Source organism: Maricaulis sp. ABE4_448 (genome assembly GCF_056160825.1).
Map to the genome: position 1 here is coordinate 1,276,267 of NZ_JBSWXX010000001.1, position 41,817 is coordinate 1,318,083.

Here is a 41,817-nt window from a genome sequence, read left to right on the forward strand (position 1 = left end):
TCAGCCATTGGGCACCGAACCCCATTGCGGAGGCTGCGATCAGCATGTTCTGGCACGCCGCGCCCGCCGACAGGACCTGCTCCCATTCGGGGATTTTGTGATTTTCCACGACGTGGGAGATCACGGCGATCACCAGCGGAGCGCGGATGAAGCGATTGGCCTCGGCATCGATCTGGTCGGGCGTAGCATTGGGATTGGCCGCGGCGAAGACTTTCGCCAGAACCTGTCCGAAATTGGCGCGTGCGCCGCCTTCGAAGATGATGAACCGCCAGGGGGCGAGCTTTCCGTGATCGGGTACGCGCGACGCGATGCCGATCAGCTGGTCGACCTGCTCCGCCGACGGGCCCGGTTCGGCGAGGGCAATCGCCGTGGTGGACCGCCGGCGGGTCAGCAGGGTCAGCGTTTCGGCATTGGCGTGACTGGAGGCAAGGCGCTCGCCGGGAGCGGGAAAGTCGGGCAAAGCGGGCTTCGTCATGGCGGCATCCTTGCAAGTGACAGTGTGTGTGTCTTTTGACCGAAGCGGTCTGTCGTCGCTATACGTGTAGCGGGGACAGGGATTTGTCTACAGGGACGGGGGAGTGGTAAAGGCATGTCAGCAGATTTCGCCGGGAACGACGATCACAGCGAGGATACGCCCGCCGACCGCCGGCGCCGCAAGGTGCGTGACGCGATCATTGACGCGGCGGAAACCATCTTCACGTCTGAAGGCGAAGAAGGCATTTCCATGCGCCGCCTTGCCGAAGCGATCGATTACAGCCCGGCAGCGATCTATAAGTATTTCGCATCCAAGGACGAGCTGTTCGTCGCCATCCGCGAGATGTTTTTCGAACGTCTCATGACCCGGATCCGGGCCGCGATGGATGAGGGCGGCAAGGTTGCCCCCCTGTGCGCCCGCTGTATGCGTGCCTATATCGAGACCGGCATGGAAGAGCCCAATCACTATATGATGGCTTTTTCCATGTCGACCACGACAAAGCCTCATATCCACGAGGAAAAGGAAGTGGCTTTCGAGGCCGAGTCGGCGCTGGTGCGCATGATCCAGCAAGGTCAGACAGAGGGTGTTTTCCGGCAGGTCGATCCGCGGGTCGCCTCCAAGAGTGTCTGGGCCAGCCTGCACGGACTTACCATGCTGATAGTGTGCATACAGGATTTCCCGAAAGGCATGCCGGGTTCGGAACATGTCACCCTTGAGTCCGTGATCGACCTGCATACGGACCTCATCATCAGCGGCCTCAAAAGCTGACGCATGCTGGTTATACGCAAAAGAATTTAACGTCGTTCACTTTTCAAACGATGTTTTATAACCTACATCTCGCTGCGACTTTGCCAGCGAGGGTAGTCCCGTGTCTCTTTACAAACGCCCCTTAAGTGCCGGAACGGCCGTGATCCTGTCGGCCGTTGCTATCGCGGTTCTTGTCTTTGGCGTGTCGACCCTGCGGGCCGATGCCAATGCCGCTGTATCGCTGCCGGCCCCATTGCCCGTGTCCGCGATCGAGGCGCGCTATGATGGCGAGGCGCACATCGAGGAATTCTATCCCGGTCTTGTATCGGCGCGCCGGCAGAGCGCGCTCGGCTTTGAGCGCGGCGGCCGGATCGATGCGATCGGTGTCGATGTCGGCGATCGCGTGGTGGCGGGCCAGGTCTTGGCGCAGCTCGATACGCGGGCGCTCGATGCCCAGATCGCTGCGGCGGATGCCCAAACCGCCGAAACGGCGGCCCAGACCGCGCTGGCCGCCGAGACCGAGGACCGCCAGGCTCAACTGCTTGAACGCGGCCACATTTCCCAGCAGCGTTTTGACGAGGTCCGCACTTCGACCCGGGCAGCGCTTGCCCGCCAGAACGCAGCCGCAGCACAGGCCGATGCCCTGCGTGTGCAGCGTGATCTTTCGGTTGTGACCGCGCCCTTCGGGGGCGTGGTCACAGCTCGTCATGCCGATGAGGGCGCCATCGCTCAGCCCGGACAACCGCTCCTGGAGATTGTCGAGGCAGACGCCCTGGAAATCCGGGTCGGCCTGCCTCAGCGCATCGCCGCGAGCCTCCAGCCAGGCGCCACGCACCGCTTCGTTATCGAAGGCGCTCCGGTCGATGCCGTCTTCCGCTCCTCCACCGGCGTGGTCGATCGCCAGACCCGCACTGTCAGCGCATTGTTTGATTTGCCTGCGAACGCATCTGCTGCGGCGGGCCAGGTCGTCCGCCTCGCGGTTGCGACGCCGATCGGCACGGACGGTTTCTGGGTGCCGACCTCTGCGCTGGCGGAAGGCCGCCGCGGCCTGTGGTCGGTCTACGTCCTGACGCCGGAGAGCGGCGATGCCTACACGCTGCAGTCCCGCTCCGTGGAAACCGTCCGCGTCGAAGCGGGGCGCGTCTTCGTGCGCGGTGCCGTCGAGGACGGCGAACTCCTGCTCGCCGCTGGCATCCAGCGCATCACGCCGGGCCAGCGCGTCACGCCGGCCCTTGCCGAGGCCCGCGTACAATGAGCACGCTTTTCTTCCGCTATTCCCGGCTGACCGTACTGGCCGTGATCCTGCTGGTCGCGGCCGGCCTGGGCGCCCTGATGTCGCTGGGCCGCCAGGAGGACCCGTCGCTGACCGAACGTTTCGGTACCGTGGTGACAATCTTCCCCGGCGCGTCGGCCGAACGTGTCGAGGCGCTGGTCACCGAGCCGCTGGAAGACGCTATCCACGAATTGGCCGAGATCGGTGAGACCAGTTCCGACTCGCGCTCGGGCATTTCCGTCATCACGCTGGAAGTGCGCGAAGATCTAGGTCCGGCCGATGTCGATCAGGCTTGGACGCTGATCCGCGAGCAGGTGGAAAGCGTGCGGCCGCAGCTTCCGGTCGGAGTCGGCGCGCCGGATGTCGAGCGCCGCTATACCGGCGCGGCGACGCTCGTCGTCGCGCTGAGCTGGGACGGGCAGGGCGAGGAAAATCTCGCCATCCTGTCCCGCCTCGCGGACGATCTGGAAGCCCGGCTGCGCAATCTTCCGGGCACTGAGGAGACCGATGTCCACGGTGCTGTCGAAGAGGAAATCCGGGTCCTCGCCGATCCGGAAACCCTGGCTGCGCTGGGCCTGACCGTCGCCGATCTGGCTCGCCTGACCGCCAGTGCCGATGCCAAGGCGCCGGCCGGCGAGTTGCGCTCCGACATGGTCGATCTCAATGTCGAGATCGCCGGCGAGTTCGACAGTCTCGACCGCATCCGCTCCATCGCGCTTGCCGAAGGTCCGAATGGCGAGTTCATCCGCGTTGGCGATGTTGCCGAGGTCGAAAAAGGTGCGCGCACACCCGCCGCGTCGATGGGCTTCACCAATGGCCGGCGCGCAGTTTTCGTCACGGCTTTCCTGCAACCGGAATTGCGGGTCGACCAGTGGTCCGAGGCCGCCGATGCCGTCGTCGCCGACTTCGCCGCTTCAGTGCCGGGCATCCGGGTCGAAACGATTTTCCGCCAGGGCGACTATGTAGACGACCGGCTGCACGGGCTCGCGGGCGATCTGATGATGTCGGCGCTGATCGTGTTCGCCGTCCTGTTCGTGATGATGGGTTGGCGTGCGGCGTTGATCGTCGGCTCGGCCTTGCCGCTCACCGTGCTGGCCGTTCTCCTGCTCACGCGTATCTATGACGAGCCCCTGCACCAGATGTCGGTGACGGGCCTGGTCGTCGCGCTCGGCCTCCTGATCGACAATGCGATTGTCGTCGTCGATGAATACCGGCTGTTCCGCGCGCGCGGCGAGGCGCCGTTGGGTGCGCTGGACCATGCCGTTCGCCACCTTTTCGCGCCGCTCGCCGCGTCCACCCTGACCACGATTTTTGCCTTCGCGCCGATTGCGCTGATGCCCGGCGCGGCCGGCGAGTTTATCTCGATGATCGGCATTTCGGTGATCTTCGCCGTCGGCTCGTCCTTCATCCTGGCGATGACCGTGGTCGGTGCTTTCGCGGCCTGGTTCGACGATCCGGGCCTGGCCGGCGCACCGCGCCGCTTCTGGCGGCACGGGGTGGGTGCGGGGCCTTTCGGCGGGCTCTACCGGAACATGCTCGACGCGATCACGGCGCGTCCCTGGACCGGCCTCGTCGCTGGACTGATCCTGCCCGTCGCCGGCTTCGTGGCGGTCTCCACCCTGCCGATGCAATTCTTCCCGCCGACGGATCGCGACATGTTCCAGCTGGAACTGGAATTGCCGTCCTCGACCTCGATTGCCGAGACCCGGCGCCAGACCGAGCGGGCCCGCGAGATCATCATGTCCTATGACGGCGTCGAGCGCGTCACATGGACGATCGGCGAGAGCGGGCCGCGTACCTATTACAATGTGATGGGCAATCGCGATGGCTCGCCCGGCTACGCCGCCGGCTTCGTCCATACCGGATCTGCCGAGGCAACGGCGCGCATTCTGCCCGACCTGCAGCGCCGCGTGATGGCGGAGTTTCCGCAGGCCCGCTTCCTGACCCTGCCGTTCGAGCAGGGGCCCCCGATCCCGGCACCGATCGAGCTCGTTCTCGTCGGCCCGGAACTGACCGAGCTCGATCGTCTGGGACACGAGATCCGCGGCGTTCTGAGCCAGACCCCGACGGTGACCCACACCCTGTCACGACTCGAAATGGGCGAACCTGTCGCCCGCATCATGGCGGATGAGGCTTCGGCCGAACTCGCCGGCGTCCGCCTTGCAGACCTTGCCAACCGTCTGCGCGGTGAACTGGATGGCGAGATTGGCGGTAGTGTTCTGGAAGGCATGGAGGAATTGCCCGTTCGCGTGATCGCCCAGGATGCGCGCCGGGCCAGCCTGTCTTCCGTTGCGGGTTCACCGCTGGCATCGCCGGGCGCCGACATTCTGGCGTCCCCCGTCGCGGCGCTCGGCGATGTCACTCTTGCCCCCCAGGTGGCGACCATCCACCACGAGAACGGGCACCGGGTGAATACCGTGCTGGGCTTCCTGGAGCCCTTCACCCTGCCGGCCCCCGCACTGGAGTATTTCTTTGCGGCGCTGGACGAGGCCGACATCGTGCTGCCGCCGGGCTATGAGCTGCAGGTCGGCGGTGAAGCCGCCGAGCGTGGCGGCGCCATGGCCGATCTCTTCTCCACGGCGATCCCGTTGCTGGTGCTGATGATCGGATCGGTCGTGCTGGCCTTCAATTCTTTCCGCTTTGCCGGCGTGATCTTCGTAGTCGCCTTCCTGTCGGTCGGCCTGGCGATGTTCGGGGTCTGGCTGTTCGGCACGCCCCTGGGCTTCAACGCCATTGTCGGATCGATGGGGCTGATGGGGCTGTCGATCAACGGCGCCATCGTCGTCCTGTCGGCCTTGCGCGCCGACCCGGCCTCGGTCGCGCTGGAACCCGGCGCGGTCCAGGCGACTGTGATGGACGCCACGCGTCACATCCTGTCAACCACGCTGACAACCATCGGCGGTTTCGTGCCGCTCCTCCTGTCGGGCGACAGTTTCTGGCTGCCCTTTGCCTCTGCCATGGTCGGCGGGGTGGCGGGTTCGGCCATCCTGGCACTCATCTTCGCACCGGCCGCTTTCGTGAAACTCTCCCGCCTGTCGGATAAGAAGCGGCGGCTGCTGGACAGTCTGCGGCGCGAGCGGAGCCGGGCGCGCGGCTTGCCAGAGCTCGCCGAACAAGCCTAGACGCCTTGCCTGGCAAGGGAGGTTCGCATGAGTGGTAGTCGTGGCCCCTGGCAGGTCGGTGCCTCACGGACGGTGTACGAAAATCCTTGGCTGCGCCTGACGGAGCACGACGTCACGCAGCCGGATGGTCAGCCTGGTCTCTATGGCGTGGTCGAATTTGCCAATCTGGCCATTGCCATCCTGCCGCTGTTCGCTGACGGGAGCACCGTGCTCGTGGGGCAGCACCGCTTCCCCCAGGACAAGTACAGCTGGGAAATACCGGAAGGTGGCGGGCCGCGCGGTGAACTGCCGCTGGAAAGCGCCCGGCGCGAGCTTAAGGAAGAGACCGGGCTTGAGGCTGCGCAGTGGTGCGAGGTCCTGCGCATGGATCTCTCCAACTCCACCACGACCGAGGAGGCGATCGGCTATATCGCGACGGGCCTCACCCAGGGCGAGGCTGAGCCGGAAGGGACCGAAGTGCTGGAAACCCGGCGGGTCCCGTTCCGCACAGCGCTTCACGAAGCCGTGTCGGGACGCATCACGGATGCCTTGACGGTAGCGATGCTGCTGCGCGCATACTACATGGCTCTTGAGGGTGAGCTGGACGAGACGCTGGCTGCCGCCATGTTGCAGAGATAGGCGCGAGGAGAGAGCGATGCCGCTCACCAATGTCGAAACCGCAGTCGACGCCCGCACAGGGGTGGACAAGCTCTGGGCGCGCCTGCGCGTCGAAGCCGCTTCTGCGGCCGCCGAGGAGCCGATCCTCGCCAGCTTCCTGAATGCGGCCATTCTGCGCCACGACAAGTTTGCCCATGCGCTGGCCTACCGTATTGCCTCGAAGATGGCCGACGCCCAGCTCGACTCCATGCTGGCCCGTGACGTGGCCGAAGAGGCGATCGAAGGGGATCCGCAGATCGTCGCCCAGGCAGCGGCCGACATGATTGCGGTCGACGAGCGCGATCCGGCCTGTCTCTCGCTTCTACAGCCATTTCTCTACTTCAAGGGCTATCACGCCCTGCAGGCACACCGCATCGCCCACTGGCTGTGGAAACAAGGCCGGCAGACGCTGGCTTTCCACCTGCAGAGCCGGGTCGGCGAACGCTTCGGCCTCGATATCCACCCCGCAGCCCGGGTCGGCAGCGGCGTGATGTTCGACCATGCCACCTCGGTGGTGATCGGCGAGACCGCCGTGGTCGGCGATGACTGCTCCATCCTGCACGAGGTGACACTCGGCGGTACGGGGGCAGCCCATGAAGACCGCCACCCGAAAATCGGCAAGGGCGTGCTGATCGGCGCGGGTGCGCGCGTGCTGGGCAATATCCGGGTGGGTGACGGTGCCCGGATCGCAGCAGGCTCGGTGGTGCTGGAACCGGTTCCGGCCGGCTGCACCGTGGCCGGTGTGCCGGCCAAGATTGTCGGCAAATGCGCCTGCAAGGAGCCGGCGAAGAGCATGGATCAGAGCCTGCCCCAAGGCTCCGGCTGAGCGTCTTTCCGTGGAGTTGATGAGACGCGTGCCGTAGCCGGTTGGCGCTATCGTCACAGCGTCGAACGGTTTCGTGCCGGGCTGCCCTGCCATTGTGCGGTCTTGCGAATAACCGGGCTGACGAAATCCGCCAGTCTCAGTGCAGCGCTTGCCGCGCGGCGGGACGGCACGCTAAACCGGTGCGGCTATTCCGGGCGTCCGCCCGCCATGCTTTGGGGCCGTTCATGTTCAACAAGATACTGATTGCGAACCGTGGCGAGATCGCCGTCCGGGTGATCAAGACCTGCCGCCGTCTCGGGATCGCGACGGTCGCTGTCTATTCCGAGGCGGATGCGGACAGCTTGGCCGTCGAGATGGCGGATGAGGCGGTGTTCATCGGACCGCCGGCGCCGGGCGAAAGCTATCTGGTGCTGGACAAGATCCTGGAGGCCATCAAGCAGACCGGTGCAGATGCGGTGCATCCCGGTTTCGGCTTCCTGTCGGAGAATGCGGCCTTCCCCAAGGCGCTGGCCGAGATCGGCGTGGCCTGGATCGGGCCGAATGTGACCGCGATCGACGCGATGGGCGACAAGATCCGCTCCAAGCAGCTGGCGGCGAAGTCGGGCGTGTCGACCATTCCGGGCGCCGATGGCGAGATCAATGATGCCGAGACCGCGCTGATCGCGGCTCAGAAGATCGGCTATCCGGTGATGCTGAAAGCCTCGGCCGGTGGTGGCGGCAAGGGGATGCGGATCGCCCGCTCGGATGCCGAGGTGAAGGACGGATTCAAGGCGGCGCGCAATGAGGCCAAGTCCTCCTTTGGCGATGATCGCATCCTGATCGAGAAATTCATCGAGGAGCCGCGCCATATCGAGATCCAGGTGCTCGGCGACAAGCACGGTAATGTGGTCCATCTCAACGAGCGTGAATGCTCGGTGCAGCGGCGTAACCAGAAAGTCCTGGAAGAGGCGCCGTCGCCCTTCCTCGATGCCAAGACGCGCAAGGCGATGGGCGAGCAGGCCGTGGCCCTGTCCCAGGCCGTGGATTATGACAGTGCCGGCACGGTCGAGTTCATCGTCGACAAGGACCGCAATTTCTATTTCCTGGAAATGAACACCCGCCTGCAGGTGGAACACCCCGTCACCGAGCTGACCACGGGGCTGGACCTGGTGGAGCAGATGATCCGCTCGGCCGCCGGGGAAAAGCTTGAGATTGCCCAGAAGGATGTGAAGATCGATGGCTGGGCCGTCGAGGCGCGGCTCTATGCGGAAGACCCCTATCGCGGCTTCCTGCCCTCGATCGGCCGCCTCAAGCGCTATGCCATGCCGGAAGAAGGCAAGCTGGGCCAGGGGATGCTGCGGATCGACAGTGGCGTGCGCGAAGGCGACGAGATCTCGCTGTTCTACGATCCGATGATCGCCAAGGTGATCGGCTATGGCAAAACCCGCGAGGCGGCGATCGACACGCTGGCGGCCTCGCTGGACCGGCTGCATGTGGAGGGGCTGCAGTCCAATGCGCCCTTCCTCTCCGCCGTGCTGGACGAGGCGGACTTCCGGGCCGGGCGTATCCATACCGGCTATATCGGCGAGCATTTCCCGGAAGGCTTCCATGGTGCCGCGCCGCGCGAGGACCAGCTGGTCGCGATGACCTGCTGTGCGGCCTATGTGCACGAGACGCTGACGCGGCGTGCGGGTCGGATCGAGGGGCGTCTGCGCCCGGAAGAGACGGTGAGCACGCGCGAATGGGTGGTCTTCCTCGACAAGCGCCGCATCCCGGTCGAGATCGAGATGAGCGGTGAGGGTGAGGCGACCGTGTGGGCGCCGTCGCTGGTCTCCGACAAGCTGACGGTCAGGACGGCCTGGCATCCCGGCCAGCACTTGTTCGAGGCGCAGATCGGCGGGCGTCCCGTCGCACTGGAATTCTCTGACCGGACCGAGGGCTACCTGCTGCGCCATCGCGGCTTCAAGGCGGTGGGCATTGTTTGCACGCCGCGCTCGGCGGAACTGCATGTGCGCCTGCCGGAGAAGGAAAAGCCCGACACCGCCAAACTGGTCGTCTCGCCCATGCCGGGTCTCGTCGTCGCCATCGAAGTGGCCGAGGGCCAGGAGGTGAAGACCGGCGAGCCGCTCATCATCGTCGAGGCGATGAAGATGGAAAACGTCCTGCGCGCGGAAACCGACGGCACCATCAAGTCCATCAAGGTCGAGCCCGGCGCATCCGTTGCCGCAGACGAACTCATGATCGAGTTCGAATAGGACTTCACCCCCGGGGCGGAGTCGTGCGTTACTTGGGTGTCGGGCCTGTCTTAAGCGGGCTTTTCGGGGGAGAGACACAATGGATCTGCAGTATGTCCTGCTCAATCCGAATGGCCGGATCGCTCAGCGCGAATTCTGGATCGGTGTCGGCCTGCTCATCTGCGGCAATGTGCTGTCCGGCATAATACCGGCGCTCGGCGGGCTGATCTGGCTGTTTCTGATCTATGTGGGTGTGTGCGTTTATGGCAAGCGCCTGCACGATACCGGCCGCTCAGCCTGGCTGCATCTCGTTCCCTGGGCCATCACCTTGGCCCTGACCTCGGTCGGGGGCGTGCTGATGGGCGGCGCGATCCTGACGGCGCTTCTTGCTGGTGATGACTTCAATCCGCTGACCCTGTTCACGGCGGGCAGCGGGTTTGCTCTGATGATGGGGCTGAGCAATCTCGTCTGGCTGATCTATACGCTGTGGGTCGGGCTTTCGACGGGGCAGGCGGGGGCGAATGCCTACGGGCCGGCGCCGATCCGCATCCTGACCGCGGAGCCTGCCTCGCCGTCCGACGAACAGGGCTGAGCTGAGCACGCTCTTTGCCAGAATTGCCGTGCCATTGCGAGCGAGTCGCGCTAGGTCTGGCGTATCGAGCAATGGGAGACGGACATGGCGCTCAACGACTTCATCATCGACCCCAAGGATGCCAAGCGCATCCTCATCGGCGCGAGCGGCAAGCTCGGCCCAACGGAATTCGCCCAAGGGCTGGTCGCCATCCTGGCGACCTGGGTTGTTCTGCAATTCATCAGCCTTATTCCGGTCATTGGCTGGCTGATCAGCCTCATTGTCGGGCTGGCGCTGGTTTTCTGCTGGATCTGCATTTTCGCCAAACGCTTCCATGATGCCGGACAGTCTGGCTGGATGGCTGCGGCGGCCGTGCTGGCAGTGGTTGTGATCTCGGTGGTCCTGCAGATGATCCTGATGCCGATGGTCGTTGGGGGCGCCTTGTCCAACCCGAACAGTTTCCAGGTCGCAAACCCGAGCGTGACCGTCCTGAGTATTGTCGTAGGCCTCCTGGCAAACGGTGTCGTCGGTTTCTACGTCTACCGTCTCAAGCCGTCTGCCGTGTGACACGCCAAAATCACTTGATCCTTACGAGCGGGGCCGCGATTGTGCGGCCCCGTCTTAATGTGTGGCGTTGGGAGGCACCATGAATCCGCTCGTAATCTTTCTGCCGATGTTCAGGGCGTCGCGCACGGCCTATATTCTGGGTTTCGTCGCGTTGGCGGCGCTCGATGCGGTGCGTGTCAGCTTTGCAGGCAATGCATCATCCTTCCTGCTTGTCCTCATTCTCGCGCTGGTCATGGGCTTTTTCGTGATCAGCCTGCACATGAACCGGCTGCGGTATGTGGGGCGTGGTATCGGCCTGGCCGCTCTGCCTTACGGGGTCGGGGTCGTGGTAAGCGCGATTGCGGCTTTTGCGGGCTGGATGGGCGGCTATATGAACGCTGCGAGGCTGCATCTGGCCGAAGGCGGAAATGAAGTCGGTGAGGATGCCGTCATACAGGCGCTTCAGGATCCGGCCTTCCAGCAGGAAATGCAGCGCGCCATGCAGAACAACCCTGAACTGGGCATGATGGTTATCGGCGCAGGAGCCTGGCCCTCCTATTTCGCATTCTGGATTGTCATCGCCCTGTTCGGGATCTGGTTCGCCCTGATGTCGCCGCGCCCGGCGCAAAATCAGGTTTCCGGTTAGGCGAACCGGGCAAGCGCTGGTGCGTCGACCCGGCGGGCTGCGCCGAACGCGTCCAGGAAGGCCAGGTGCAGGGCAGCGTCGAAGTCGGCCATTGTCACCGTATGGCCCAGATCCGCGAGGCTGGTGACGCCATAGCTCGGATCGGAGATGCCGCACGGCGTAATGCCGCCGAAATGCGACAGGTCCGGATCGACATTGAAGGCGATGCCGTGGAAGGACACCCAGCGGCGCAGACGCACGCCTATGGCCGCGATCTTGTCCTCGCGGCCGGCGCCGCGATCAACCCAGACGCCGACGCGCCCGTCGCGCGGGCCGGCCTCGATGCCGAATTGTGCGGCAGCGCCGATCAGCCATTGCTCGAGCGACTGGATGAAGGCCCGCACATCGCGGCCGCGCCGGGTCAGGTCCAGCATCACATAGGCCACGCGCTGGCCCGGCCCGTGATAGGTGTATTCGCCGCCTCGGCCCGTCTCGTAGACGGGAAAGCGGTCAGGCATCAGCAGGTCTTCGCGCCTGGCGCTGGTGCCGGCTGTGTAGAGCGGTTCGTGCTCGAGCAGCCAGACCAGTTCTCCGGCGGTGCCGTCGGCAATCGCCGCCGCGCGCGCTTCCATGAAGGCCAGCGCCTGCGGGTAGGGCACCTGGCCCTCGGAGACGGCCCATTCGACCGGCGGTATTGCCTTATCCATTTATCTTAACGCTCGCGAAACCGTATCAGCCCAAACATCGGTCCCGAAGCCGCGAACCGCAAGAGCAGGAGCTCATACGTGAGTCAGATCGGATCCGTCAGCGTTGAAATCTCGGTCCTCCTTGGCCGGTCGCAAATGCCGATCCAGCAATTCCTGCGGATGGGCCGGGGTGCGGTGATTCCCCTGGATACCGGCGAGGACGACCAGGTCTGGATCCTGGCCAATAATCACCCGATCGCCCGCGGCGATGTCATCATCCAGGGCGATCGCGTTGCCGTGGCCATTACCGGGCCGGCCGATGCGAACGAATTCTTCGCCGCTGCATAAAGCGTTGCACAACACTCTTCACAAGGCGCGGCGATATTGCTATCTCCCGCGCCTCCATCACGTGCGGTCGTGGCGGAATTGGTAGACGCGCAGCGTTGAGGTCGCTGTGGGGTAAAACCCGTGGAAGTTCGAGTCTTCTCGACCGCACCATCCTTCGCCCTTCGGGCCTGAGGTGGAAAACCCTCCGTGCCTTGGGCGACGGAGGGCCGACGAACTCTCTTCCTGCTTGCATGTCGGACGTCCGGACCGGGCGGGCGTCCCGTCGTGCCCTGCGGGCAGCAGGAGACGCCCGGCACCGGTTGCGGCCGCGCGGTCAGACCTGGGCGTAGCCGCCGTCGACGAAGACTTCGCCGCCGGTCATGAAACTGCTGTCGTCCGAGGCCAGGAAGGCCGCGACGGCGGCGGTTTCCTCCGGACCGCCGATCCGGCCGAGCGGCGTGTTCTCGACGAAGCCGGCGGTGATCTCGTCGCCCGCACCCGTTGCGTCGAACAACTCCTTCAGTTTGACGGTTTCCGTGGCGCCTGGCGATAGCACGTTGACGCGGATGTCGGTGCCCTTGAGGTCGAGCGCCCAGCTGCGCGCCAGATTGCGCACCGCCGCCTTGGAGGCGCTGTAGACGCTCATGGCGGGCGTGCCGGTGACGCCGACCGTCGAGCCGGTCAGGATCACGGAAGCGCCGCGGCGCAGCACGGGCAGGGCCTTCTGGACCGTGAACAGCGTGCCTTTCACATTGATGTCGAAGGCGTGGTCATAGTGTTCGGGGGTGATTTCGCCCAGCGGCGCGAATTCGCCGACGCCGGCATTGGCGAAGAGCACGTCGATGGCGCCCTTTTCGCGCTTCACCGTGTCGAACAGGCGGTCGAGATCGGCGAGGTTGGTTACATCGCCGCGAATGGCCCGGGCCCGATCGCCCAGTTCCGCCACCGCATCGTCCAGCGCCGACTGGCGGCGGCCGAACAGGTAGACGAACGCGCCGTCGGCGACGAAGCGGCGGGCCGTTTCCAGCCCGATCCCGCTGGCGCCGCCCGTGATGACGGCGATTTTTCCTTCAAGCGTCCTCATCAGAAAATCTCCCTTGGCTGAGGCGGGCTAGAAGGTGAGAGGTAATTTCCTTTGCACAAGTATGCACCTTTTGGTAAGTACCAAAAAATGAGCGAAACCCCGACCGGAACGCGGCCCTTCATCTGCGGTCTCGACGCGGCGCTGCGCGTGATCGGCGGCAAGTGGAAGCCGATCATCCTGTTCTTTCTCGCCAGGGCGCCGATGCGCTACGGCGCGTTGAAACGGGCCGTGGCCGGCGTGAGCGACAAGGTGCTCATCGCCCAGCTCAAGGAGCTCGAGGCGCACGGGGTGATCTCGCGCACCGATCACGGCGAGGTGCCGCCGCGCGTCGACTACGCGCTGACGCCGCTCGGCCGTTCGCTCAGCGAGACCCTGGTCCCGTTGTGCAATTGGGGCGATGCGAATCGGACCGTCATCGCCGCGGCGCTGGCGGGGGGAAAGCGCCCTCCGGACCGGGGCGCCGCGGCGTCCGCGGCTGCTGGGGCCGCGGAACCGCCGGCCGGCTGAAGCATTGCCTGTTGCCCCTCGTGGGAATGGGTCCCAAAACCCTGCAAATTTCCGGATTTGCGCGTCGGCGCGGGCTCGATTTCGCGTGATTCCGCCCCTAGTGTAGACGCCATGGCGATACGATAAGGAGGAGCATATGGGCGAAGCCGCGTTCGAAGACGACCTCCTTGTCGATTCGCCGGCCCGGGCGGATATTGATCCGGAATTTGTCGGCAATCTCCGGCAGGCCATCGCCGATGGCGATGGTGACGCGATCCGGCGCATGCTGGCGCCGCTGCACGCTGCCGACATCGCTGACGTCCTCGAGCAGCTGACCGCTGGGCAGCAGGAGGGCGTTGCGACGCTCGCGCCTGATGTCTTCACCGGTGAAGTGCTGGCCGAGATCGAGCCGGATACGCGTGAAGTCGTCATGGCCTATCTGGACCCGTCGCATCTGGCGGCGGCGATCCAGGAGCTCGATTCGGATGATGCCACCGAGGTCGTCGAAGAACTCGATGAAGAGACACGTGCGGCCGTCCTCGCGGAGATCTCCGAGTTTGACCGCGAGGCCGTCGAGCAGAGCCTGGCTTTCGAGGATGAGACAGCCGGCCGTCTCATGCAGCGCGAGTTTGTCGCGGCGCCGGAATTCTGGACCGTGGGGCACGCGCTCGATCATATGCGGGCGTCGGACGATTTGCCGGACAAGTTCCACGATCTCTTCGTTATCGATTCCGGCTTCCGACCGGTGGGCGAGATCCCGGTCTGCCGCCTCCTGAGTGCGCGGCGCGATGTGGCGTTGTCGGATCTGATGGAGCCGCCACGCATCCTCGTCGATCCGGAGACCGACCAGGAGGAGGTCGCCTATCTCTTCCAGAAATACCACCTGGTCTCCGCGCCGGTCGTCGACAGTGCCGGACGGCTGACGGGTATGCTGACGCTGGACGATATCGTCCACGTCATCCAGGACGAGAACAAGGAAGACCTTCTGGCCCTGGCCGGCGTGAACGAGGCGGGCCTGGCGGATACCGTCGTGCGGTCCGTACGATCGCGGGCGCCCTGGCTGCTGGTCAATCTGGCCACGGCTGTGCTGGCCTCCGGTGTGATCGCCCTGTTCGAGGGCGCGATCTCACAGGTCGTTGCTCTGGCCGTGCTGATGCCGATCGTGGCTTCGATGGGCGGCAATGCAGGCACGCAGTCGCTGGCGGTTGCGGTGCGCTCGATCGCCGAGCGTGACCTGACCGCCGCCAACGCCATGCGGGTGATCTGGCGCGAACTGGCGACCGGAACGGTCAATGGCGTGATCTTCGCGGTCGTGATGGGCGCCGTGACCATCCTGTGGTTCCAGGATGTAGCCTTGGCGAGTGTGATTGCCATCGCCATGGTGCTGAACCTCGCCTGCGCCGGCCTGTCCGGCATCCTGGTGCCTTTGGGCCTTGTGCGCGCGGGCGCGGATCCGGCCGTGGCCTCGTCGGTCTTTGTGACGACCGTGACCGATGTGATCGGCTTCCTGGCCTTTCTGGGACTGGCGACGCTGGTCCTGTTGTGATGATATTAGGGTGTCCCGGTAAAGGGCCCGGCTGACGAATGGTGACAGCGTGCGTGTTTTGACAAGTCTTGTAGCGGTGCTTCTGGCATCCGGTCCGGCTGTTCTGGCCCAGAGCGCTGCTGATGGCGGGCATTGGGAAGAGACGGCACGGCTGGACGCGCCGCGTGCGGGCCTTGCCGTTGTGGTGCATGACGGCCGGATATTCGCGGCTGGCGGTTCGGGCCTGACTTCGCCGCGCGACGAGTTTGAAAGCTATGATCCAGGCTATGAGCGCTGGTTCCCGGAAACGCCGCTGCCGCGCGGGCTCGAGCATTTCGGCATGGCCGCGACCGGCGAGCGCATTTACGCCGCTGGGGGGTATGCCGCCGACGAAACAGCGGTGGTCGGTCCCAGCGCGCGCATGTGGTCTTTCTCGGCCGAGGGCAATATCTGGCAGAGCGAAGCCGCCATGCCGGCACCGAAGGCGGATTTCTCGCTGGTTGCCATCGAGGGGCAGCTCTATGCCATAGGCGGCTTGCGCGATGATGCCTCTGTTTTCACGTTCGATCCCGAGGCCAGCGAATGGTCGACCCTCGAGGCCCCGGACGGGGTCACCCGCCGGGGCGCCGCGGCTGTCGTGATCGATGGCCGCGCACATGTGCTGGGGGGGGCGACAGCACAGGGCGCTGTCGACCGGCACGATGTATTCGACCCGCAAAGCGGTGAATGGACGACCGGCCCGGCGCTGCCGGGTGGCCGGTCGGGGCTGGCGGCGGTTGTCCGGGCCGGCCGGATCCACGTCTTTGGCGGCCGCGCAGCAGACGGCGGCGCCACGCTGCAGGATCATCTTTCCTGGGCGCCGGGTGAGGCTGGCTGGCGCGAGGAAGCGGCCATGCCGTCGCCGCGAACCGGCGCTGACGCCGCTTTGCTGGACGGCGACATCTTTCTGGTTGGTGGCGGTTCCGGCGGCGGATTCTTCGCGCCCTTCACCGCCATCGGCACGACGGACGTCTTCCGCGGGCCGCAGGAATAGCCGTGCGGCGCCCCGCTTGCAGGGGGAGTGGACAGGGCCAGGGCAATGTCTCGAAACGGAACATGACGAAACCGCAGTTGAAATCCTCTCCGGCCGCGCGTGAGCTGATCAAGCGGTTCGAACCATTCCGTGAGACGGCGATCCGCGGGGCGGACGGCCGCTGGGTCGTGGGCTATGGCCACAGGGCCGCGGCACGCGGCGGTATCAAGGTCTCGGAGGAAGAGGCGTCGCTGCTGCTGATCTACGACGTGATGCAGGCCGAGACGGCGATCGACGAGATCGCGGATATCCCGCTGGCGCGCGGACAGCGCGACGCGCTGGTTTCCTTCATTCACGATATTGGCCGTGACGCTTTCCGCAATTCCGATGTTGCCCGCTATCTCTATGAGGGGCGTCTGGATGCCGCGGCCGAGGCGCTGGCAGCGCATGGTGATGGCACCAGTGCGCGCCGCGAGGCGGAAAGCCGGGCTTTCCTGGATGCGATGGTACCGGCGCGAGCCGAGCGTCCGGCCGTCGAACTGGTGATCAAGGTCGAGCATCCCCGCGAGGAGCGTGTGCTGGAAGGCGCCATTGCCGGCGGCCGGGACGAACCGGTCGAGGATTATGCACCGCCGCCGCCTCCGCCCATGCCCGACCGCCGCATCTCCAGCCGTGCCGAAGCCGAAGCGGAGATTGCCCGCATTCTCGCCACGGTCGAAGCCATGCCGCTGGAAGAGCGTGAGGCGCTGGCCGACGATCACGACATGGCTACGGTGGAAACGGCTGTCTCGGATATGAGCGACGCGCCGGTCGAGGCCGCCTATGAGGCGCTGGAAGTAGAAGACGCGCCGGTCGAAGAACCGGTCGAAGACCAGATTGAAGCCGCCGGGGACACGGCTGTCGAGCCTGTTGCCGAAGAGCCGGCCGTTGACGCGGGCACTTCAACGGACACGCCCGAGTTAGCGAACACGTCCGAGGCGCTCGTCGCTGCCCGCATGAGCGAGGAGTTGGCTGAAGCCGCGGGCAGTGAGCCTGAGGCGGTCGCGCCAGCCTTCGTCCTGCCGGCCGATACGGCGCTCGGCTTTGCCCTGACCGCCATGCCGGGCCTTGAGTTCACCGAAGCTGACGAAGCTGTTCAGGCAGCGCCGGCGCCGGCCGAGCCCGCCGCCGAACAGCCGGCGCCGGTTCCGCAGCTGCCGCTGCAGGTCGAACTGGGCTATGCCTTCACATCGGTAATGACGGCGCGATTCCGGCCGAATCCGACAGAAGGCGATGTCGTGGTGCCGGCGCCTGCACCACAGCAAGAATCTGCGCCGGACGTGATCGAGACGCCTGCGGAAGCAGTGGCGTCCGTCGTCGAAAACGAGATGCCCGCTTCGACCGCGCCCGAAGATGCGCCGGAAGTTGCCGTCACGGAGATCGTAGAACGGGCCGTTGCCGTTGCCGGTCTGGACACGCCGCCGCCGCATGCGTCGAATGTGCCAGCTGAAAGCCATGGTGCTGTCGGCGAGGTTGAGGCCGAGCGCGTCGAGGAAGCCGAAGCGGATGAGGAAAACGCGCACGACGCTCTGCTGGATGGCGACGATCCGCTGACCCGCGATTCCGATGAGGACAGTTTTTCGCCGCGCGATCTGGCCGCCGATCTGCCGCCCGAGGCCGAGGAAAAGCCGGTTGGCAAATCCGAGGATGGCAGCTGGGGTTATATCGCCTCGCTGGCAGCCGGCGCCGTGGTGACCGCCTTCGGTGCGGTGATGACGTGGGGCGACTGGGGCCGGATGTGGTCGGAGCGCAGTCTGACCGGCGATGCCTGGGCGCTGATTGCAGGCGTTTTCCTCATGCTGGCTGCTGCGTGGTCGCTTGGGTCGGTATGGCTGGTGCGATTGAAAAAAAATCGGCGCTCCACCGCTTAAGTCAGGCAAAGCTTTTCGCGGGTTTCACGCCGGTATCTTGACCGGTCCCGCCCGCGTGATACATCGCGCAGCATGATTTCGAACCAATACCCTACGCTTGATTTCCACCTGGGCGATACCGCGGACATGATCCGCGACACCGTCCGTTCCTTCGCTTCCGACGAGATCGCGCCGCGTGCGGCCGAGATCGACGAGACCGACATCTTCCCGCACGATCTGTGGAAGAAGATGGGCGATCTCGGCCTGCTCGGCATTACCGTCGAGGAAGAGGAGGGCGGGTCCGGCCTGGGCTATCTGGAACACGTCGTCGCGATGGAAGAGATTTCCCGTGCCTCGGCCTCCGTGGGGCTGAGCTATGGCGCCCACTCCAATCTCTGCGTCAACCAGCTGCGCCGCTGGGGCAATGCCGAACAGAAGGCGAAATACCTGCCCAAGCTGATGTCCGGCGATCATGTCGGCTCGCTCGCCATGTCCGAGCCCGGCGCGGGGTCCGACGTGGTGTCGATGCGCCTGAAGGCCGAGAAAAAGGGCGATCGCTACGTCCTCAACGGCTCGAAGATGTGGATCACCAATGCGCCGACCGCCGATACGCTGATCGTCTATGCCAAGACCGATGCGGAGGCCGGTTCGCGGGGGATTTCTGCCTTCATCATCGAGAAGGGCATGAAGGGCTTCTCCGTCGCCCAGAAGCTCGACAAGCTGGGCATGCGCGGCTCGGAGACCGGTGAACTGGTGTTCGAGGACTGCGAGGTTCCCGAAGAGAATGTCATGGGTCCGCTCAATGGCGGCGTGGAAGTGCTGATGTCGGGTCTCGACTATGAGCGCGCCGTGCTGTCCTCCGGCCCGGTCGGCATCATGCAGGCCTGCATGGATGTGGTGATGCCCTATATCCGCGAGCGCAAGCAGTTCGGCCGTTCGATCGGTGAATTCCAGCTGGTCCAGGGCAAGCTGGCCGACATGTATGTGCGGATGAATGCCACGCGCGCCTATGTCTATGCCGTCGCCCAGGCCTGCGATCGCGGCCAGACGACGCGCAAGGACGCCGCCGGCGCCATTCTCTACGCCGCCGAGAACGCCACCCAGATGGCGCTCGACGCGATCCAGCTGCTCGGCGGCAATGGCTATATCAACGAATATCCCACGGGCCGCCTGCTGCGCGATGCCAAACTCTACGAGATCGGCGCCGGCACGTCCGAGATCCGCCGCTGGCTGATCGGCCGGGAGCTGTTTGGCGAGACGGCGTAGATCGGCTTTTCGGACCGGTGCGAGGGGGCGAAATGATGCGTATCGGCTGGCGCGGCGGGCTCGCGCTCGGGGCTCTGGTGCTGCTGGGCGGGCTTGCCAGCCTGGTCTGGCTGCAGCGCGGTTATCTCTCGGAAGGCGTGCCCGCCCTGCGGGGCAGCCCGATCGTGGCGCTGCCGGAGGCGCGTCCCTATACCCCGGGTATTGTGGCGCCGGGCCAGGAGACCCGCGCCGCCGAGGCGCAGGCCCTGCTCGAAGCGCATCTGGCGCAGATCGGCGTGCCCGCGATCTCCGCTGCCGTGGCGGTCGGCGGCGAGACGGTCTGGTCCGGTGCGGCCGGCCACGCCGATCTTGAGGTGGGCACTCCCGCGACACCGGACACGCTGTTTCGCATCGGATCCACCTCCAAGGCGGTGACGGCGACCCTGTTCGCGCGCATGACCGATGCCGGCCTGGTCGATCCGGACGCGCCGGTCTCCGCCTATCTCGACGACCTGCCGAACGAGGACTGGGCTGACCTCACCCTGCGCCAGCTCGCCTCGCACACGGCCGGTATTGTCGGTTACGAGGAGAACCGGGATCTGGGCGGGCTGTGGGAAAGCATGCGCCTGCAACGCCACTACGCCGACACGGCCGATACGCTCGACCTGTTTGACGGCGCCGCCCTGCTGTTCGAGCCCGGCACGGATTTCCACTATTCCTCCTACGACATCCAGCTGCTCGCCGCGGTCCTGCAGGCCGCCGGCGGCGCGCCCTATCCCGAGCTTGTGGCGAGGTGGGTGCGCGAGCCGCTGGGCATCGCCACACCGCTCCCCGATGCGGAGGCGCTCGGGCGAGCGGAATTCTACCACGCCGAAGACGGCCGGATTCAACGCTGGCGCCCGGTGGATCTGAGTTCGAAACTGGCCGGCGGCGGCTTCATGGGCCGGCCCGAAGACCTGGCCCGGCTGGGCGCCGCGTGGCTCGACCCGGCGTTTATCTCACCGCAGACGCGGGAGGTCTTCTGGACGCCGCAGACCCTTGCCGACGGGTCGGTCAACGAGCAGGGCTATGCGCTCGGATGGCGCCGCAACGAAGGCATTCGCGGCGCCGGCGAGACGCTCGTTTATGTCCACCACGGGGGCGTGTCGAAAGGCGCGATGTCCTGGCTGGTGGTGATCCCCGGGAAGGACATGGCGATCTCGATGACCATCAACAGCCTTGTCTGGCCGTTCTCGGACTGGTCACGCCCCTGGGCCGACCTGGTGCGGATTTTCGATCCCGCAACACCGGTCGAACCGGATCCCGAAACGGAGTAGGGCGGCAGCCGCCTCAGTCCTTCGGCTCTTCCGGCTTGTTGGCGGAATAGGCATCCTGCAGCAAGTGGCCGTCCGCCTTCAGACGGTGGACCGGTTCCGGCGTTTTCGGGCCGATATCGTCACCGGCCATGTCCGGCATTTCCGGATGGCGCGGATCGTCGGGATCGGTGACCGGATTGGCGACCCGGTCGAGATGCCGGTCCGGCGAGCCCGCCGGGCGTACTTCGCCATCATTGCGCAGGAAGCCGTGATCCTCGCGGTCCGGCTCGCCGACCTCGCCCAGGGGGCGTTCCGGCGTGGCGTCCTCCTGGTCAAGCGGCAGATCGCGCTGTTGCGCTTCGCCATAGCCGTGCTGCTGGTCGGTATCCTGACGGGCCTGGGGATCGTTTTGGGGGCGCATGGCGTTCTCCTTGGGAGTGTGTGGGGGAGATGTCTTCCCCCATGCAACGGCCAGCCGCGCAAAACGATCCGGACGGGGCATGACGGGGCATGCACGCAATCGTCATCCCGGCACCCGCCGCGCTCTGCTAGCCTTGTCCTGCCCCGCCCCCGCACAAGGAGAGAACCCGTGACCGATTATTCCGACCTCAAGGCTGTCTTCATCAACTGCACGCTGAAGAAATCGCCCGATGTTTCCAACACCGAGGGCCTGATGAAGGTGTCGCAGGCGATCATGGACAAGCAGGGTGTGGCGACCGAGATGATCCGGCTTGTCGATCATGATGTCGCCCACGGCGTCTATCCGGACATGACCGAGCATGGCTGGGACACGGATGTCTGGCCGCAGATCTGGGCGCATGTGAAGGCGGCGGACATCCTCGTCGTCGGCACGCCGATCTGGCTGGGTGAGGAAAGCTCGATAGCGCGCCTGCTGATCGAGCGGCTCTACGCCCAGTCCGGCGATATGAATGAAAAGGGCCAGTACGGGTTTTACGGCAAGGCCGGCGGTTGCATCGTCACCGGCAATGAGGACGGCATCAAGCATGTCGCGATGAGCGTGCTCTATGCGCTCCAGCATGTCGGCTACACCATTCCGCCCCAGGCCGATGCGGGCTGGATCGGGGAGGCGGGACCCGGACCCTCCTATCTCGACGCGGACTCGAACGGCCCGCACAATGAGTTTACCCAGCGCAACACCACCTTCATGAGCTGGAACCTGATGCATGTCGCAGCGATGTTGAAGCGGGGCGGCGGCCTGCCGGCCGAGGGCAATTCCCGCAAGGCCTGGGAAGACGGCGCCCGTTTCGATCATCCCAATCCGGAATATCGCTGAGGCCTTGTCAGAAAGTCCGCGACCGGTGCGGTGGCGCGGCATACCTGCTAGGTTGTCGCCGATCAGGAGGTTTTCCCATGGTGCTGACGTCGATTTTCGCTGCAGCGATGCTACTGGCCGCACAGGGCGATAAGCCTGCTCCGGCGTCTGCTGGCGCAATGCCGCAATTGAGTGCGTCGGATACGGTCGCAATGTGCCTTGGGAGGCGGGACGGGACGTCACGCTCGTGTATCGGCGATTTCACCGGGGCGTGTATCCGGCTAGGTGAAAGCGGCGAAACGAATGCCGGCATGATGTCGTGTGCGTCGCGGGAACTGGACGCTTGGGATGCCGTGCTCAATGAAGCCTATGTCGCGCTGAGTACAGCTCATGAGGGTGAGCAGGGCAGGGCCTTGCGCGATGCTCAGCGTGCCTGGATTGCAAAAAGGGACGCTGATTGTGTGTTCCTGGCATCGATTTTTGAAGGCGGCAGTCACGCTGCCCTGGAGCAGACGAACTGCCTTCTGACCGAGACCGCCGAACGCGCCATCGTGCTGCGTGACTGGTCAGAGCACTATCCCCCATTCTAGGGGCGGCTGCCTCTACACCTTCGCCAGCACCCGCTGACTGGACGTAGCCCCCCATTGTGGGGTTAGTTGGCGCCAACTTCGAATCCCGACCGGAGAAATTCCCTTGAACAAGAACATGACCCCGCTTGAAGCGGCCAAGCTGCAGATGTTCCTGCAGGCCAAACTCAACCCGGAGCTGGTCGTCCAGTGCCGCAACCGTCCCGATGAGTGCGCTGAAATCCATATCGGTGACGAGTGCCTGGGCGTCGTCTCGAAAATTATCGACGAGGGCGAAACGTCCTATTCCTTCGAGATCACCATCCTGGACATCGATCTGGAAGATCTTTGAACAATCCGGCGCACCCCGTACTCGATATCAGGGCGGTCACCAAGACCTATTCCGGTGGTGTCGAGGCCGTGCGGGGCGTCTCGCTTCAGGTCGCGCGCGGCGAATTGCTGGCCCTGGCGGGTGAATCCGGCTGCGGCAAGACCACTGTGCTGAAAATGATCAACCGCCTGGAGGATGCTTCGGGCGGTTCGATTTTTTACGAGGGCGAGGATATTGCCGGCCGCGACCCGGTCGCGCTGCGCCGCGAGATCGGCTGGGTGATGCAGGGCGATGGCCTGTTCCCTCATCTTACCGTGCGCGAGAACGTCGCCATCATTCCCCGCCTGCTCGGCTGGACGGCAGACGATATCGGCGACCGCGTCGTTGAAATGCTGGACCTGGTTCGGCTGCCGATCATCGAGTACGCAGACCGCTATCCCGCTGAACTGTCCGGCGGCCAGCGGCAGCGGGTCGGGTTCGCGCGGGCCCTTGCGGGGCGCCCCGATCTTTTGCTGATGGACGAGCCTTTCAGCGCCCTCGACCCGATCACGCGCGACACCCTGCAGCAGGAGTTTCGCAGCCTTCAGGCCGAGCTGGGTTTCAGCGCCGTCATGGTCACACATGATATGGCCGAGGCTTTGATCATGGCTGACCGGATCGCGGTGATGGCGGATGGCGAGATCGTTCAGCATGGCACGCCGTCCGACCTCCTCGCCAATCCCGCCAGCGATTATGTCTCCGGCCTGCTGGAAACTCCGCGCCGCCAGATGCGGGCGATCCGGGAGCTGGGGGCATGAACGCCAATTTCGCCGAACGCCTGGCCGAACTGCCGCAATACCTCTCGGCCCATGTCGTGCTGTCGATGTGTGCCTTGCTGGCGGGGATTGTGTTCAGCATTCCGCTCGGCATCCAGGCCGCACAGCGGCCGCGCCTGGCGGCTGCAACGCTTAATGCGGCCAGTGTGATACAGACGATTCCCGGTCTGGCGCTGCTGGCGCTGATGGTGCCGTTGCTGGGCGGGCGGATCGGGTTTCTGCCAGCCTTCATCGCGCTGGTGCTCTATTCGGTGCTGCCGATCCTGCGCAACACGATTGTCGGCCTGCAGGGAATCGAACCGCAGATCCGCGAAGCTGCGCGCGGTATCGGGCTGACCGATCGCCAGCGCCTGTGGCAGATCGAACTGCCGCTGGCCCTGCCGGTCATTGTGGCCGGACTGCGCACGGCGACGGTCTGGGTGGTGGGCGCCGCGACCCTGGCAACACCCGTTGGGGCGACCAGCCTGGGCAATTACATCTTCGCCGGCTTGCAGACACGCAACTGGCTGTCGGTCCTGTTCGGCTGTGTATTCGCTGCCGGGCTCGCCATCGTGCTCGATCAGGCGATTCGCCTGCTGGAGATTGCCGCGCGCGACCGCCGGCGGGGCCTGGCCATCGGGGTGGGCGCGCTTCTTGCGGTACTGGTTGCGGCGTCCATCGCGCCACGTTTGATGACGCCGGGGCCAGCCGGGCTTGTCGCTGCCGGCGAAACGCCCGGCGCCGTCCAGGGTATTGCCGGCCAGACCGTGACGATCGGCTCCAAGGCCTTCACAGAGCAGTATATTCTCGGCGCCCTGATGCAGCGTCGGCTGGAAGAGGCCGGGGCCCGGGTGGTCCGCCGCGACAATCTCGGTTCGACCATCGCGTTCGATGCCCTGCGCAGCGGCGAGATCGATGTCTATATCGACTATACCGGCACGATCTGGGCGACGGTGATGAACCGGTCCGAACCCGCCGGCCGATATCGCATGTTCACCGAGATGTCGGCCTGGCTGTGGGCCGAGCACGGGATTCTCACCCTGGGGCGGCTGGGCTTCGAGAATGCCTATGGTTTTGCTGTCAGCCGCGAATTTGCCGAAAGCCGGGACGTGGACAGTCTTGACGATCTGTCTGTCATTGCCGGAGAGCTGACTGTGGGCGGCGATCCGGAGGTCTTTGCCCGCTCCGAATGGACCATGACGCGCGATGTCTACGGTCTGGGCGCGGCCCGCACGCGCTCGATGGACAATACCTTCCTCTATTCGGCCGCCCGCGACGGGCAGGTTGATGTGATCACCGCCTACACGACGGACGGGCGAATCGCTGCGTTTGACCTCACGGTGCTCGACGATCCGCGCGGCGTCCTGCCGCCCTATGATGCCGTGATCCTGGTGTCGCCGCAGGCGGCCCAACGCGCCGGGCTTGTTGCGGTGCTGGGGCCGTTGGTCGGCGCCATTGACGATGGGGCCATGCGTGAGGCCAATCGGCGGGTCGATCTGGACGGGGACACGCCCGCCGGGGCTGCGGCCTGGCTGGATGAACGAATCGCGGAGCAGTGATGAGCGGATTTTACGCCCATGGCCGTCTTCAGGATGCCGAATGGCTGATGCGTGCCTGCATGATTCTCAATCGCGACCGGCCGGCTCATGCAGATCCGGTCGATGAGGATACTCTGCTCAACCAGGTCTATGCACGCCAGTCGGCCGAGTTCGAGGACCTGCTCGCCCAGGTCGACCCGGAAGGCGATATCGATCGCGGCATTTTCCCGGTTCTCGCCTTTTTCACGGCGTCCGAAGGCTGGCCGGTTGACGTCATCTTCGCCATCGTCGCGGCCTTGGGCGTCTGGCTGTTCCTACCCGACTGGTATGGCGTGGCCAATTATGTCGCCTACCTGGCGATCGCCGGCTTCGTGGCGATCCAGTATCTGCGGGCGCGCCGCCGGCGGGAACGCGCCCGGGCGGAAATGATCCGTCTACGTCTCGACCCTGACAAGGAGCATCCGCTGACGCTGCGCATCCTGGTGCGATACCGCAGGCAGCCCGTGACGCTGCATTGAGTCGATCCCCGTTGGTGCCTTGCATTTCAACAACCTGGTCTTGTGGGTGGATTGCATGACCCGCCAAGGGGTGTAAGGTCTTGAAGTGAAACCAGCGGGATGCCGGACGGAAGAACAGGCCGCCAGCCGGAGGGTTCTTCGGAGCGTCTTGTCCGACGGGACACGGACGTGCTCGCTGCAACTGACAGAAGGACCGTTTATGGACCCGGCAGCACTCTTTGACGCTCGCACACGGCTCGGGCTCGTCCTGCCGATGCTGGTTGTCGTTGTGGTTGGGATTGCGGTCACGGCCGTCATGGCCAGCCGGTCGCAGGGTGTCCGCCAGCAGGCACTGGAACGGTTCAGTCAGGCGGAAGCGAACACCACCGCCCGCATCCTGTCCCTGCGTGTGCAACAGGACGGGCATGCGGTCGAACGTATGGCGGCTCGGCTGGCGGTCCGTGGCGGGGCGATGCCCGAATCGGAATGGCGCGCTGATGCTGGCGCCTATCTCAGTGACAAGCCATGGCTGCGCGCGCTCTATGTTGCTGACGAATCCGGCGTGCAATGGGTCGAGCCGGAAGGCGGGCCGGTCATGGCCGGACTGATCGGTGTGCCGGGCGGGCCTGGTCGCAACGACATGTCGCAATCCGACACGCTTGGGAGACTGCATGCTGGCACCGTCGTCCGATTCGAAGACGGCTCCGACGGCATGATGGCCTACTACCCGTTTGCCGACGGGACCGGCGGGGTCCGGGTTCTGGTCGCCCTGTTTGATATCGCCGCCATGTTGAGGGCCAGCCGGCCGGTTTATGACGAGGATTTCGATGTAACGTTGACGGCTTCGACTGACGGGCCGCGTCTTGCCGGCTCGGGCCGGGCCGTCGACCATGGGACGCCCTATGGTTCGTCCGCCCCGATAGCGACCAGCTATGATGTCGGCTGGTTCCTTCACACCGCGCCGACCTCGTCCTTTGCCCGGCGGATGCACCCGCGCACCGGACTGGGTGTCTGGATCTCTGGTATCGGCCTGACGCTGCTGGGCGCATTGCTCGCCTTCATGGCCCAGCTCGCGCGGCGCCAGGCTGTGCGGCTGGCGGATGCTGATGCGGTCCGCCGGACGAGTGAGCAGCGTTACAATCTGGTCGTGCGCGGCATGGCGGTGGGCGTCTGGGACTGGGGCATACGCGACAATACGCTCGGCTGGTCGCCCAATGCGATGCGCATGCTGGGCTTGCCTCCGGATTACGAGGTCGAGGGAGTCGACTTTTTCTTCGACCGGGTACATCCGGATGATCGGGCCGCGGTGAGCAAGGCCATCGAGGCGCACTTTGAAGCGGGCGAGCCCTATGCGCCGACCTTCCGGATACGGCATGAAAGCGGGCACTTCGTCTGGTGCCATGCGACGGGGCAAGTTCTGCTGGACGAGACCGGTGAGCCTGTGCGCATGGCTGGCTCCATCGAGGATATCACCGAAGAGCGCGCGGCCGAGGAGGCCCGCAACCGTTCCGAACGCCGCTTGCGCGCGGTCACGCAGAGCGCGGTCGATGCTGTGCTCACGACAAATGCCCAGGGTATCATCGAGGAAGCGAATCCGGCCTGCGAGCGTGTTTTCGGATACCGTCCGGATGAGCTGGTGGGCAGCAATATCCGCATCCTCACGCCCACCGAACACCGCCGCAAACATGACTATTATATCAAGCATTATATCGAGACCGGCGACAGCAACATTGTTGGCGAGGTGCGTGAAGTCCACGGCGTGCACCGAGACGGACACGCGATTCCCATCGAACTGGCGGTAACCGAATACAAGGCGGGCGAGGACCGGATCTTCATCGCCACGGCGCGCGACCTGTCGGCGCGCAAGGCGGGTGAGGCTGAACGCGAAGCTTTCATTGCCCGACTTGAACAGACCAATTCCGAGCTGGAACGCTTCAATTTCGCCGCCTCGCACGATCTGCGAGAGCCCTTGCGTATGATCGGCAATTTTTCGCAGATGCTGCTGCGCAAACATGTCGATCAGCTGGACGAAAACGCCCGCAAGGCAGTGGAGATCTGTGCCGGTTCGGCGCAGCGCATGCAGGCCCTGCTCGACGATCTGATCTCCTTCTCGCGCGCGAGCGACGATCTCGGCCAGATCGAGACCTTCATCCCCGTCGACATGATCGAACTGGCCCGGCAGAATCTTGCCGAAGATTTTGAAAACACCCAAGCAAGTCTGGAAACGGTGCATCTGCCGGCGAAACTGCGGACGAATCCCACCCGGTTTTCCAGGGTGTTCCAGAATCTGATCGCCAATTCGATCAAATACGCCAAGGACGGTGAAGCGCCGAAGATCCAGGTCTCCGCCGCACCCTATGAACAGGGCTGGCTGTTCACCCTGTCAGACAAGGGGATCGGCATGCGTGCGGAGTATTGCGAGCAGATATTCGAGCCATTCAAACGGCTTCACCCGGCGTCAAAGTATTCGGGCACCGGAATGGGGCTCGCGATCTGCCGCAAGATCGTCAGCAATGCCGGGGGCCGGATCTGGGCCGAATCCGAACCGGGCGAGGGCAGCAGGTTCTACGTCTACTGGCCGGAGGCACCCCAGGATACGAGTGCCGCCGCCGCGGGTCAGATGGCCGCCCCGGATGATTCCATGGCCGAAGGAGAGAATGCATGACAAGGCTCGCCAAACTCGCCGACATCCTTCTGGTCGAGGACAATGAAGACGATGTCTATCTGACCCGCATGGCGTTCGAGGACAGTGCCTTCGACAGCACGATCCATGTCGTCAATGACGGCGAGAAGGCACTCGATTTCCTCTACCGGCGGGGCGAGTACACCGATTGTCCGGTGCCGGACCTTATCCTGCTGGACCTCAACCTGCCCAAGCTGAACGGTATCCAGATCCTGGAAACCGTGAAGGCGGATGACACGCTGTCGGTGATTCCCGTGGTCATGCTGACCAGTTCCAAGGCCGAACGCGACGTGCTGGAAAGCTATCGGCGTCACGCCAGCGGCTATGTGTCCAAACCGTCCGAATTCTCGAACCTGGTCGACATCGTCGAGGCGATTCGCGACTTCTGGTTCGCCAGCGTGATCCTGCCGCGGCCGAGCGTCAGCGGTTAATCCTGACCCTCGCGCCCCGCCTGTTCCGCGATCCGGGCCTGCAGTGCCCGGTAGAGAGCCAGATTCCATTCCGCACCGCTCAGCCCGGTGTGTTCGAGCGGATCGCTGGTCTCGGCTTCCAGACCGAGCGCGCCGGCCACGTCGGCATTCATCAAGTCCTGGATACCTGCGCCCCAGGCCAGCGAGGGCAGGTCGAGCAGGAAGTAGGTGAAGTGATCGCGGAAGCTCGACCCGTGCTGCTGCAGCAGGGCGTCGAGGAAATTGCGGTCGAAATAGGCGTTGTAGGCGGTGAACAGCATGGTGCGTTCGCCCGCTGCTTCGGCGTGGAAAGCCAGGAAGCGTTCAACCGCTTCAGCCTCGTCCAGCGCTTCGAGTTCGCGCCAGCGCTCTTCATCGAACCCGTTGATGCCTCGCACGAATTCTGTTGCCAATTCGGGGTGGTCCGGATTGATCCGGATGAAGAAGCGACCCAGCTCATTGCCGTCAAGATCGGTATAGATCGCGCCGAGATCGATCATCTCGTGATGTCCGGCTTCCAGCCCGGTGGTCTCGACATCGACAATGGCCAGCCCCCAGGCCTCGCGATTCTCCTGCGGCGGAAACTCGCCCTGGGCCAGGCCCGGCGCGGTGGCGAGGAGGAAGGCGGCAATCAGGCTGCGGATCATGACTTTTGTCCCATTGTTCGATCTGAGCCGACATTAACGGGCTGCCGCGACAAAGCCATGACCGCCGATGAAAAACGGCGCGATGCGGAGCACATCGCGCCGTTTCCGGTAAGCGCTGTCTTGTGTGTCAGAGCACGGTCAGCATGGTGGCGACCAGCGGGTGGCGGACGATGTCCTTCGCCTCCAGCCGGCAGACGGCGATGTCCTCCAGCGGATCCATCTTGTCGGCAATCTGCGCCAGGCCCGACATTTCCGGCAGCAGATCCGACTGGGCGGGGTCGCCGGTGACAACCATCGTGGAGTTCCAGCCCAGGCGGGTGAGCAGCATTTTCAGCTGGCCGTAGGTGCAGTTCTGCGCCTCGTCGACCACCACAAAGGCATTGTTCAGCGTGCGGCCGCGCATATAGCCGATCGGCGCGATCTCGATCAGGCCTTCCGCCATCATTGCCTTCAGCTTCTTCGGGCTCAGCCGGTCGGCCAGCGCGTCGTAGAGCGGGCGCAGATAGGGGGCGAGCTTTTCTTCCATGGCGCCGGGCAGGAAGCCGATCGATTCGCCGGCTTCGACGGCGGGCCTCGACAGCACGATCCGGCTCACCGATCCCGATTCGAGGGCTTCCACACCCTTGGCAACGGCGAGGAAGGTCTTGCCGGTGCCGGCCGGGCCGAGCGCCAGGACGAGATTATGGGTGTCGATCGACGACATCAGTTTGGCCTGGCCGTCCGAGCGTGGTTTGACATTCTTGGTGAAGCGCTGGTCGCGCATCGGTTCCTTGTCGTCCGGGGTCCAGCTGGTACCCGGGAAGAGGGCACGCACCTTGTCCTCTTCGGTATGATAGTGGGCGGTATTGAATTCACCTGCACGCTGGCGGCGTTTGACGTTACGCTTACCCATGACGGGGACCTCCACACATGAAAAACCCCTCGGCCGGGCGGCGAGGGGTGAAGAAACGGGGCACAGAAAACAATGCAGGGAAGACGACGGGATCGGCGGAAAACCGACCGGTACCTGGCGGGCTGGGACGAGGAGCGGTCATGCCGGCTACCCGGTGCCTCCTTGCGTTGCCGAAAGCGAAGCGAGAAATCCGTCTCGAATCGCGCTTGCAGTCTGAGTGTAACCCGGTGAAGAACATCTGAACGACCACGTCGCGAAAATTTCACGCAAATAAAGAGGAAGACGGGAATGGCAGTCTATGCATTGGGCGATTCGGTTCCGCAGACGCCGGACGAGGGGGAATACTGGGTCGCGCCCGACGCGCAGGTGATGGGGCAGGTCGAACTCCGCCGCAATGCCAGTGTCTGGTATGGCGCCGTGGTGCGGGGCGATGTCGAGGCCATCATCATCGGCGAAGACACCAATGTGCAGGACCTTTCGGTGCTTCACGCCGACTATGGCGTGCCGCTGACGCTGGGCAAGGGGATCACCGTCGGTCACCGCGCCATGCTGCACGGCTGTACGGTCGGCGATTATTCGCTGATCGGAATCGGCGCGACGGTGCTCAATGGCGCGAAGATCGGCCGCAACTGTATCATCGGCGCACACACGCTGATCACGGAAGGCAAGGAAATCCCGGACAATTCGCTCGTGGTCGGCGCGCCGGCCCGGGTCATCCGGACACTCGACGAGGATGCCGCGGTGATGCTGAAAGCGTCAGCGGATCACTATGTCGAAAACTGGAAACGCCATGCGTCGCAGCTGCGCCGGATAGACTGAGGCCGGTCAGGGCGGGCCGCGCAGCCTAGTGCGCGCGGCTCCACAGCTCGCGGATATTCTGGTCGGCTTCACGCCCCAGATTGAACCAGGCCGCACGATCGTGCGAGGCGTCGATAACCAGCAGCTTGTCGTCACGTCCCAGAATGTGACTGAGCTCATTGCGCAGGACAGCCGAGGTGGTCGGGCCGCGCAGCAGCCAGACACCGCTGGTGATTGTTTCGAGATCGCCATAGGCCGCGAGTGCGTGGGCGAATTCGGCGGTCCCTTCGGAGTGGATCTCTGCGATCACCACGAAATTGGCCGGGCGGGCGCCCGCCGTAACCCGCTTTTCGGGTTGCTTGCGCTGTCCCAGATCCTCAAGCCAGTCACGGAATTCCTCGATATCACTGGCTTGCGCCCAGATACCGTCCCGGTCGGGCGAGATCTGCGAATGGGCCGCGATCCGGCCTTCGGCAACGAAGGCGCGCATCTGTTGCGGCGTATACGGGCCGTAGACACGGCCTTCGACTTTCACAAACCAGGACATGGTGATTCCGTCATCGCGAGGCATTGGACTTTCTCGCACCCAAACTACTACCGTCTACCCATCCAATACGGCAAGAAACGGGCCAGAGCGGGCCCCACAGCGTTCGGAGCGCCGGATCCGGCAGGCAGAGACTCAAGTTTATGCTGCTTCGGGACCGCTGGTGTTTGCCTGGGGGGGATCGAACACGACCGCGAACCCGTTGTCCAGAATTCGCGCCACTCGTCCTGACATTTCACCGACACTTAGCGGCTCACCGATCCGGGGGCGTTCAAGGCATTCGAAGGCAGCCCCTGTTACGGAAACGTCGAGCACATTGGCCTGGATCATGACGCCATCGGCCAGGACGATGCGTGCGCGGCCGCGGCCCGGCTTGCGCGGCGCCGTGCGGTCCTCGTCAAGACCCAGCCGGTCCTTGTTGAAACGCCAGGTGATGGCATCGGCCAGTTTGTCGCGCTTGCGCTGCGGGGCGTTGAACACGACGGAGAATTCTTCACCCTCACGCCGAACCACGCGTCCCTCGATACGTCCCAGACTGGGAATCATCAGAACGAGGCGGGTCTGATCCGGCGGAACGATGCGGGCCATCAAGCGCGCGCCGCCCGGCGAGATATCCAGCAGACGGCAGGCGTGTTCGCCTTCCATCTCGGTCCAGAAGCGACCATGAAGCTGCAGGGGCACGCGGGCATGTCGGCGGCGCTCCTGGGCGCCCCGCGTGGCAATCCTGATCTTCCGGCGGTCCAGTCGGCCCGGCCCGTCATGCATGGTGACATCCTCCTGAGCGGCGCAGGTTAGGCCATAGCCGTTAAGAAGGGCTTGCGCTTACTGATCGTTTGCGACTTTGCGCGGTGTGGTTTCAGCTCCGCCGAACAGGCCGGCATACAGGTTGTCGCGCTGCAGCGGCGGATGCACTTCCTGCAGCACGGTCCGCACCGCCGGCCGGCCGCGCAGGGCGGCGATGTCTTCCAGTGGCTGGAACAGGCCGAGTGTGCGGTCGATCGCGCCGGACGGACCACGCAGGGGCAGGAAGCTGACCTCCACCGGCAGGTCCAGCCGGTCCATCGTCACGGTACGCGCAATCAGCGAGGCCGGTTCTGTGCCAGTTATGGACGCTTCCAGCACGGCCTGAACATGGGTGCGGTCATGGCTGCGCCACAAGGAGAGAAAATTCTGGTCGCGGAATTCGCGCTGATAGAGATCGCACAGATGCGTTCCGGCCAGGCGGAAGATGTGATGATCCGGGTCGGCGCGCCACAGGATAAAGACATAGCCGAGCATGCGCGCAATGTCCTGCGGCTCGATATCGGTGCGATACGGCGCAACACCTCCCTGGCGGCGTGTCTGCCAGTAGGCGTGCAAGGCTTGCGATTGCGCGTGGCGCATCCGTTTCTCCACTCGTCAGTCATCAGGCGGCCCGGCCCGTTCCGGCCCGGAGCGTTGCAGCGGCGAGTTCAATATCGGGGCCATACCCGTCTCGGGTGAGGCCGGTTGGCGGGCTTTCCCCGCTCGCGCGAGCGGGGGACGCCAAAACGGCCCGCGGATTGCATCGGCAGGGGCAGCACGTAAGGAGCAAGCCCATGCGCGTATCAGCCCGGCACGCTTTTCTGATTCCCGCGAGCGCAGCATTCGCCCTGCTGGCCGCCCCGGCACAGGCCGGTGGAGGCGGTGGCTCGGGCGGTGGCAATTGCTGCACGCCGCCTCCGCCGCCGACCTGCTGCAATCATGGCGGCGGACATACGGTCAATGTGCCGAACATCAATATCCATGGCGGCAATATCAATGTCGGCGTGAATGTCTCGTCCCGGGTCAATGTGATCACGAATGTGACCACCAATGTGAACGCGTCGTCCAATGCCAATGCGTCGGCCAGCGCGGGCGCCGGTGCGGGGGCGATGACCTTTATCGGTGGTGGCTCCTACACGCCGATGACAACCGCGCCTGCCGCGACCGCGATCACTGGCCTGAACGTGGTCGGGATCGAAGAAGAGGCCGAGTACGAATACTACGAGGAAGAGCGCACGCGCTGGGTCGAGGAATGGCGCGTCGTGCGCGCCGTTTGCGTCGACGATGGCGGCACGCCGCATCCGGCCTCGCGCGTCGATGCCGATGACCGCGTTGGGGCGAGCTACTCCGGCGAGATCTACCGCTGCATGGCCGGCACGGCGATGCAAGTCACTATCGGCTGGGCCATTGAAGGTGAATACGACTGGAATGACGCGCCCACGATTGCCTGCCGCAAGGGCGAGGCACTGCGCCACGAAGCGGGTGGCCGTCTCTACTGCGAAGCCCAGGAACAACGTCGCAACTGCAATGAACGCTCGCTGCTGCGCCGTCACGGGCCGGGTGTGAAGCTCATCTTCATGCGCCGCGAGGAACGCTATACCGAACGCGTGCGCCGTGAAGTGGAACGCGAACGCCGCGAGCGGGTTTCCATGACTCTCATGCTCGACGGAGGTGTCGGCGGCTATCGCTGACACACCGTCCAAAAATCTCACATGCCCACTCGGCATGCCTGGCCCCGGCTCACCCAGCCGGGGCCTTTTTTTGGGCGACCGCCCATTCTTTCCGCGTCAACCTCACCCAACCCCCCCGCTTTTCCCGGGCGAAGTGCCGGAACCTACGGGAAGCTCATCGCTTGAAGTGATCTCTGGTCGGTCCCGGATCTGCAGCCTGCCTGCGCAGGCTGAGGCCTGCGCCCGCGAAAGCGGGTGGCCGGGAGAAATGTGTAGGGAGGAAGTTAGAGTGAGAACGCCGCATCAAACACCGTCACCCTGACGAAAGTCAGGGCCCAGTTCATAGATCTGGATGGCCGCGATCTCGCACTTATCCCGCACATCGCCGGCATTCTATCTGAGCCGCGTTATCCGAAATTCCGCTTTACGATCTGGGTCCTGACTTTCGTCAGGATGACGGTGCGTGGGTCTGGGCCGCAAACTTATCCCCACCCTCTCATTTGCCCTTACCATCGCAGACGGTTTCCGGGATGGGAGGCATGAGCTCAGTCCCTTGTGCCCGGGAGCGTGCGGAGCTCGTCCGCGCCTGGTGGGTGACAGCATCAGGCTCCGGCGTGGCCATCTGCGGGGACACCGGCAAAAAGCTCGACCGGCCCGTGCCTGCAGGTTTCGAGACGGTCCCGCAAGGGACCGGGTAAATCTCCGCGTGCGGGATGCCTCGGGCATCACCACCAAACCTTCAAATCGGACACGATGTCCGCCGTGCATCCCGCACCCCTCTCATCGCTCCAGGGCGCAAGCCCGTGGAGGATTTCGTGCTGACAGGCCTTTCCTCCCCATGGAATGGGGAGGTGGATCGCCGCGAGGCGGCGAGACGGAGGGGCGCCGCGTCAGCGGCGGTGTGTCAGCGACAGGCTCCACCGCCTCCCGGCGCTCCGCGCCGGCCCCTTCGACCCCTCCCAAGGCGATGGAGGGCCCACTTCCCCACCAAGTGGGGAAGAAAGAGAGCGTGTTGCTTACCCCTGCAAGGGAGGTAGGGGGAAGTAGGGGAGACGGGAAAGAGACCATCTCACAAAGAAAACCCCGGACCTCACAACGCGAGGCCCGGGGTTTCTCCACCTCCCCCAACAGGTCGGTGATGCTAGTTCCCGCTGTAGGGGGAAACGCTTTGATAGGTCGCTGAATTGCCGATCGCGGTGGCCGTGCCGGACAAGGTGCTGCCGGTGGTCATACGGCCGGTCACACTCGAGGTGATCGCGCCGGAATTGGTCTGGTTGTTATTGCCATAGGCGGTTGCGGCACATTCCGAGCAGACATAGGTCGTCGCGGCATTGCCGAAGGCTGTCGCCGAGACGAAGGCCGCGCCGCCCTCATTGCCGTCAAAGCCGGCCAGGGTGGTGACATTGCCGCTATTGGTCTGGTCCAGGCCCATGAAGGCGTCGGCGCCGAGATTCGATATGATGGCCGAATTGCCGACCCCTTCGGAGGAGACGGCGATAAGATCGATGTCGAAATTGCCGGCCTGGGCGTAGGCGTCGGCGGTCACGGTGCCGGAATTATCCTGCGTACCCTGGATGTGGGCATAGCCATTCTCGTTCTGCATCCAGACCGAATTGCCATTGGCCGAGGCTGTCACGGTTTCGGACACGGCCCCGCCGCCCGATTCGGCGCGGGCGCGGGCAGAGATGCTGCCGCGATTGTCCTGGTCGATATCGGCGACCTGGTCCGGGCCCATGTAATAGCCCTGGATCTGAGCCGAATTTCCGTTGGCCGCGCCGAGCGCGGTCGCCGCATAGCCCAGCCCGCCGGTCGGTGCGAGGACATAGCTGTCGGCGCTGACATCGGCGCCGCTGTCCTGGCGCAGGGCATGATTGTTCTCGCCGCCATAGCTGACAGCGTCATAGGCATTGGCCGAGGCGGTGGCCGAGGTGACCGAGGAAATGGCATAGGAGCCGATCTCCAGCTCTGCCGTCGCCGAGACGGTCGAACCGTCCAGCGCTGTCTGGTCGATCTCGGCATCCATACCATTATCATTGATCACGCTGGCCGCATTGCCCATCGCGGAGGCGGTGGTGACGGCCGTCCCGTGAATGATGCTGGCCTGCGTTGCGGCGCGTGCCTCCACATCGCCGGAGAAGGTCTGCTCCGAGGCGATATCATGACGTTCGATCACGTCGACGGTCAGCGCGTTCGCGGATCCGATGGCCGCCATTGTGGCGGCGCCGGCCTCGTCGGTCTCACCCTCGGCGACCACATTGATCGCCGCGTCGAGATTGATCTGGCCGTTCAGAATCTCAGTCGTATCGTCCGCGAAGGTAGCTGCGCACGTTATCGTCGCGGCGCTCATGGCCGTGATCAACAGAAAGGCGCGCTTGGACATTCGTGGTCTCCCTCGAGCCATAGGCCGTGGCGATATCGATACCGCCGGTGACATTGGTGTGGCTGCCGCCGCCGATCGGGTCGGAATAGGAACAGGCAGACGAGGCATCGACGCCGTAGAGCTGGGACGAGATTTCCAGCACGGCGCGCTCGATCACCGAGCGTACGGCCAGCTGGACCGGCTCCAGGGAGCGGCCGCCGCCGGACAGGTCGATCACGGCATCGTCCCAGAAGGCGAAGATGCCGGCGGAAATCTCGCGACCGATGATCTGCTTCTGGTAGGAGATGACGTCGACCGTTTCCATCGTGCTGGTATCGTTCAAACGCAGGTCCAGGCCGATATTCATCACCCAGGCACGGCGCGAGAACAGCCCCGTCGGGTCGCTGTCGATACGGTCGCCGGCCAGGAGATCGACGCCGTTCGAGCGAATGTTGTAGTTCAGCTCGGTAATGCCGCCGACCAGGTGATAGTCGGATCCGGGCAGCGAAGCGGCGTGGATCTCGCGCTGCTGGCCATTGGTGTCGCGGATCAGCTGGTTGTTGGCATAGCGCAGTTCCAGCTCCGACACGGATGTATCGAAACGCTCCACCAGGCGCACACCGGCCTTGGCAAAGGCCGAGATCGCCATCAGCGAGGCGCCCTGGGTCACTGCGGCACCGCCTTCCAGCGAGGCGCGGCCGGTATAGTCGGCCAGGCGTCCCACGGCGATGCGCGGCGAGCGCAGATTATTGGCCCGGGCGTAACTGGCAAGGCAGACCAGCGCTTCGGAATAGGGTGTGGGATTGGCGGTTACGGGCGCGCCACCGATCGGCGTTGCATAGCGGCCGTCCGCGCCGCCGCCATTTCCCGTGGACGCACAGCCGGTCAGCGCCAGGGCGCCGGCGACCGTTGCGAGAAGGAGCTTAGTCTTGGTCATTGTCAGTGCTCACATTGCCGTTGGCATTGGCGTTGGCGTTGATGTCGCCATTATTGATCTGGGTCGAATTGATGATGACCGTGTTGTACCGGCCCGAGACATTGACGTTGAGCTGGTTGCCGATCGCCGTGGCGCCGGATCCGACGCCGCCGCCGAACAGGCTGCCCTGCGATGACACGCCCACGCCGGTCTGGATAACACCGTCGATGATCACGCGATTGCCGGCTTCCGACCGGGCGGCCGCACCGGCACTGGCACCGGCTCCGCTCCAGGCCTGGCTGGACGTTGCGGTGGTGCGCGAACCGTAGGGAATTTCCCATCCGGCCGTCGTTTCGGCCTGCTGGGCCTGCGCAGCCGACGCCAGAACGGTCACAGCCAGAATGGCAGCGGATGCGGGCGGGAACTTGCGCAGTGTCATATCGTCGTGTCCTTCTAGACGCGTCTCTCGCCCGTGTCGTTGCAACGCGTGTGCCAGCGGGGGAGAGGCGCCAAGTACGTTCCCCTGCAGGGGGAATCCGGATTAATTCAGGAATGGGTAACCCGTCTGGACCAGTGCGGGACGCCGTCAGGGAGAATTTGTGTGCCGCATCGGGACGCGCCGCGGGCGCCGGTTTTCAATGCCATGCCACCTGCCGTGCTGCTGCTCGCCGGATTGATTCTCGGCGCCGCGCTGCTCGGCTATCTCTCCCCGGAACTCGACCGTTGGATCTTTGCAACTTGCGTGCTGATTGTCGCGGCGCCGGACACGCCATTGCCGGCCCAGCCGCTGGGACATGCCGCGCCCTACCTGCTGCACGTCTTTATCCATTTCGGACTCTTGCACCTGGCGATGAACATGGCCGTCCTGATCGGCGCCGGTCGGGCCGTCGGCCTGGCCTTCGGAACAGGGCTGAAGGCCTTTGCCGGTTTCATGATCCTGTTCTTCGCCTGTTCGGCCGCCGGGGCCGGGCTGGAATACGCGCTGCACAGCGGGGCCCCGCTGCAGCTGGGCGGCGCATCGACCGGTGTCTCGGGGCTGATTGCGGCGGCCGGCTGGGTGATGGGCGGCTGGCGCGGCATGTTGCGTCTGGCCCTGCCGTGGATCGGGCTGAACCTGGTGATCGCGGTGACCGGGCTCGCCTTCCCGATTCCGATCAGCTGGGCGGGCCATATCGGCGGTACGCTGGCCGGTATTGTGCTGACGCCGGTGCTGATCGCGGTCTTCGGCCGCCGCGCGCTCTAGCCTACCAGACCGTATCCAGACGCCGTTCGCCGTCGACCTCGAAACCCTTGATCAAGAGGGCGCCGTCGGCCGGAATGGCGAGGATCAGATTGACGCCGATATCCCCCGTCACGTCGCGCAAGCGGAGCCGGTTCTGCAGGGCGATGGCCCGCTCGCGGGAGGCGTAATAGCGCTCGATATTGAAGCTGGCATGGATCCATAACTCTTCCGGTTCCTCGCGGACAGTGCGGGTTTCGCCGGTTTCCGGATCGGTTTCCCGGGTGAGGGGACGAGAGGCCTCATAGACCTGGCGGACCCGGCCCTGAGCAACCAGGCCACTGCCGGGATGGGCGGTGTGCAGGGCGACGGGCTGTGCCGTGCCATCGGGACCGGTCTCCAGCGTCACCCAGATACGGTCGCCCTCGGCAAAGCCGTCATCGCCCGCGAGCGCATAGGCGTCCAGCCGGTTCAAGGGCGTGCGGATATTGGCGTAGTGACCCAGCAGGATGTCGCGCGGGTCATAGCCTTCGACGGGAATCAGGACTTCCGGACTGCTGGCCCGGCGCTCCAGGTGGGTGGTCAGGAGGAAGATCAGGAAACCGCTCATCAGGGCGGCGATAAAGCAGAGGCGGGCGAGGCGGTTCATGAGGTCTCTCCCCCAGACTGTGCGGGCATGGCCGGTGCCTGCTGCCGCCGTTTCCAGCGCCAGACCCCATAGCTCATTGCGAACAGGATCAGTCCGCCGACGAAGAAGAAGAGGGCCGTATCGAGCAGGCCGCCAAAGGTTTCGCCATAGACATAAAGGGTCTGGCCGATGAAGGCGGCGACGCCTACCGTGCCTGTCGCACCGGCGCTCTCCCGGCTGCCCTGGAGAATCAGCGCGACGGCGCCGGCATAGAAGAGCGCACCATAGGCCAGCTGCAGCCACCACAGACCGCCAATGCCCGCTGCGGCCAGCAGGTAGGGCGTGACGAAGACGAGGGCGCCGATCCCGGCGAGGCCGGCTGCCGGTCCGGGACGCAGGTGCCCGATGGCAAGTCTGAGAACAAGCAGCCCGCCAATGGCGGCCATCGCGCCCAGCGCCAGGGCGAGATAGGCGCCGTTGGAAATGGCGGCCTCAGGCGGGCGGTCGAACTGGGCCTGCAGCAGCAGCGCAAGCGCCATCGTGATAACGGCCATCCAGCCCGCCAGGATACCGCCGCCGGTCACGCCACGATCTCGCGCCAGGCCGCCTGCAAGGGCGAGGGCGCCGAAAACGAGTGTCGCGCCGGCATGCACGGAGACATCGGCGATGTCAAAATGCTGGTCTATCCAGTAGAGCGCGTGCCCGGCCCACAGCGCCAGGCCGATGGCCAGCAGGTGCGCCGATGCCTTGGAGCGAAGGCGTACGGCCAGCCATGCCGTGACCAGCCAGAGCGGCAGATAGCTCCAGATCGCCGTGTCGACAAAGGGGTTGAAAATCTCCAATCCGGCCCAGAGGGCGCCGAGCAGCGTCGCCAGTATGAGGACGGGCCGGGAGGGAATGGCGAAGGCCGTCGCCAGGCCGGCCACACTCCAGATCAGGACGGCGGTATTGCGGAAGGAGGTCATGTTGAAGGTCTGGGCGGTCAGCAGGATCGCAGCGCCGAACAGGGCGACGCCCAGCAGGGCGAGGGCATGGCCGAGCGCGCCGGCGTCCCGGTCAAGCGCCCGTCCGGCGCCGGCCATGGCGAGCCAGAGCGCCAGCAGGATCGTGGCAAAGCGGGCGAGTCGCGGCATCGCATCCCAGTTGGCAGCCACGAAGGTAAGGGCGGACATGGCCAGGAGTACGGCCCCGAGAATCGCCAGCGCCCCGATCGCGCTCCAGCGCTGTACCGGATCCGGCACATCGCCGAGAATATCGCCGCGGCGGCCGCTGTCGATCCAGCCGCGTTCGATCCAGCGGTCCAGATCGCCTGTCAGGCGTGACTTGTAACTCATTCGCGCAATCCTCCCGGTTGCCCGTTTGACGGCTTAAGGTGGCGAAGCGGGCGGCGCCTGTCCACGAAAGCTTGATTCACATCGGGCAGATTGGCGGGGGCGGGGCTTCGTCCGAGATGTCCTCTCCGCGCCGGTTTGTGCTATCATGCAACCGATGGCTCCGTTTGCCGGGGCTTCAGCCGACCCTGAGGGAGGGGCAAATGCGTGTAGAGACGATCCTGAAGTCGAAAGGACGCGATGTCGTGACGATCGCCGAGTCCGCCGATCTGGCCGCGGCGGCCCAGGCGCTGGACGTCAATGGCATCGGCGCGCTGGTGGTGAATGATGCGGGAGGACGCCCCGTCGCGGTCCTCTCCGAACGCGATATCGTGCGCGAACTGGCCCTGCATGGCGTCGCCGCGCTGACACGCCCGGTATCCCAGGCGATGACGCCGGCCTTCGTGACGGCGGCCCCGGATGCCGAGCTGAACGATCTGATGGTGCTGATGACCGACCGGCGCGTGCGCCATGTGCCCATCATGAATGGCGGCGAGATGCTCGGCATAGTGTCCATCGGCGATATCGTGAAATCGAAGATTGCGGATATGGAAGCGGAAACGGCGGCGCTCCAGGCCTATATCGTCTCCTGAACACGGTGTGTGCAGTTTCCAAATCGCCTTGCTGGAAAGGGAAGGGCACCCTTTTCTGTCATAAAACTGCAGGAATCTCCGCAGGAGGGGGTTGCGTCCTGCGCGGCGTCCTGTAGAACCCCGCTCACACCGGCGCTGCCGCAGCGGTTTTCCCTTGCGGACCAGCGTCGTTTCTATATCATGCGAGGTCTTGTCGTCTTTCAGAGCTAGGCCGGTGCTTCAAACCGATGCGCCGGGCAGTGAAATTTTCGCCGGTTTTCAGCCAGCCAAAACGAACTGCACATCTCTGAAATTTGTCGATTGACTTCGAACCGGGGTGGTTTAAAAGCCGCCCCTCCTCGCCGGGAAGGCCCAGACGATTGGGTCCGGAACGGAGGGGGGAGCCAACCGGCTTCGGTGTTTCATAGGCGCTTTATAAAGGTCCGCGCCACGAGGTTTTTCGAAAGAGAAATCAACTGGATGGGCCGCGCTGCAGAAACTCTGAAAAAGGCGGTTGACTTCAAAACGGGGTGGTTTAAAAGCCGCCCCTCCTCGCCGGGACGGCCCAGACGATCGGGTCCGGAACGGAGGGGGGCCAACCGGCTTCGGTGTTTCATAGGCGCTTTATAAAGGTCCGCGCCACGAGGTTTTTCGAAAGAGAAATCAACTGGATGGGCCGCGCTGCAGAAACTCTGAAAAAGGCGG

43 protein-coding genes and 1 tRNA gene (1 of these 44 only partly in view) are annotated in these 41,817 nt (G+C 64.6%); 29 read left to right on the forward strand and 15 right to left on the reverse strand.

Annotated elements, in window-relative coordinates:
* Positions 1–475: the 5' portion of a nitroreductase family protein gene (locus ACXAJV_RS06250; protein ID WP_475083151.1), read on the reverse strand. It extends 152 nt beyond the left edge of the window; 475 of the gene's 627 nt are visible here — the first part of the coding sequence; the start codon lies at positions 473–475; the stop codon falls past the left edge of the window.
* Positions 476–589: 114 nt separating this feature from the next.
* Here ACXAJV_RS06250 and ACXAJV_RS06255 point away from each other — a divergent pair, with 114 nt between their 5' ends.
* The 9 genes from ACXAJV_RS06255 (at position 590) to ACXAJV_RS06295 (ending at position 11,055) form a co-directional block, all read left to right on the forward strand.
* Positions 590–1,243 (forward strand): TetR/AcrR family transcriptional regulator, encoded by a 654-nt coding sequence (locus ACXAJV_RS06255; protein WP_475083153.1) that lies wholly within the window; start codon positions 590–592, stop codon positions 1,241–1,243.
* A 100-nt stretch (positions 1,244–1,343) separates the two neighbouring features.
* Complete coding sequence (locus ACXAJV_RS06260; protein WP_475083155.1) at positions 1,344–2,477, forward strand: efflux RND transporter periplasmic adaptor subunit; 1,134 nt, start codon at positions 1,344–1,346, stop codon at positions 2,475–2,477.
* Complete coding sequence (locus tag ACXAJV_RS06265; protein ID WP_475083157.1) at positions 2,474–5,617, forward strand: efflux RND transporter permease subunit; 3,144 nt, start codon at positions 2,474–2,476, stop codon at positions 5,615–5,617. The genes ACXAJV_RS06260 and ACXAJV_RS06265 overlap by 4 nt, the downstream gene beginning before the upstream one ends.
* Positions 5,618–5,644: 27 nt before the next feature.
* Positions 5,645–6,235, forward strand: coding sequence for an NUDIX domain-containing protein (locus tag ACXAJV_RS06270; protein WP_475083160.1), 591 nt, complete (start codon positions 5,645–5,647; stop codon positions 6,233–6,235).
* A 16-nt stretch (positions 6,236–6,251) separates the two neighbouring features.
* On the forward strand, positions 6,252–7,079 hold the full coding sequence (gene cysE, locus ACXAJV_RS06275; RefSeq protein ID WP_475083163.1) for a serine O-acetyltransferase: 828 nt from the start codon (positions 6,252–6,254) through the stop codon (positions 7,077–7,079).
* A 224-nt stretch (positions 7,080–7,303) separates the two neighbouring features.
* Positions 7,304–9,313 carry an acetyl-CoA carboxylase biotin carboxylase subunit gene (locus ACXAJV_RS06280; protein WP_475083165.1) on the forward strand — a complete coding sequence of 670 codons (2,010 nt, stop codon included), beginning with the start codon at positions 7,304–7,306 and terminating at the stop codon, positions 9,311–9,313.
* Positions 9,314–9,392: 79 nt separating this feature from the next.
* Positions 9,393–9,884 (forward strand): DUF805 domain-containing protein, encoded by a 492-nt coding sequence (locus tag ACXAJV_RS06285; RefSeq protein WP_475083167.1) that lies wholly within the window; start codon positions 9,393–9,395, stop codon positions 9,882–9,884.
* 84 nt (positions 9,885–9,968) lie between these two features.
* Positions 9,969–10,430, forward strand: a complete 462-nt coding sequence (locus tag ACXAJV_RS06290) for a DUF805 domain-containing protein (protein ID WP_475083170.1) — start codon at positions 9,969–9,971, stop codon at positions 10,428–10,430.
* A 79-nt stretch (positions 10,431–10,509) separates the two neighbouring features.
* The gene (locus tag ACXAJV_RS06295) at positions 10,510–11,055 is read left to right on the forward strand and encodes a hypothetical protein (protein WP_475083173.1); all 546 of its coding nucleotides are present in this window, start codon (positions 10,510–10,512) and stop codon (positions 11,053–11,055) included.
* Here the strand turns inward: ACXAJV_RS06295 and lipB are convergent.
* Positions 11,052–11,741, reverse strand: a complete 690-nt coding sequence (lipB, locus tag ACXAJV_RS06300; protein ID WP_475083175.1) for a lipoyl(octanoyl) transferase LipB — start codon at positions 11,739–11,741, stop codon at positions 11,052–11,054. The two genes, ACXAJV_RS06295 and lipB, sit on opposite strands and share 4 nt — an antisense overlap.
* A 78-nt stretch (positions 11,742–11,819) precedes the next feature.
* Between lipB and ACXAJV_RS06305 the strand changes: the two genes are divergently transcribed.
* Positions 11,820–12,068 carry a FliM/FliN family flagellar motor switch protein gene (locus tag ACXAJV_RS06305; RefSeq protein ID WP_475083178.1) on the forward strand — a complete coding sequence of 83 codons (249 nt, stop codon included), beginning with the start codon at positions 11,820–11,822 and terminating at the stop codon, positions 12,066–12,068.
* A 63-nt stretch (positions 12,069–12,131) separates the two neighbouring features.
* Positions 12,132–12,218 (forward strand) — tRNA-Leu (locus ACXAJV_RS06310).
* 163 nt (positions 12,219–12,381) lie between these two features.
* On the opposite strand, the gene ACXAJV_RS06315 is transcribed toward ACXAJV_RS06310, so the two are convergent.
* Entirely contained in the window at positions 12,382–13,131 is a 750-nt protein-coding gene (locus tag ACXAJV_RS06315; protein WP_475083181.1) for an SDR family NAD(P)-dependent oxidoreductase, read from the reverse strand.
* Between the two features lie 87 nt (positions 13,132–13,218).
* On the opposite strand from ACXAJV_RS06315, the gene ACXAJV_RS06320 reads away from it, so the two are divergent.
* The 6 genes from ACXAJV_RS06320 to ACXAJV_RS06345 all read left to right on the forward strand — a co-directional run bounded on the left by ACXAJV_RS06320 (position 13,219) and on the right by ACXAJV_RS06345 (position 20,604).
* Positions 13,219–13,638, forward strand: a complete 420-nt coding sequence (locus tag ACXAJV_RS06320) for a winged helix-turn-helix transcriptional regulator (RefSeq protein WP_475083184.1) — start codon at positions 13,219–13,221, stop codon at positions 13,636–13,638.
* Positions 13,639–13,774: 136 nt separating this feature from the next.
* Positions 13,775–15,163: a magnesium transporter gene (mgtE, locus tag ACXAJV_RS06325; RefSeq protein ID WP_475083187.1), complete on the forward strand. Its 1,389-nt coding sequence runs from the start codon at positions 13,775–13,777 to the stop codon at positions 15,161–15,163.
* 49 nt (positions 15,164–15,212) lie between these two features.
* The gene (locus ACXAJV_RS06330) at positions 15,213–16,175 is read left to right on the forward strand and encodes a Kelch repeat-containing protein (RefSeq protein WP_475083190.1); all 963 of its coding nucleotides are present in this window, start codon (positions 15,213–15,215) and stop codon (positions 16,173–16,175) included.
* A gap of 62 nt (positions 16,176–16,237) precedes the next feature.
* Positions 16,238–18,064 carry a lysozyme gene (locus tag ACXAJV_RS06335; protein ID WP_475083192.1) on the forward strand — a complete coding sequence of 609 codons (1,827 nt, stop codon included), beginning with the start codon at positions 16,238–16,240 and terminating at the stop codon, positions 18,062–18,064.
* Between the two features lie 72 nt (positions 18,065–18,136).
* The gene (locus tag ACXAJV_RS06340; RefSeq protein WP_475083195.1) at positions 18,137–19,309 is read left to right on the forward strand and encodes an isovaleryl-CoA dehydrogenase; all 1,173 of its coding nucleotides are present in this window, start codon (positions 18,137–18,139) and stop codon (positions 19,307–19,309) included.
* 32 nt (positions 19,310–19,341) lie between these two features.
* Positions 19,342–20,604 carry a serine hydrolase domain-containing protein gene (locus ACXAJV_RS06345; protein WP_475083198.1) on the forward strand — a complete coding sequence of 421 codons (1,263 nt, stop codon included), beginning with the start codon at positions 19,342–19,344 and terminating at the stop codon, positions 20,602–20,604.
* Between the two features lie 13 nt (positions 20,605–20,617).
* Here the strand turns inward: ACXAJV_RS06345 and ACXAJV_RS06350 are convergent, their stop codons facing one another.
* Positions 20,618–21,004: a hypothetical protein gene (locus ACXAJV_RS06350; protein ID WP_475083201.1), complete on the reverse strand. Its 387-nt coding sequence runs from the start codon at positions 21,002–21,004 to the stop codon at positions 20,618–20,620.
* Positions 21,005–21,172: 168 nt separating this feature from the next.
* On the opposite strand from ACXAJV_RS06350, the gene ACXAJV_RS06355 reads away from it, so the two are divergent.
* The 8 genes from ACXAJV_RS06355 (at position 21,173) to ACXAJV_RS06390 (ending at position 28,696) form a co-directional block, all read left to right on the forward strand.
* Complete coding sequence (locus ACXAJV_RS06355; protein ID WP_475083204.1) at positions 21,173–21,877, forward strand: flavodoxin family protein; 705 nt, start codon at positions 21,173–21,175, stop codon at positions 21,875–21,877.
* 77 nt (positions 21,878–21,954) lie between these two features.
* Entirely contained in the window at positions 21,955–22,446 is a 492-nt protein-coding gene (locus tag ACXAJV_RS06360; protein WP_475083207.1) for a lysozyme inhibitor LprI family protein, read from the forward strand.
* Positions 22,447–22,549: 103 nt separating this feature from the next.
* The gene (locus ACXAJV_RS06365) at positions 22,550–22,774 is read left to right on the forward strand and encodes a DUF3126 family protein (RefSeq protein WP_475083210.1); all 225 of its coding nucleotides are present in this window, start codon (positions 22,550–22,552) and stop codon (positions 22,772–22,774) included.
* A complete protein-coding gene (locus ACXAJV_RS06370; RefSeq protein WP_475083212.1) occupies positions 22,771–23,550 on the forward strand; it encodes an ATP-binding cassette domain-containing protein in 780 nt (259 codons plus the stop codon). The genes ACXAJV_RS06365 and ACXAJV_RS06370 overlap by 4 nt, the downstream gene beginning before the upstream one ends.
* Entirely contained in the window at positions 23,547–25,106 is a 1,560-nt protein-coding gene (locus ACXAJV_RS06375) for an ABC transporter permease/substrate-binding protein (RefSeq protein WP_475083215.1), read from the forward strand. Before ACXAJV_RS06370 ends, ACXAJV_RS06375 begins: the two co-directional genes overlap by 4 nt.
* Positions 25,106–25,603 (forward strand): hypothetical protein, encoded by a 498-nt coding sequence (locus ACXAJV_RS06380; RefSeq protein WP_475083218.1) that lies wholly within the window; start codon positions 25,106–25,108, stop codon positions 25,601–25,603. The genes ACXAJV_RS06375 and ACXAJV_RS06380 overlap by 1 nt, the downstream gene beginning before the upstream one ends.
* A gap of 199 nt (positions 25,604–25,802) precedes the next feature.
* Positions 25,803–28,247, forward strand: a complete 2,445-nt coding sequence (locus ACXAJV_RS06385) for a sensor histidine kinase (protein ID WP_475083221.1) — start codon at positions 25,803–25,805, stop codon at positions 28,245–28,247.
* Positions 28,244–28,696, forward strand: a complete 453-nt coding sequence (locus ACXAJV_RS06390) for a response regulator (RefSeq protein WP_475083223.1) — start codon at positions 28,244–28,246, stop codon at positions 28,694–28,696. The genes ACXAJV_RS06385 and ACXAJV_RS06390 overlap by 4 nt, the downstream gene beginning before the upstream one ends.
* On the opposite strand, the gene ACXAJV_RS06395 is transcribed toward ACXAJV_RS06390, so the two are convergent.
* Both ACXAJV_RS06395 and ACXAJV_RS06400 read right to left on the reverse strand, forming a co-directional pair.
* The gene (locus ACXAJV_RS06395) at positions 28,693–29,361 is read right to left on the reverse strand and encodes a 3'-5' exonuclease (RefSeq protein WP_475083225.1); all 669 of its coding nucleotides are present in this window, start codon (positions 29,359–29,361) and stop codon (positions 28,693–28,695) included. The genes ACXAJV_RS06390 and ACXAJV_RS06395 overlap by 4 nt on opposite strands.
* Before the next feature lie 127 nt (positions 29,362–29,488).
* Positions 29,489–30,253 carry a PhoH family protein gene (locus ACXAJV_RS06400; RefSeq protein ID WP_475083228.1) on the reverse strand — a complete coding sequence of 255 codons (765 nt, stop codon included), beginning with the start codon at positions 30,251–30,253 and terminating at the stop codon, positions 29,489–29,491.
* Between the two features lie 288 nt (positions 30,254–30,541).
* Here ACXAJV_RS06400 and ACXAJV_RS06405 point away from each other — a divergent pair, with 288 nt between their 5' ends.
* Positions 30,542–31,072 carry a gamma carbonic anhydrase family protein gene (locus ACXAJV_RS06405; RefSeq protein WP_475083231.1) on the forward strand — a complete coding sequence of 177 codons (531 nt, stop codon included), beginning with the start codon at positions 30,542–30,544 and terminating at the stop codon, positions 31,070–31,072.
* A 25-nt stretch (positions 31,073–31,097) separates the two neighbouring features.
* Here ACXAJV_RS06405 and ACXAJV_RS06410 read toward each other — a convergent pair whose 3' ends face one another.
* From ACXAJV_RS06410 to ACXAJV_RS06420, 3 genes are all read right to left on the reverse strand, one after another.
* Positions 31,098–31,622: a DUF4339 domain-containing protein gene (locus ACXAJV_RS06410; RefSeq protein ID WP_475083233.1), complete on the reverse strand. Its 525-nt coding sequence runs from the start codon at positions 31,620–31,622 to the stop codon at positions 31,098–31,100.
* A gap of 114 nt (positions 31,623–31,736) precedes the next feature.
* On the reverse strand, positions 31,737–32,360 hold the full coding sequence (locus tag ACXAJV_RS06415; protein WP_475083235.1) for a PilZ domain-containing protein: 624 nt from the start codon (positions 32,358–32,360) through the stop codon (positions 31,737–31,739).
* A gap of 57 nt (positions 32,361–32,417) precedes the next feature.
* Positions 32,418–32,978: a PAS domain-containing protein gene (locus tag ACXAJV_RS06420; protein WP_475083238.1), complete on the reverse strand. Its 561-nt coding sequence runs from the start codon at positions 32,976–32,978 to the stop codon at positions 32,418–32,420.
* A 194-nt stretch (positions 32,979–33,172) separates the two neighbouring features.
* Here ACXAJV_RS06420 and ACXAJV_RS06425 point away from each other — a divergent pair, with 194 nt between their 5' ends.
* Positions 33,173–34,069, forward strand: coding sequence for a hypothetical protein (locus ACXAJV_RS06425; protein ID WP_475083240.1), 897 nt, complete (start codon positions 33,173–33,175; stop codon positions 34,067–34,069).
* A 1,120-nt stretch (positions 34,070–35,189) separates the two neighbouring features.
* Here the strand turns inward: ACXAJV_RS06425 and hfaD are convergent.
* The 3 genes from hfaD to hfaA are packed head-to-tail and all read right to left on the reverse strand — an operon-like array spanning position 35,190 to position 37,762.
* A complete protein-coding gene (hfaD, locus tag ACXAJV_RS06430) occupies positions 35,190–36,428 on the reverse strand; it encodes a holdfast anchor protein HfaD (RefSeq protein WP_475083241.1) in 1,239 nt (412 codons plus the stop codon).
* Positions 36,343–37,350: a holdfast anchoring protein HfaB gene (gene hfaB, locus ACXAJV_RS06435; RefSeq protein WP_475083296.1), complete on the reverse strand. Its 1,008-nt coding sequence runs from the start codon at positions 37,348–37,350 to the stop codon at positions 36,343–36,345. The genes hfaD and hfaB overlap by 86 nt, the downstream gene beginning before the upstream one ends.
* Complete coding sequence (gene hfaA / locus ACXAJV_RS06440) at positions 37,331–37,762, reverse strand: holdfast anchoring protein HfaA (protein ID WP_475083243.1); 432 nt, start codon at positions 37,760–37,762, stop codon at positions 37,331–37,333. Before hfaA ends, hfaB begins: the two co-directional genes overlap by 20 nt.
* Positions 37,763–37,924: 162 nt before the next feature.
* Here hfaA and ACXAJV_RS06445 point away from each other — a divergent pair, with 162 nt between their 5' ends.
* Positions 37,925–38,566, forward strand: a complete 642-nt coding sequence (locus ACXAJV_RS06445; RefSeq protein ID WP_475083246.1) for a rhomboid family intramembrane serine protease — start codon at positions 37,925–37,927, stop codon at positions 38,564–38,566.
* A gap of 1 nt (position 38,567) precedes the next feature.
* Here ACXAJV_RS06445 and ACXAJV_RS06450 read toward each other — a convergent pair whose 3' ends face one another.
* Together ACXAJV_RS06450 and ACXAJV_RS06455 are read right to left on the reverse strand one after the other, a co-directional pair.
* Complete coding sequence (locus tag ACXAJV_RS06450) at positions 38,568–39,191, reverse strand: GDYXXLXY domain-containing protein (protein WP_475083249.1); 624 nt, start codon at positions 39,189–39,191, stop codon at positions 38,568–38,570.
* Positions 39,188–40,504, reverse strand: coding sequence for a DUF2157 domain-containing protein (locus tag ACXAJV_RS06455; RefSeq protein ID WP_475083252.1), 1,317 nt, complete (start codon positions 40,502–40,504; stop codon positions 39,188–39,190). The genes ACXAJV_RS06450 and ACXAJV_RS06455 overlap by 4 nt, the downstream gene beginning before the upstream one ends.
* 200 nt (positions 40,505–40,704) lie before the next feature.
* Here ACXAJV_RS06455 and ACXAJV_RS06460 point away from each other — a divergent pair, with 200 nt between their 5' ends.
* Complete coding sequence (locus ACXAJV_RS06460) at positions 40,705–41,133, forward strand: CBS domain-containing protein (protein ID WP_475083254.1); 429 nt, start codon at positions 40,705–40,707, stop codon at positions 41,131–41,133.
* Between the two features lie 401 nt (positions 41,134–41,534).
* Here the strand turns inward: ACXAJV_RS06460 and ACXAJV_RS06465 are convergent.
* The coding region (locus ACXAJV_RS06465) for a hypothetical protein (RefSeq protein WP_475083257.1) at positions 41,535–41,817 on the reverse strand (283 nt) is incomplete at its 5' end.

What these genes read in the sequence shown, in the direction of transcription:
- ACXAJV_RS06255 (WP_475083153.1), top strand. Translation starts at nt 590, where the DNA reads ATGTCAGCAGATTTCGCCGGGAACGACGATCACAGCGAGGATACGCCC.
- ACXAJV_RS06265 (WP_475083157.1), top strand. Translation starts at nt 2,474, where the DNA reads ATGAGCACGCTTTTCTTCCGCTATTCCCGGCTGACCGTACTGGCCGTG.
- ACXAJV_RS06270 (WP_475083160.1), top strand. Translation starts at nt 5,645, where the DNA reads ATGAGTGGTAGTCGTGGCCCCTGGCAGGTCGGTGCCTCACGGACGGTG.
- cysE (WP_475083163.1), top strand. Translation starts at nt 6,252, where the DNA reads ATGCCGCTCACCAATGTCGAAACCGCAGTCGACGCCCGCACAGGGGTG.
- ACXAJV_RS06280 (WP_475083165.1), top strand. Translation starts at nt 7,304, where the DNA reads ATGTTCAACAAGATACTGATTGCGAACCGTGGCGAGATCGCCGTCCGG.
- ACXAJV_RS06285 (WP_475083167.1), top strand. Translation starts at nt 9,393, where the DNA reads ATGGATCTGCAGTATGTCCTGCTCAATCCGAATGGCCGGATCGCTCAG.
- ACXAJV_RS06290 (WP_475083170.1), top strand. Translation starts at nt 9,969, where the DNA reads ATGGCGCTCAACGACTTCATCATCGACCCCAAGGATGCCAAGCGCATC.
- ACXAJV_RS06295 (WP_475083173.1), top strand. Translation starts at nt 10,510, where the DNA reads ATGAATCCGCTCGTAATCTTTCTGCCGATGTTCAGGGCGTCGCGCACG.
- lipB (WP_475083175.1), bottom strand. Translation starts at nt 11,741, where the DNA reads ATGGATAAGGCAATACCGCCGGTCGAATGGGCCGTCTCCGAGGGCCAG.
- ACXAJV_RS06315 (WP_475083181.1), bottom strand. Translation starts at nt 13,131, where the DNA reads ATGAGGACGCTTGAAGGAAAAATCGCCGTCATCACGGGCGGCGCCAGC.
- ACXAJV_RS06320 (WP_475083184.1), top strand. Translation starts at nt 13,219, where the DNA reads ATGAGCGAAACCCCGACCGGAACGCGGCCCTTCATCTGCGGTCTCGAC.
- mgtE (WP_475083187.1), top strand. Translation starts at nt 13,775, where the DNA reads ATGGGCGAAGCCGCGTTCGAAGACGACCTCCTTGTCGATTCGCCGGCC.
- ACXAJV_RS06335 (WP_475083192.1), top strand. Translation starts at nt 16,238, where the DNA reads ATGACGAAACCGCAGTTGAAATCCTCTCCGGCCGCGCGTGAGCTGATC.
- ACXAJV_RS06340 (WP_475083195.1), top strand. Translation starts at nt 18,137, where the DNA reads ATGATTTCGAACCAATACCCTACGCTTGATTTCCACCTGGGCGATACC.
- ACXAJV_RS06345 (WP_475083198.1), top strand. Translation starts at nt 19,342, where the DNA reads ATGATGCGTATCGGCTGGCGCGGCGGGCTCGCGCTCGGGGCTCTGGTG.
- ACXAJV_RS06350 (WP_475083201.1), bottom strand. Translation starts at nt 21,004, where the DNA reads ATGCGCCCCCAAAACGATCCCCAGGCCCGTCAGGATACCGACCAGCAG.
- ACXAJV_RS06360 (WP_475083207.1), top strand. Translation starts at nt 21,955, where the DNA reads ATGGTGCTGACGTCGATTTTCGCTGCAGCGATGCTACTGGCCGCACAG.
- ACXAJV_RS06375 (WP_475083215.1), top strand. Translation starts at nt 23,547, where the DNA reads ATGAACGCCAATTTCGCCGAACGCCTGGCCGAACTGCCGCAATACCTC.
- ACXAJV_RS06380 (WP_475083218.1), top strand. Translation starts at nt 25,106, where the DNA reads ATGAGCGGATTTTACGCCCATGGCCGTCTTCAGGATGCCGAATGGCTG.
- ACXAJV_RS06385 (WP_475083221.1), top strand. Translation starts at nt 25,803, where the DNA reads ATGGACCCGGCAGCACTCTTTGACGCTCGCACACGGCTCGGGCTCGTC.
- ACXAJV_RS06390 (WP_475083223.1), top strand. Translation starts at nt 28,244, where the DNA reads ATGACAAGGCTCGCCAAACTCGCCGACATCCTTCTGGTCGAGGACAAT.
- ACXAJV_RS06395 (WP_475083225.1), bottom strand. Translation starts at nt 29,361, where the DNA reads ATGATCCGCAGCCTGATTGCCGCCTTCCTCCTCGCCACCGCGCCGGGC.
- ACXAJV_RS06400 (WP_475083228.1), bottom strand. Translation starts at nt 30,253, where the DNA reads ATGGGTAAGCGTAACGTCAAACGCCGCCAGCGTGCAGGTGAATTCAAT.
- ACXAJV_RS06405 (WP_475083231.1), top strand. Translation starts at nt 30,542, where the DNA reads ATGGCAGTCTATGCATTGGGCGATTCGGTTCCGCAGACGCCGGACGAG.
- ACXAJV_RS06410 (WP_475083233.1), bottom strand. Translation starts at nt 31,622, where the DNA reads ATGCCTCGCGATGACGGAATCACCATGTCCTGGTTTGTGAAAGTCGAA.
- ACXAJV_RS06415 (WP_475083235.1), bottom strand. Translation starts at nt 32,360, where the DNA reads ATGCATGACGGGCCGGGCCGACTGGACCGCCGGAAGATCAGGATTGCC.
- ACXAJV_RS06420 (WP_475083238.1), bottom strand. Translation starts at nt 32,978, where the DNA reads ATGCGCCACGCGCAATCGCAAGCCTTGCACGCCTACTGGCAGACACGC.
- ACXAJV_RS06425 (WP_475083240.1), top strand. Translation starts at nt 33,173, where the DNA reads ATGCGCGTATCAGCCCGGCACGCTTTTCTGATTCCCGCGAGCGCAGCA.
- hfaD (WP_475083241.1), bottom strand. Translation starts at nt 36,428, where the DNA reads ATGTCCAAGCGCGCCTTTCTGTTGATCACGGCCATGAGCGCCGCGACG.
- hfaA (WP_475083243.1), bottom strand. Translation starts at nt 37,762, where the DNA reads ATGACACTGCGCAAGTTCCCGCCCGCATCCGCTGCCATTCTGGCTGTG.
- ACXAJV_RS06450 (WP_475083249.1), bottom strand. Translation starts at nt 39,191, where the DNA reads ATGAACCGCCTCGCCCGCCTCTGCTTTATCGCCGCCCTGATGAGCGGT.
- ACXAJV_RS06455 (WP_475083252.1), bottom strand. Translation starts at nt 40,504, where the DNA reads ATGAGTTACAAGTCACGCCTGACAGGCGATCTGGACCGCTGGATCGAA.
- ACXAJV_RS06460 (WP_475083254.1), top strand. Translation starts at nt 40,705, where the DNA reads ATGCGTGTAGAGACGATCCTGAAGTCGAAAGGACGCGATGTCGTGACG.